General features: G+C 60.9%; 52 protein-coding genes (2 of these 52 cut by a window edge). 24 read left to right on the forward strand and 28 right to left on the reverse strand.

Translation table 11 applies throughout. The annotated features are described in order from the left end of the window. Both ACYZT8_RS26175 and ACYZT8_RS26180 read left to right on the forward strand, forming a co-directional pair. On the forward strand, positions 1-1397 hold the 3' portion of the coding sequence (locus ACYZT8_RS26175) for a C13 family peptidase (RefSeq protein WP_461977055.1). 322 nt of this gene lie to the left of the window's left edge; the window shows 1397 of its 1719 coding nt (coding positions 323-1719); its start codon lies off the left edge, out of view; it ends in the stop codon at positions 1395-1397. Between the two features lie 27 nt (positions 1398-1424). Continuing rightward, positions 1425-2066, forward strand: a complete 642-nt coding sequence (locus tag ACYZT8_RS26180; protein ID WP_461977057.1) for an oxidoreductase — start codon at positions 1425-1427, stop codon at positions 2064-2066. 119 nt (positions 2067-2185) lie between these two features. On the opposite strand, the gene ACYZT8_RS26185 is transcribed toward ACYZT8_RS26180, so the two are convergent. The 4 genes from ACYZT8_RS26185 to ACYZT8_RS26200 form a co-directional block, all read right to left on the reverse strand. Next, a complete protein-coding gene (locus ACYZT8_RS26185; RefSeq protein ID WP_461977059.1) occupies positions 2186-2470 on the reverse strand; it encodes a YceK/YidQ family lipoprotein in 285 nt (94 codons plus the stop codon). Next, positions 2463-3095, reverse strand: a complete 633-nt coding sequence (gene ubiX, locus ACYZT8_RS26190) for a flavin prenyltransferase UbiX (protein ID WP_010467349.1) — start codon at positions 3093-3095, stop codon at positions 2463-2465. The genes ACYZT8_RS26185 and ubiX overlap by 8 nt, the downstream gene beginning before the upstream one ends. Beyond that, the gene (gene mpl, locus ACYZT8_RS26195) at positions 3092-4441 is read right to left on the reverse strand and encodes a UDP-N-acetylmuramate:L-alanyl-gamma-D-glutamyl-meso-diaminopimelate ligase (protein WP_109635158.1); all 1350 of its coding nucleotides are present in this window, start codon (positions 4439-4441) and stop codon (positions 3092-3094) included. The genes ubiX and mpl overlap by 4 nt, the downstream gene beginning before the upstream one ends. A gap of 210 nt (positions 4442-4651) precedes the next feature. Then, entirely contained in the window at positions 4652-6565 is a 1914-nt protein-coding gene (locus tag ACYZT8_RS26200) for a sigma-54-dependent Fis family transcriptional regulator (protein ID WP_461977061.1), read from the reverse strand. A gap of 300 nt (positions 6566-6865) precedes the next feature. On the opposite strand from ACYZT8_RS26200, the gene exaC reads away from it, so the two are divergent. The 9 genes from exaC to ACYZT8_RS26245 all read left to right on the forward strand — a co-directional run bounded on the left by exaC (position 6866) and on the right by ACYZT8_RS26245 (position 16143). Continuing rightward, entirely contained in the window at positions 6866-8386 is a 1521-nt protein-coding gene (exaC, locus tag ACYZT8_RS26205; RefSeq protein WP_461955872.1) for an acetaldehyde dehydrogenase ExaC, read from the forward strand. Between the two features lie 115 nt (positions 8387-8501). Continuing rightward, positions 8502-9950, forward strand: a complete 1449-nt coding sequence (gene eat, locus ACYZT8_RS26210) for an ethanolamine permease (RefSeq protein ID WP_461977063.1) — start codon at positions 8502-8504, stop codon at positions 9948-9950. A 51-nt stretch (positions 9951-10001) separates the two neighbouring features. Continuing rightward, positions 10002-11396, forward strand: coding sequence for an ethanolamine ammonia-lyase subunit EutB (locus tag ACYZT8_RS26215; RefSeq protein WP_461977065.1), 1395 nt, complete (start codon positions 10002-10004; stop codon positions 11394-11396). A gap of 8 nt (positions 11397-11404) precedes the next feature. After that, positions 11405-12229, forward strand: a complete 825-nt coding sequence (gene eutC / locus ACYZT8_RS26220) for an ethanolamine ammonia-lyase subunit EutC (RefSeq protein WP_461977067.1) — start codon at positions 11405-11407, stop codon at positions 12227-12229. Between the two features lie 120 nt (positions 12230-12349). Then, positions 12350-12808, forward strand: a complete 459-nt coding sequence (locus ACYZT8_RS26225; RefSeq protein ID WP_461955876.1) for a GNAT family N-acetyltransferase — start codon at positions 12350-12352, stop codon at positions 12806-12808. Between the two features lie 240 nt (positions 12809-13048). After that, positions 13049-13705: a DedA family protein gene (locus ACYZT8_RS26230; RefSeq protein WP_461977069.1), complete on the forward strand. Its 657-nt coding sequence runs from the start codon at positions 13049-13051 to the stop codon at positions 13703-13705. Positions 13706-13711: 6 nt separating this feature from the next. Continuing rightward, positions 13712-14524, forward strand: a complete 813-nt coding sequence (locus ACYZT8_RS26235; protein ID WP_461977071.1) for a M90 family metallopeptidase — start codon at positions 13712-13714, stop codon at positions 14522-14524. 113 nt (positions 14525-14637) lie between these two features. Beyond that, positions 14638-15165 (forward strand): inorganic diphosphatase, encoded by a 528-nt coding sequence (gene ppa / locus ACYZT8_RS26240; protein WP_461977072.1) that lies wholly within the window; start codon positions 14638-14640, stop codon positions 15163-15165. A 231-nt stretch (positions 15166-15396) separates the two neighbouring features. Next, positions 15397-16143 carry a S24 family peptidase gene (locus tag ACYZT8_RS26245; protein ID WP_461977074.1) on the forward strand — a complete coding sequence of 249 codons (747 nt, stop codon included), beginning with the start codon at positions 15397-15399 and terminating at the stop codon, positions 16141-16143. A gap of 512 nt (positions 16144-16655) precedes the next feature. Here ACYZT8_RS26245 and ACYZT8_RS26250 read toward each other — a convergent pair. The 8 genes from ACYZT8_RS26250 to ACYZT8_RS26285 all read right to left on the reverse strand — a co-directional run bounded on the left by ACYZT8_RS26250 (position 16656) and on the right by ACYZT8_RS26285 (position 28676). Next, positions 16656-17996 (reverse strand): type II toxin-antitoxin system HipA family toxin, encoded by a 1341-nt coding sequence (locus ACYZT8_RS26250; protein ID WP_461977076.1) that lies wholly within the window; start codon positions 17994-17996, stop codon positions 16656-16658. Next, complete coding sequence (locus ACYZT8_RS26255; RefSeq protein WP_461977078.1) at positions 17993-18259, reverse strand: helix-turn-helix domain-containing protein; 267 nt, start codon at positions 18257-18259, stop codon at positions 17993-17995. The genes ACYZT8_RS26250 and ACYZT8_RS26255 overlap by 4 nt, the downstream gene beginning before the upstream one ends. A 240-nt stretch (positions 18260-18499) precedes the next feature. Next, on the reverse strand, positions 18500-19315 hold the full coding sequence (locus tag ACYZT8_RS26260) for a YfaP family protein (protein WP_461977080.1): 816 nt from the start codon (positions 19313-19315) through the stop codon (positions 18500-18502). 3 nt (positions 19316-19318) lie between these two features. Then, the gene (locus tag ACYZT8_RS26265; protein ID WP_461977082.1) at positions 19319-20938 is read right to left on the reverse strand and encodes a DUF2300 domain-containing protein; all 1620 of its coding nucleotides are present in this window, start codon (positions 20936-20938) and stop codon (positions 19319-19321) included. A 1-nt stretch (position 20939) separates the two neighbouring features. Further along, the gene (locus ACYZT8_RS26270) at positions 20940-25505 is read right to left on the reverse strand and encodes an alpha-2-macroglobulin family protein (RefSeq protein WP_461982624.1); all 4566 of its coding nucleotides are present in this window, start codon (positions 25503-25505) and stop codon (positions 20940-20942) included. Then, positions 25502-26152 carry a DUF1175 domain-containing protein gene (locus ACYZT8_RS26275; RefSeq protein WP_461977084.1) on the reverse strand — a complete coding sequence of 217 codons (651 nt, stop codon included), beginning with the start codon at positions 26150-26152 and terminating at the stop codon, positions 25502-25504. The genes ACYZT8_RS26270 and ACYZT8_RS26275 overlap by 4 nt, the downstream gene beginning before the upstream one ends. After that, positions 26137-27849, reverse strand: coding sequence for a DUF2138 domain-containing protein (locus ACYZT8_RS26280; RefSeq protein WP_461977086.1), 1713 nt, complete (start codon positions 27847-27849; stop codon positions 26137-26139). The genes ACYZT8_RS26275 and ACYZT8_RS26280 overlap by 16 nt, the downstream gene beginning before the upstream one ends. A 35-nt stretch (positions 27850-27884) precedes the next feature. Continuing rightward, positions 27885-28676 (reverse strand): YfaP family protein, encoded by a 792-nt coding sequence (locus ACYZT8_RS26285; protein WP_461977088.1) that lies wholly within the window; start codon positions 28674-28676, stop codon positions 27885-27887. 507 nt (positions 28677-29183) lie between these two features. Between ACYZT8_RS26285 and ACYZT8_RS26290 the strand changes: the two genes are divergently transcribed. The 4 genes from ACYZT8_RS26290 to ACYZT8_RS26305 all read left to right on the forward strand — a co-directional run bounded on the left by ACYZT8_RS26290 (position 29184) and on the right by ACYZT8_RS26305 (position 34341). Beyond that, positions 29184-29426: an exodeoxyribonuclease VII small subunit gene (locus ACYZT8_RS26290; protein WP_007894317.1), complete on the forward strand. Its 243-nt coding sequence runs from the start codon at positions 29184-29186 to the stop codon at positions 29424-29426. Next, complete coding sequence (ispA, locus tag ACYZT8_RS26295) at positions 29423-30310, forward strand: (2E,6E)-farnesyl diphosphate synthase (protein WP_461977090.1); 888 nt, start codon at positions 29423-29425, stop codon at positions 30308-30310. The genes ACYZT8_RS26290 and ispA overlap by 4 nt, the downstream gene beginning before the upstream one ends. Before the next feature lie 92 nt (positions 30311-30402). Further along, positions 30403-32301, forward strand: coding sequence for a 1-deoxy-D-xylulose-5-phosphate synthase (gene dxs / locus ACYZT8_RS26300; RefSeq protein ID WP_461977092.1), 1899 nt, complete (start codon positions 30403-30405; stop codon positions 32299-32301). Between the two features lie 156 nt (positions 32302-32457). Next, positions 32458-34341 (forward strand): TonB-dependent receptor domain-containing protein, encoded by a 1884-nt coding sequence (locus tag ACYZT8_RS26305; RefSeq protein WP_461977094.1) that lies wholly within the window; start codon positions 32458-32460, stop codon positions 34339-34341. A gap of 113 nt (positions 34342-34454) precedes the next feature. Here the strand turns inward: ACYZT8_RS26305 and ACYZT8_RS26310 are convergent, their stop codons facing one another. The 12 genes from ACYZT8_RS26310 to nrdR form a co-directional block, all read right to left on the reverse strand. Beyond that, positions 34455-35255 carry a cobalamin-binding protein gene (locus ACYZT8_RS26310; RefSeq protein ID WP_461977096.1) on the reverse strand — a complete coding sequence of 267 codons (801 nt, stop codon included), beginning with the start codon at positions 35253-35255 and terminating at the stop codon, positions 34455-34457. Further along, complete coding sequence (locus tag ACYZT8_RS26315) at positions 35255-35674, reverse strand: MFS transporter (protein ID WP_461977098.1); 420 nt, start codon at positions 35672-35674, stop codon at positions 35255-35257. The genes ACYZT8_RS26310 and ACYZT8_RS26315 overlap by 1 nt, the downstream gene beginning before the upstream one ends. Next, positions 35671-36288, reverse strand: coding sequence for a GTP cyclohydrolase II (gene ribA, locus ACYZT8_RS26320; RefSeq protein WP_461977100.1), 618 nt, complete (start codon positions 36286-36288; stop codon positions 35671-35673). The genes ACYZT8_RS26315 and ribA overlap by 4 nt, the downstream gene beginning before the upstream one ends. A gap of 288 nt (positions 36289-36576) precedes the next feature. Continuing rightward, the gene (locus tag ACYZT8_RS26325) at positions 36577-37314 is read right to left on the reverse strand and encodes a substrate-binding periplasmic protein (RefSeq protein WP_461977102.1); all 738 of its coding nucleotides are present in this window, start codon (positions 37312-37314) and stop codon (positions 36577-36579) included. Between the two features lie 22 nt (positions 37315-37336). Next, positions 37337-37840 carry a phosphatidylglycerophosphatase A family protein gene (locus ACYZT8_RS26330; RefSeq protein ID WP_403102722.1) on the reverse strand — a complete coding sequence of 168 codons (504 nt, stop codon included), beginning with the start codon at positions 37838-37840 and terminating at the stop codon, positions 37337-37339. Beyond that, positions 37837-38802 carry a thiamine-phosphate kinase gene (gene thiL / locus ACYZT8_RS26335; RefSeq protein WP_461977104.1) on the reverse strand — a complete coding sequence of 322 codons (966 nt, stop codon included), beginning with the start codon at positions 38800-38802 and terminating at the stop codon, positions 37837-37839. The genes ACYZT8_RS26330 and thiL overlap by 4 nt, the downstream gene beginning before the upstream one ends. Positions 38803-38820: 18 nt before the next feature. Next, the gene (gene nusB / locus ACYZT8_RS26340) at positions 38821-39321 is read right to left on the reverse strand and encodes a transcription antitermination factor NusB (protein ID WP_034153728.1); all 501 of its coding nucleotides are present in this window, start codon (positions 39319-39321) and stop codon (positions 38821-38823) included. Continuing rightward, complete coding sequence (gene ribH / locus ACYZT8_RS26345) at positions 39318-39794, reverse strand: 6,7-dimethyl-8-ribityllumazine synthase (RefSeq protein ID WP_003185938.1); 477 nt, start codon at positions 39792-39794, stop codon at positions 39318-39320. Before ribH ends, nusB begins: the two co-directional genes overlap by 4 nt. A gap of 91 nt (positions 39795-39885) precedes the next feature. After that, positions 39886-40977, reverse strand: coding sequence for a bifunctional 3,4-dihydroxy-2-butanone-4-phosphate synthase/GTP cyclohydrolase II (gene ribBA / locus ACYZT8_RS26350; RefSeq protein ID WP_461977106.1), 1092 nt, complete (start codon positions 40975-40977; stop codon positions 39886-39888). Between the two features lie 16 nt (positions 40978-40993). After that, positions 40994-41659, reverse strand: coding sequence for a riboflavin synthase (locus tag ACYZT8_RS26355; protein ID WP_008059524.1), 666 nt, complete (start codon positions 41657-41659; stop codon positions 40994-40996). 46 nt (positions 41660-41705) lie between these two features. Then, entirely contained in the window at positions 41706-42839 is a 1134-nt protein-coding gene (ribD, locus tag ACYZT8_RS26360; protein ID WP_461977108.1) for a bifunctional diaminohydroxyphosphoribosylaminopyrimidine deaminase/5-amino-6-(5-phosphoribosylamino)uracil reductase RibD, read from the reverse strand. Further along, positions 42836-43300 (reverse strand): transcriptional regulator NrdR, encoded by a 465-nt coding sequence (nrdR, locus tag ACYZT8_RS26365; RefSeq protein ID WP_003228656.1) that lies wholly within the window; start codon positions 43298-43300, stop codon positions 42836-42838. The genes ribD and nrdR overlap by 4 nt, the downstream gene beginning before the upstream one ends. Positions 43301-43427: 127 nt before the next feature. Between nrdR and ACYZT8_RS26370 the strand changes: the two genes are divergently transcribed. From ACYZT8_RS26370 to trxA, 3 genes are all read left to right on the forward strand, one after another. After that, positions 43428-43892, forward strand: coding sequence for a YbaY family lipoprotein (locus tag ACYZT8_RS26370; protein ID WP_461977110.1), 465 nt, complete (start codon positions 43428-43430; stop codon positions 43890-43892). Next, entirely contained in the window at positions 43889-44545 is a 657-nt protein-coding gene (locus ACYZT8_RS26375; RefSeq protein ID WP_461977112.1) for a class I SAM-dependent methyltransferase, read from the forward strand. The genes ACYZT8_RS26370 and ACYZT8_RS26375 overlap by 4 nt, the downstream gene beginning before the upstream one ends. A 181-nt stretch (positions 44546-44726) precedes the next feature. Further along, the gene (trxA, locus tag ACYZT8_RS26380; RefSeq protein WP_219097484.1) at positions 44727-45599 is read left to right on the forward strand and encodes a thioredoxin; all 873 of its coding nucleotides are present in this window, start codon (positions 44727-44729) and stop codon (positions 45597-45599) included. A 57-nt stretch (positions 45600-45656) separates the two neighbouring features. Here the strand turns inward: trxA and ACYZT8_RS26385 are convergent, their stop codons facing one another. Beyond that, positions 45657-46001, reverse strand: a complete 345-nt coding sequence (locus ACYZT8_RS26385; protein ID WP_461977115.1) for a hypothetical protein — start codon at positions 45999-46001, stop codon at positions 45657-45659. Between the two features lie 133 nt (positions 46002-46134). Here ACYZT8_RS26385 and ACYZT8_RS26390 point away from each other — a divergent pair, with 133 nt between their 5' ends. The 5 genes from ACYZT8_RS26390 (at position 46135) to ACYZT8_RS26410 (ending at position 50282) form a co-directional block, all read left to right on the forward strand. Further along, positions 46135-46719: a DUF2796 domain-containing protein gene (locus ACYZT8_RS26390; RefSeq protein ID WP_461977117.1), complete on the forward strand. Its 585-nt coding sequence runs from the start codon at positions 46135-46137 to the stop codon at positions 46717-46719. Positions 46720-46853: 134 nt separating this feature from the next. Then, the gene (locus ACYZT8_RS26395; protein WP_461977118.1) at positions 46854-47564 is read left to right on the forward strand and encodes an ABC transporter ATP-binding protein; all 711 of its coding nucleotides are present in this window, start codon (positions 46854-46856) and stop codon (positions 47562-47564) included. Between the two features lies 1 nt (position 47565). Then, entirely contained in the window at positions 47566-48831 is a 1266-nt protein-coding gene (locus ACYZT8_RS26400; RefSeq protein WP_461977120.1) for an ABC transporter permease, read from the forward strand. 11 nt (positions 48832-48842) lie between these two features. Continuing rightward, entirely contained in the window at positions 48843-49361 is a 519-nt protein-coding gene (locus ACYZT8_RS26405) for a DUF3299 domain-containing protein (protein WP_461977122.1), read from the forward strand. Between the two features lie 222 nt (positions 49362-49583). Beyond that, positions 49584-50282 carry an OmpW/AlkL family protein gene (locus tag ACYZT8_RS26410; RefSeq protein ID WP_461977124.1) on the forward strand — a complete coding sequence of 233 codons (699 nt, stop codon included), beginning with the start codon at positions 49584-49586 and terminating at the stop codon, positions 50280-50282. 122 nt (positions 50283-50404) lie between these two features. Here ACYZT8_RS26410 and ACYZT8_RS26415 read toward each other — a convergent pair whose 3' ends face one another. Then, a complete protein-coding gene (locus tag ACYZT8_RS26415; RefSeq protein WP_461977126.1) occupies positions 50405-51334 on the reverse strand; it encodes an NAD-dependent epimerase/dehydratase family protein in 930 nt (309 codons plus the stop codon). Then, a complete protein-coding gene (locus tag ACYZT8_RS26420; RefSeq protein ID WP_461977128.1) occupies positions 51327-52211 on the reverse strand; it encodes a sugar nucleotide-binding protein in 885 nt (294 codons plus the stop codon). The genes ACYZT8_RS26415 and ACYZT8_RS26420 overlap by 8 nt, the downstream gene beginning before the upstream one ends. Positions 52212-52535: 324 nt before the next feature. Here ACYZT8_RS26420 and ACYZT8_RS26425 point away from each other — a divergent pair, with 324 nt between their 5' ends. Beyond that, on the forward strand, positions 52536-56852 hold the full coding sequence (locus ACYZT8_RS26425) for an Lhr family helicase (protein ID WP_461977130.1): 4317 nt from the start codon (positions 52536-52538) through the stop codon (positions 56850-56852). A 150-nt stretch (positions 56853-57002) separates the two neighbouring features. Here the strand turns inward: ACYZT8_RS26425 and ACYZT8_RS26430 are convergent, their stop codons facing one another. After that, on the reverse strand, positions 57003-57671 hold the 3' end of the coding sequence (locus ACYZT8_RS26430) for a mechanosensitive ion channel family protein (RefSeq protein WP_461977132.1). 1449 nt of this gene lie beyond the right edge of the window; the window shows 669 of its 2118 coding nt (coding positions 1450-2118); the start codon falls outside the window, past its right edge; the stop codon is at positions 57003-57005.

Here is a 57671-nt window from a genome sequence, read left to right on the forward strand (position 1 = left end):
AGCTCGGCCGCCGCGACGGTGAAGGCACGCTCAAAGAAAACGCGATGACCTATCGCGGTGAATTCAAGGCCGATCAATATTCAGGGCTCGGTCGTCTCGAACTCGACGACGGCAGCTCCTACCAGGGCCAGTTCGCCCACGGCAAACCCAATGGCGAAGGCCAGCGCGGCGATGGCAGTGGCAATCAGTTCACCGGGCACTTCAAAGACGGTCAGCTGGAAGGCAACGGGACCTTCAACAGCGCCGACGGCGACATCTATGTCGGTGGCTTCAAGAACAATCAACTGCACGGCAAGGGCCGCTACGAAAACGCCGACGGTGATGTCTGGCTGGGTCAATTCAAGGAAGGCTCGCTGAACGGCAAGGGCGAGTTGATCGGCGCCGATGGCAGCCATTACATCGGCCAGTTCAGCGACTGGCGCTTTACCGGCCAGGGTCGATTGAACCTGCCCGACGGCAGCTTCTATATCGGCCAGTTCGACGGTGACAGCTACTCGGGGCGCGGCACCCTGGTGCTCACCGACGGCACGGTGCAAAGCGGTACGTGGATCAATGGTCAACGTGTTCGCGATGCCGATGGCAAGTTGCTGCCCGACACCCTGGAGCTCGGGTTGCTGGCTCAGGGCCGGTTACTCGATGACGCCCTGTCCAGCGTGCCGGCCTCGACCCCGGTGGTCGAGCTGTACACCTTGACCCTGGGCGGTGACGGCAAGCAGAGCGTGTTCCTGCGTGAGTCCGATTACGTCAGCAACATGCTCAGCAGCCGCTTCGGCGCCTTCGGCCAGATTCGCCTCGTGAACCATCGCGACCACCTGGTCGACCGGCCGATGGCCACCCGGGAAAACCTGCGTCGCGCCGCGATGACTTTGGCCGAACGCAGTGGCCCGGAAGACTTGGTCTTCATCTACCTGACCAGCCATGGCAGCAGCGAACATGAACTGGTGCTCGACCAGCCGCGCATGGAGTTGGCCGATCTGCCGGCCGACGAACTCGCCGCCGTGCTTGCGCCCCTGAAAAATCGCGACAAGATCGTTGTGATTTCATCCTGCTATTCCGGTGGTTTCATCCCTGCCCTCAAGGACGAACGCACGCTGATCATGACCGCCTCTCGCGCCGATCGCGTGTCCTTCGGTTGCTCGGAGGAAGCCAACTTCACCTACTTCGGGGACGCGCTGTTCGCCCAGGCACTGAACCAGACCGATGACCTGGAACAGGCCTTCAAGCTGGCCAAGGCCACCGTGGCGGAGCGTGAACTGGCCGACGGCTTCGAAGCCTCTGAACCGCAGATCTGGGCGCCGAAAACCGTTCTCTCGCACTGGCAGCTTTTACGCAAACAGCAGGCACGAAAAGCACTACAAAGTGTCTCTATCAGCAGCAAGGATGCAAAGAGCAACTAAGCTGAACAGTATCAAGGGAGAAACACTATGTACTTGACGCCTCAGCATGTATTGCTTGCCGGAGCTACCGGGTTGACCGGTGAACATCTGCTTGATCGCTTGCTCAATGAGCCAACGATTTCAAGGGTTTTAGCCCCCTCACGCCGTCCACTGGCCGAGCATCCCCACCTGGAAAACCCGGTCGGTGATCCGTCCGTGTTTCTGCCGCAACTGAACGGTCGTGTCGACATCGCCTACTGCTGTCTCGGCACCACGATCAAGCAGGCCGGCTCCGAACAAGCCTTTCGCGCAGTCGATCTGGACATGGTGGTGGCGTTCGCCAAACGTGCGCGGGAGATGGGTGCACGGCATTTGATCGTGATCAGTGCCTTGGGGGCTGATCGCAGATCCTCGGTTTTCTACAACCGGGTCAAAGGCGAAATGGAGTATGCATTGCGCGCGCAGGACTGGCCGCAACTGACCATTTGCCGACCTTCGCTGTTATTGGGCGATCGCGTCAAGCCGCGACTGGGCGAGAAAGTCGCCGGTCCGTTGTCGCGATTGATTCCGGGCAAGTACCACGGCATCGAAGCCTGCCAACTGGCCCGCGCCATGTGGCGCCTGGCGCTGGAAGAGCAGGATGGCGTGCGGGTGGTTGAGTCGGATGAGTTGCGCAAGTTAGGCAAATAATGCCCCACAAAGATCGTTCCCACGCGCAGCAAAGGAATGCCTCAATGGACGCTCCTCGTCCGCTTTGGGACGCAGAGCGTCCCGGGCTGCATTCCCACGCAGAGCGTGGGAACGATCAGTTAGAGACCGCCAGTCGCCTGAAAACCTACTCCGATCACCGTCAGCACCGATAACGGCAATAACAGCGTGTCGAGCAACGCGCTGGCCGGCAGGTCGAGGCCGGGATAGCTCGGCGCTTCGGCGCCGAACCGGTCCATGGCGCAGCATCCACCGTTCATGGCATACAAATCCAGACGTGTCCCCGAGTACACCACTGGCGCCCCCGGTTTGGCCGCGTCCAGCGTGCGCGCCGTGGCGCAGCCCGTCAGTTGCAGCACCAGCAGAACAATCAGCAGCTTATTCATCGCTGCTCAAATGATGTTCGCCCCAGCGCGGCAGCATGTCTTGCGGAATGTTCAACAGGTTGAGAATCCGCGCCACCACAAAGTCGATCAAGTCATCGATGGTCTGCGGCTGATGATAGAAGCCCGGCGAAGCCGGCAAAATCGTCACACCCATGTTCGACAACTTGAGCATGTGCTCTAGGTGAATGCTCGAATACGGCGCCTCGCGCGGCACCAGAATCAGCTGGCGACGCTCTTTCAATGTCACATCGGCAGCACGCTCGATCAGGTTGTTGCAGGCACCGGTCGCAATAGCCGACAAGGTCCCGGTGGAGCAAGGCACCACCACCATCGCCGCAGGCGCACCAGAGCCCGAGGCCACCGGCGACATCCAGTCCTCCTTGCCGTACACCTTGATTTGCCCGGCGGCCGCGCCGGTGTATTCCGTGAGGAAGGCCTGCATCGTCTGCGGTTTGGCCGGCAGCGTGACGTCCGTCTCGGTGGCCATCACCAGTTGCGCAGCCTTGGAGATCAGAAAGTGCACCTCGCGGTCTTCGCGTATCAAACAGTCGAGCAGGCGTAAACCGTACTGGGCGCCCGAAGCGCCGGTCATCGCGAGGGTGATGCGTTCCGGGCCGTTGTTCATTGCAGCGCCTCGGCGAGTTTGCCGTGTAGGCCGCCGAAGCCGCCGTTGCTCATGATCACCACGTGAGTGCCGGGCTGGGCCTGGCTTTTCACGCGTTCGATGATGCCTTCCAGCGAATCGCTGACAATCGACGGCACGGTGCACAACGCGGCGGTCGCGCCCAGGTCCCAGCCGAGGTTGGCGGGTGCGTACCAGATAACCTGATCGGCATCGACCACGCTTTCCGGCAAGCCGTCGCGGTGAGCGCCAAGCTTCATGGAGTTGGAGCGCGGCTCGATGATCGCAATCAACGGCGCATCACCGATGCGTTTGCGCAGACCGTCGAGGGTCGTCGCAATCGCCGTCGGGTGGTGAGCGAAGTCGTCGTAAATGGTGATGCCGCGCACTTCGGCGACTTTCTCCATCCGGCGTTTCACGCTTTTGAACGCGCTCAACGCGGCGATGCCCATGGCAGGCACCACGCCAACATGGCGAGCCGCCGCCAATGTCGCCAGGGCGTTAGCCACGTTGTGCTGGCCGGTCATGTCCCAATCGACGACGCCTTGGGCGACGCCTTCGAACATTACTTCGAACTTCGAGCCGTCTTCGCTGAGCAGTTTGACCTGCCACTGACCACCGGCACCGGTGGTTTGCACTGGCGTCCAGCAGCCCATTTCGATAACGCGCTGCAACGCCGGCTCGGTGGTCGGATGGATCACCAGGCCTTCGCTCGGGATGGTCCGCACCAAGTGGTGGAACTGCCGCTCGATGGCCGGCAGATCGGGGAAGATGTCGGCGTGATCGTATTCCAGGTTGTTCAGGATGGCCGTGCGTGGACGGTAGTGAACGAACTTGGAACGCTTGTCGAAGAACGCGCTGTCGTATTCATCGGCTTCGATGACGAAGAACGGCGTGCCGCCCAGGCGCGCCGACACCGAGAAGTTTTGTGGTACGCCGCCGATCAGGAAGCCCGGGCTCATGCCCGCGTGCTCCAGAACCCAGGCGAGCATGCTGCTGGTGGTGGTTTTGCCATGGGTGCCAGCGACGGCCAGGACCCAGCGACCTTGCAGCACGTGGTCGGCCAGCCATTGCGGACCGGAAACGTAAGGCAGGCCTTTGTTCAGCACGTATTCGACGGCGGGGTTGCCGCGGGACATGGCGTTGCCGACCACCACCAGATCCGGCGCCGGATCGAGCTGGGCGGGATCGTAGCCTTGGGTCAACTCAATGCCCTGCGCTTCAAGCTGAGTGCTCATCGGCGGATAGACGTTGGCATCGGAGCCCGTCACGTGATGGCCCAGCTCTTTGGCCAGAACCGCCATCGAACCCATGAAAGTGCCGCAGATACCAAGAATATGAATGTGCATAGTCGACCTCGTAAAACATGGCCGCAGGTTAGCGTAGGGAGGGGAAAATCGCACTCTTTAGGTGATGGAACCCGGTCTCTGTGGCGAGGGAGCTTGCTCCCGCTGGGTCGCGCAGCGACCCCAAAACCTGAAGCCACGGTGATTCTGAAACAAAGACAAGCGACTGCTGCGCAGCCGAGCGGGAGCAAGCTCCCTCGCCACAAGAGCGGTTTAGCGGGCGATACCGTGTTTGCGCAGTTTTCTATAAAGGGTGTTACGGCTGACGCCAAGCTGTTCGGCGGTATGAGTCATATGCCAACGCGTCTGCTCCAGCGCATTGAGCAACGCCAACCGCTCTGCATTGTCCAGCGGATATTCGGAAGGCTCTTCAACGGCTACAACCGGCACCGGCCGAGCCTGACGAATCATCGCCGGCAAATCCTCCAGCCCGATCCGCCCGCCGTCACACAACGCCGCCAAGGTGCGCAGCACATTGCGCAACTGCCGCACATTCCCCGGCCACGCAAACCCGAGCAGAGCCTGCCGTGCTGGCTCGTCGATCAGTACGGCTTCCCCGCCCGCCTCTTCGGCCAACAGAAAATCAAGCAACTGCGATTTATCACTGCGCTCACGCAATGCCGGCAACGCAATCTCCAGCCCATTGAGCCGGTAATACAAATCCTCACGGAAGCTGCCGTCCTGCACCCGATCCAGTAAATTCCGGTGAGTGGCGCTTATGATCCGCACATTGACCGACTCCGGCTCACCGCCAATCGGCACCACCTGACGATCTTCCAGCACCCTTAGTAGTCGGGTCTGCAAGGCCAGTGGCATGTCGCCGATTTCATCGAGGAACAGCGTGCCACCGTCAGCCTGCTGCAACTTGCCGCGCATCCCTTCCTTGCGCGCGCCGGTGAAGCTGCCGCCGCGATAACCAAACAGTTCGCTCTCGATCAGGCTTTCAGGGATCGCCGCGCAGTTCAGGGCGACGAAGGCTTTCTCGGCCCGCTGGCTAGCCTGATGCACGGCTTTGGCGAATGCCTCTTTGCCGGAGCCGGTTTCGCCATTGATCAGCAGCGGTACGTCTCGCTCGAAGACTCTCAAGGATTTGCGAAAATCTTCCTGCAACGCGGTATCGCCCAGGCAGATGCCCGACAGGCGCGGACGCTCGGCAAGCACCGGACTTGGCGCCACCGGCACCGGAATACTGCGCGGCTGCCCGCGCAACAAGGCGAACAGACTCCGTCCGTCACGGGTGCGCAACGGCCAACTGGCGCTGGCGTTGACACTCGCGCGGCCGAGCAAGTCATCCAGCGAGCAATCGAAGAACGCCTCGACCGGCTTACCCAACAATCCGCCGCGAATATGCCCCAACAGGTTCAGCGCACTCTGGTTGACCGCGCTGATCCGCCCTTCCCCGTCGAACGCCAGCAACCCTTCGCTGAACAGCCCGACGGATTCAGCCTGCAGATGAAAACGCAAAAGCCATTGATTGTCGAAGTAGCGCAGGAAATAGCAGCTCTCGATCATCTTCGCCGAAAGATTGACCAAGGCCATGGTGTGGAATTGGCTTTGACGCGAGACCTCGTGACGCGCCGAGGACACGTCGAGCACCGCCAGCAGCTCGCCGTGAGGGTCGAACACCGGGCTCGCCGAGCACGTCAGACCGGTGTGGCGGCCGCGAAAGTGTTCATCCTGATGAATCGTCAACGACTGGCGCTCCACCAGGCAGGTGCCGATACCGTTGGTGCCTTCGCAGGCTTCGCTCCAGTCGGCACCGAGCCACAGGCCTGCGCGCTCGAAGATTTTCCGTTCGGCGGGCGCGGTGACGCAGTTGAGGATCACCCCGCGAGCGTCGGTCAGCAGCACCGCGTGGCCGGCACCTGAAAGCTGTTGATGAAGACTGGTCATTTCGTTGCCGGCGATGTGCAGCACCTGCTGCAAGCGTTCGCGGCTTTCCAGGACGCGGCCATGTTCCAGCACCGTCGGCGCCATCGTCAGGGCCGGGTCGAGGTGATAGTCCTCAAGACAGCGCAGCCAGGAACGGGCAATGGACGGATCGCTGCCGGGCCCGTGCAGGTGGGACTTGCCCTGAGTGACGGTCAAGACTTGCTGGGCATGGCGACTCAAATGGTTGTCGTGCATTTCTTATTATTCTCCCCGAGGCTCGGCGACCCGTGGTTGAGGTGATGCCGAGCATCCTCCAGCCTAGCCCGCATTGCAATGCTGGCAAGACCGAGCAGTCACAGGCTGTGCCACAAGCGGTACAAACTGTCACAAGCACTGTACCGAAAGCGTCACAGCCACGACCCGCCGGTCCGACAAAAACCACGCAAGGTCTTGATTTGCCTGACCTGCAAGGCAGTGGCCCGACCTTTGCTCTACGCTTATAACAAGCGCACATGCGCTCTCCCTTATAAGCACAAAAGCCAAGGAGAAATCACCATGCGTTACGCTCACCCCGGTACTGAAGGCGCTATCGTTTCGTTCAAGAGCAAATACGGTAACTACATCGGCGGCGAGTTCGTCGCGCCTGTCAAAGGTCAGTACTTCACCAATACCTCGCCAGTAAATGGCCAACCGATTGCCGAATTCCCGCGCTCCACGGCCGAAGACATCGACAAAGCCCTGGACGCCGCCCACGCCGCTGCCGATGCCTGGGGCGCCACGTCCGCTCAGGCGCGCTCGCTGGTGCTGCTGAAAATCGCCGACCGCATCGAACAGAACCTGGAAGTCCTGGCAATCACCGAATCCTGGGACAACGGCAAAGCCGTGCGTGAAACCCTCAACGCCGACATCCCGCTGGCCGCGGACCATTTCCGCTACTTCGCCGGTTGCATCCGCGCTCAGGAAGGCAGCGCCGCCGAAATCGACGGCAACACCGTGGCGTATCACATCCATGAACCGCTGGGCGTGGTCGGGCAGATCATCCCGTGGAACTTCCCGATCCTGATGGCCGCCTGGAAACTCGCCCCGGCCCTGGCTGCCGGTAACTGCGTGGTGCTCAAACCCGCCGAGCAAACTCCGCTGGGCATCACCGTGCTCATGGAGCTGATCGGCGACCTGCTGCCGCCAGGCGTGCTGAACGTGGTGCAAGGCTACGGCAAAGAAGCCGGCGAAGCCCTGGCCACCAGCAAACGCATTGCCAAGATTGCCTTCACCGGCTCGACCCCGGTCGGCTCGCACATCATGAAATGCGCCGCCGAAAACATCATCCCGTCCACCGTGGAGCTGGGTGGCAAGTCGCCGAACATCTTCTTCGCCGACATCATGCAAGCCGAAGAAACCTTCATCGAAAAAGCCGCCGAAGGCCTGGTGCTGGCGTTCTTCAACCAGGGCGAAGTCTGCACCTGCCCGTCTCGCGCACTGGTGCAAGAGTCGATCTACGACGACTTCATGAAAGTGGTGATGAAGAAAGTGCTGTCGATCAAACGTGGCGACCCGCTGGACACCGACACCATGGTCGGCGCCCAGGCGTCCGAGCAGCAATTCGACAAAATCCTTTCGTACCTGGAAATCGCCAAGGGCGAAGGCGCCGAGCTGCTGACCGGCGGCAAGATTGAAAAACTCGAGGGCAACCTGGCGACCGGGTATTACATCCAGCCGACCCTGCTCAAGGGCACCAACAAAATGCGCGTGTTCCAGGAAGAAATCTTTGGCCCGGTGGTGAGCATCACCACGTTCAAGGACGAAGCCGAAGCCCTGGCCATCGCCAACGACACCGAGTTCGGCCTCGGCGCCGGCCTCTGGACCCGCGACATCAACCGCGCCTACCGCATGGGCCGCGCCATCAAGGCCGGTCGTGTGTGGACCAACTGCTACCACCTGTACCCGGCGCACGCCGCGTTCGGCGGTTACAAAAAGTCCGGCGTCGGTCGTGAAACCCACAAAATGATGCTCGATCACTATCAGCAGACCAAAAACCTGCTGGTGAGCTACGACATCAATCCGTTGGGCTTCTTCTAAACCGTCTGTCGCAGGCAAGCCACTCTCCTTGTGAGAGTGAGCTTGCTTGCGCATCGGGCCTTCGCGCCAACCCGGCAATCACGCCGGTCAAAAACAATAAGAACAGGTGAACCCTATGCCTAGCGATCAAGCCAGCGTGCAGCCGGCTACCTCCTCGGTCGACTTTGAAAAAGTCGGCTCCGACTACTTCCAGCAACGGGAACTGAAAAAAGGTGCGGCAGGCTGGGTCCTGCTGGTGGGTCTGGGCGTGGCCTACGTCATCTCCGGCGATTACGCTGGTTGGAACTTCGGCCTGGCCCAAGGTGGCTGGGGTGGCATGTTTCTCGCCACGTTGCTGATGGCGACCATGTATCTGTGCATGTGTTTCTCCCTGGCGGAACTGTCTTCCATGATTCCTACCGCGGGTGGCGGCTACGGTTTTGCCCGTAGCGCATTCGGGCCGTGGGGTGGGTTTCTGACCGGGACCGCGATCCTGATCGAATACGCCATTGCCCCGGCGGCGATCGCGGTGTTTATCGGCGCCTATTGCGAGTCACTGTTCGGTATCGGTGGCTGGATGATTTACCTGGCGTTCTACATCATCTTTATCGCCATTCACATTTTCGGGGTCGGCGAAGCCCTGAAATTGATGTTCGTCATCACCGCCGTCGCCGCCCTGGCACTGGGCGTGTTTCTGGTGGCGATGGTGCCGCACTTCAACGTCGCCAATCTGCTCGACATCCCGGTGACTGACGCCAAGGGCGCCAGCAGCTTCTTGCCCTTTGGCTACGTCGGCGTGTGGGCGGCAATTCCCTACGCGATCTGGTTCTTCCTCGCTGTCGAAGGTGTGCCGTTGGCAGCAGAAGAAACCAAAAACCCGAAACGCGACCTGCCCCGCGGATTGATCGGCGCCATGCTGGTACTGGTGAGCTTTGCCTTGCTGATTCTGGTCATCGGCCCGGGCGGTGCGGGCGCCAATGCACTGCTGACCTCGGGTAATCCGTTGGTCGAAGCATTGAGCAAGGCCTACGGCGGCTCAACGTGGATGGGCCACTTCGTCAATTTGGTAGGCTTGGCCGGGTTGATTGCCAGTTTCTTCTCGATCATCTACGCCTATTCGCGGCAGATCTTCGCGTTGTCCCGCGCCGGCTACCTGCCGCGCAAACTGTCAGAAACCAACAAGAGCAAGGCCCCCGTACTGGCCCTGATTATTCCCGGCATCATCGGATTCGGCTTGTCGCTGACCGGTCAGGGCGACTTGCTGATTCTGGTAGCGGTGTTCGGCGCGACCATTTCCTACGTCCTGATGATGGCGGCGCACATCACACTGCGCATTCGGCGCCCCAAAATGGATCGGCCCTATCGCACGCCGGGCGGTATCTTCACCTCGGGTGTAGCGTTGGTGCTGGCTTGCATCGCCGTGGTGGCGGGCTTTCTGGTAGACCCACGCGTGGTGATTGGCGCGGCGATCATCTATGGAGTGTTAATTGCTTACTTTGCTTTCTACAGTCGGCATCACTTGGTAGCAGGCACGCCCGAGGAAGAATTCGCGGCCATTCAGAACGCTGAAAAAGCCCTGCACTAACGGCCAGAAATCACGGCGCAGGCTCTGTCTGCGCCGTCACGGAGAATCTGTATGGCAAGTTTTGCTCACACGGTCGGCGCCCAGACCTACCGTTTCGACAGCCTCAAGGACGTCATGGCCAAGGCCAGTCCGGCGCGCTCCGGGGATTTTCTGGCCGGCGTCGCCGCCCTCAACGATGGCGAACGCGTGGCTGCGCAAATGGCCCTGGCTGACATTCCGCTGACCCACTTCCTACAAGAAGTACTCGTTCCTTACGAGACCGACGAAGTCACCCGACTGATCATCGACACTCACGACAAACACGCTTTCGCGGTGGTCAGCCACCTCACCGTCGGCGGATTTCGCGACTGGCTGCTCAGCGATGCTGCCGACGAACAAAGCCTGCGCGCCCTGGCACCCGGACTGACCCCGGAGATGGTTGCCGCCGTGTCGAAGATCATGCGCGTGCAGGACCTGGTGCTGGTGGCTCAAAAAATCCGCGTGGTCACGAAATTCCGCGGCACGATGGGTTTACGCGGGCGGTTATCCACACGCCTGCAACCCAACCACCCCACCGACGAACCGGCCGGCATCGCGGCGAGCATTCTCGACGGCCTGCTGTACGGCAACGGCGACGCAATGATCGGGATCAACCCGGCCACCGACAGCATCGCGTCGATCTGCGCCATGCTGGAAATGCTCGACGCGATCATCCAGCGCTACGAGATTCCTACACAGGCTTGCGTTTTAACCCACGTCACCACGTCCATCGAAGCGATCAATCGCGGTGTTCCGCTGGACCTGGTGTTTCAATCGATCGCCGGCACCGAAGCGGCCAACGCCAGTTTCGGCATCAACCTGAATGTCCTGCAGGAAGGTTATGACGCCGGCCTGAGCCTGAATCGCGGCACCCTGGGCCAGAATCTGATGTATTTCGAGACCGGCCAGGGCAGCGCCCTGTCAGCCAACGCCCACCACGGCATCGATCAACAGACCTGCGAAACCCGTGCCTACGCCGTGGCGCGCCATTTCAAACCGTTCCTGGTCAACACCGTCGTAGGATTTATCGGCCCGGAATACCTCTACAACGGTAAACAGATCATTCGCGCCGGCCTCGAAGACCACTTCTGCGGCAAGCTGCTGGGCGTACCGATGGGCTGCGACATCTGCTACACCAACCACGCCGAAGCCGATCAGGACGATATGGACACCCTGCTGACCCTGTTGGGCGTGGCCGGCATCAACTTCATCATGGGCATCCCGGGCTCCGATGACATCATGCTCAACTACCAGACCACCTCGTTCCACGACGCGCTCTACGCCCGACAAACCCTGGGCCTGAAACCGGCACCGGAGTTCGAACAATGGCTGGCGAAAATGGGCATTTTCACTCAGGCCGATGGCAAGATTCATTTCGGCGAGCGCCTGCCGCCAGCCTTCCGCCAGGCGATGGGGCAACTGGGATGAGTGTCGAGATGGATAAACCGCCTATTGATTCAGAAAATCCTTTGCTGGAACTGCGGCGCCTGACCCCGGCACGGATAGCCTTGGGCCGCACCGGTACCAGCATGCCGACCAGCGCACAGCTGGATTTCCAATACGCCCACGCACAGGCTCGGGACGCAGTGCACTTACCGTTCGATCATGCCGCGCTCAGCTCGCAACTGGCTGAATGCGGATACGAAAGTGTGCTCCTGCACAGCGCCGCTACAAACCGGGACAGTTATTTGCAGCGCCCTGACTTGGGGCGAAAATTGAGCGATGAGTCCGCGCAAACCCTGCGCATCCATGCTTCTGCCTATCCCGGCGGCGTCGATCTGGTGATTGTCGTGGCCGATGGTTTGTCGGCACTGGCTGTGCACCGTCACACCGTGCCCTTCCTTTCACGCATGCGAGAGCAAATCGAAGTCGATGGCTGGACGGTTTCACCGGTGATTCTGGTAGAACAAGGCCGGGTCGCGATAAGCGACGAAATCGGCGAGTTGCTGGGCGCAAAAATGGTGGTGATTCTGATCGGTGAACGCCCTGGCCTCAGCTCGCCGGACAGTCTGGGTTTATATTTCACCTACAATCCAAAGATTGGGCTGACCGATGCATACCGCAACTGCATCTCCAATGTCCGGCTCGAGGGCCTGAGCTACGGAATGGCGGCACACCGCTTGTTGTACCTGATGCGCGAGGCTTGCCGTCGGCAGTTGTCGGGGGTCAATTTGAAGGACGAAGCCCAGGTTCAGACGCTGGAGTCGGACGCAGGTGCAGACATGAAAGGTAATTTCCTACTGAGCCTGCCGAATGCCTGAACCGTTTCCGCATTGCGTTTCTGTTCCGATTTCAGGCAGGATCGATGCACGGCTGCCCGAGTGAAGAACCGTTCGCCGTCAGAGCACGTGAAGACAGCCACTTGAAGACGAGACCTATCAATGCGGATTATCCAAGCGACCCTCGAACACCTGGACCTGCTGACCCCGTTGTTCGTCAAATATCGCGAGTTTTATGGCTCACTGGCCTATCCGGACTCCTCCCGGGCGTTCCTCGAAAAACGCCTGCGACGCAAGGAATCGGTGATTTACCTGGCGCTGGCCGATGGCGACGACAAACTGATGGGTTTCTGTCAGTTGTACCCGAGCTTTTCGTCCCTTTCGCTCAAACGCGTGTGGATCCTCAACGACATCTACGTCGCCGAAGACGCGCGCCGTCAGTTAGTCGCAGACAACCTGATGCGCACCGCGAAAAAAATGGCCAAGGAAACCAATGCCGTGCGCATGCGTGTATCCACCAGCAGCGACAACAAAATCGCGCAGAAAACCTACGAATCCATCGGGTTCAAGGAAGACACCGAGTTCAAGAACTACGTGCTGCCGATCAGCGACGAGCTCTGATGCTTGCCGGCTTCTGTGATGAGGGATCGTGCGCCCTCATCACAGAAGGGTTATTTATTGTCACCAGACTTCCGATCGCGCCATGGACATCCCCCGCTACAATCTCGACGCGCGTTTCACAACTCAGCCCGTATAATGCCGGCCTTTTCGGCTTGTAAGAAAAACTACACTCATCTGTAGGCTTTCGCGAAGTCATCCGCACAGGCCCGCTGAGTCTGGCCGTCACCACAGGTGCTCTCCATGGATTTCAACCCGATCGACCTTATCCTGCATCTCGATGTTTACCTCGACTTGCTGGTGAACAACTACGGGCCATGGATCTACGCCATCCTGTTTATGGTGATCTTCTGCGAAACCGGTCTGGTGGTCATGCCGTTCCTGCCGGGCGACTCCCTGCTGTTCATCGCGGGCGCCGTAGCGGCCGGCGGCGGCATGGACCCGGTGTTGCTGGGCGGCCTGCTGATGCTGGCGGCGATCCTCGGCGACAGCACCAACTACGTCATCGGCCGAACGGCGGGCGAACGCTTGTTCAGCAACCCGAACTCGAAAATCTTCCGCCGCGACTACCTGCAACAGACCCACGACTTCTATGACAAGCACGGTGGCAAGACCGTGACCCTGGCGCGTTTCCTGCCAATCATCCGCACGTTTGCACCGTTCGTCGCCGGCGTTGCCAAGATGCCTTACCCGCGTTTCTTTGCCTTCAGCGTCCTCGGCACCATTTTGTGGGTCGGCGGCCTGGTGACTCTCGGTTACTTCTTCGGCAACGTACCGTTCATCAAGTCCAATCTTTCGCTGCTGGTAGTGGCCATCATCCTGCTGTCGCTGGTGCCGATGATCATCGGCGTGGTCCGCAGCCGTTTCGGCAACAGAGCTTCTAAAGCCCAATCGCGCTGACTCGCGATGTGGTCCCTGAGCGCCTGGCGTCGCCGGCGCATCCTGGCCAGACACCCGATTGCCGACGACCTGTGGCAACGGGTGCGCCAGCACTTGAGTTTTCTCGATGGCCTCAGCGCCGCCGAAGACCAATGGCTGCGCGAAGCCAGCGTGCTGTTCTTGGAAGATAAACACCTGACCGCCCTGCCCGGCGTCGAACTCCACCAGGAGCAGCGCTTGCTGCTCGCCGCTCAAGCGCAATTGCCACTGCTGCACTTGGGCGATCTGAACTGGTATCAGGGTTTCCACGAAATCGTCCTCTACCCCGACGACTTCCTCAGCCCCCAACGTCATCGCGATGCCAGCGGCGTCGAACACGAGTGGGACGGCGAACACAGCGGCGAAGCCTGGCAGCAAGGCCCGATCATCCTCGCCTGGCCCGGCGTGATGGCCAGTGGCGGCTGGGAAGGCTACAACCTGGTGATCCACGAACTCGCGCACAAACTCGACATGCTCAACGGTGACGCCAACGGCCTGCCGCCGCTGCACCCCGATATGCGGGTCAGTGACTGGGCCGAGGTCATGCAGCACGCCTACGACGACCTCAATAGGCACCTTGACCGCAATCCGGACGCCGAAACGGCCATCGACCCCTACGCGGCGGAAAACCCCGCCGAGTTCTTCGCGGTCACCAGTGAATACTTCTTCAGCGCCCCGGATTTGCTGCACGAGGCGTATCCTCAAGTCTATGAGCAGCTGAAGCTGTTTTACCGCCAGGACCCGCTGGCCCGTTTGCGGCAACTTCTGGCCGAAGACCCGGTCTATCAGGCACACGACTAAGGTCTACACGACCTCTGGCACATAGCAACGGTGGCGGAATATGCCTATAATCGCCGCCACTTTTTGGTCAATCCGGCCAAGTGTTTTTGGTCAACTAACGGGGGCACCGCCCAATGAGCTACAGCAAGATTCCGGCTGGCAAAGACCTGCCGAACGACATCTACGTCGCGATCGAGATTCCGGCCAACCACGCGCCGATCAAATACGAAATCGACAAAGACAGCGATTGCCTGTTCGTTGACCGTTTCATGGCCACCCCGATGTTCTACCCGGCCAACTACGGTTACATCCCGAACACCCTGGCTGACGACGGTGACCCCCTCGATGTGCTGGTCGTGACCCCTTACCCGGTTGCGCCAGGTTCGGTGATCCGCGCTCGTCCAGTCGGCATCCTGAACATGACCGACGACGGCGGCGGCGATGCCAAAGTCATCGCAGTCCCACACGACAAGCTGTCCCAGCTGTACGTCGACGTGAAGGAATACACCGATCTGCCACCGCTGCTGATCCAGCAGATCGAGCACTTCTTCGCGAACTACAAAGATCTCGAAAAAGGCAAGTGGGTGAAGATCGAAGGCTGGGCCGGCGCAGATGCCGCTCGCGATGCGATCACCAAGTCGGCTGCTGCCTACAAAGGCTGAGACGCCACTGGCCTCGCGCCTGTGACGACTTGAAGAAAACCCCGGTTGATCCGGGGTTTTTTGTGGGCGTCCATTAAGCGCACTTTAAACAGGCCGTTTATCTTCCGGGCGCCTCGGTTTTTTCTTGTTTAATTTGTTCCAAATACGTCTTACATCCGGTCGTAAATTTCCCTCGAAATTTGAACGGTTCGTTTATTCAAAGCCCCGCCCTGCGCCCGTAGACTCGTGTTTATGAAAAAGAACACTAGCGGCCCACGGTTTAAGACGCTCCTCGAAGAAGCGAAAATAACGACGACAGGATTTGCCGCTTTCTTCGACACGGAGCCACAAAATATCCATAACTGGTACACCCGCGGTGTGCCCGCCTACCGCATGGAAGAGGTCTCCAGACTACTGTCGGTAAACAGCGACTGGCTCAAGACCGGCGAAGGTCCACAAAGCTCAAAACACCTGCGCCTGCTCGACGAGTCAGGCAACACCTTCGACGCCCAGGCCATCCGCGGCATCTACACGGTGATCGAGCCCACCGATGTCGAGTTGCCAGTCTACAAAGAAATGCCCATCGCCCCGGGGTCCCATAAAACCCAAGTCATCGAAGACCCCGGCCAATTCATCCGCCTGCCCAAAAGCCACCTCGACTCCCTGGAAATCAACCATGCGGATGTGTTCTGCGTTCACATGCTCGGTAATGGCATGGGAGCCAGGATTGAGGACGGCTCCACGTTGGCTATTGACCGTGGACTGACCAAGGTGATTGACGGCGAAATCTACGCCATCGAGCACGACGGGATGCTGCGAATCAAATACCTGCACCGGATGCCGGGCAATGCGCTGCGGTTGCGCAGCTACAACAAAGCCGAGCACCCGGATGAGATTTTCAATGCCGAGCAGATTGAGAAGCAGAACATCAGGGTGTTGGGGTGGGTGTTCTGGTGGTCGACGCTGAACAAACGGCGGCCGGCGGTGCCGTTCTTGTAGCACCTGAGTGGAAAGCCCACTCCCATAGGCATCACACGATCCCTGTGGGAGCGGCCTTGCCCGCGAAAGCGTCGGCTCATTCACCCAAAAATCCGGATGGACTCCCTGATTGCGAGCCCCGATAGCTCTAAGACGCACACCACACTGGGAATCCCGCAAAAAAATCAGTATGCTGCGCCCCACATTTGCGCATCACCCCGCCCCGCGGCTCTGATCGCACCGACAAGGCAGATGATTTTCTCGCCGAGTCCCACAGCCGGACGCAAGATCCGGGTGTACGTTTTGAAGGCTGGCGCGGTTTACCAAAAATGAACCAAGCCAGTCCCCGAGAAGCCGGCCACAAGCCGGCTTTTTAATGCCTAAAAAAATGCGACTCAAGGGTTAGCGAGATAAATCAGCATCCCGCGTTGATCCAGTTCATTAGCCGACGGCAGATCCTTCGAAAAAAGCTGAAGGCAAAGAGCGAGCAGATATGGAGCTTGTCTTAACACTTCATTGTGCTGATACCCGGCTTACTTGCGCTTTTTAGGCGCCAACAACTCGGAACGGCCAATCTGTACTCGACTGCTTTCTGCCGCTCGCGGGCCCGAGAAACCCGCTTCTGTGATGGCGGTATCCAATCCTCGAAAATGCGGAGCCGCTTTTGAGCTGCGTAATGTTTCCATACCTTGATTCCAGGCATGCACCATGTGTTTGGCGATATCACGCCAGGCAGGCTCGTTCTTCGCCGCTTCGATCACTTCCTTCCCCACGGCGACGGCCGACTCACAAAGTTGTTCGACCATTGAGGCGTACTGACGTGGGGGAATACCCAAAACGCCGTTAAAGAAGATTTCCAGAGTGCGCCCCGGCGTCCAGGTCTGCCGACCACCGACGGATAAGCCAGGTGGGTTCGAGGCAAAACGGGGATAAGCCTGAGTGGTTACCAGGTCATAAACAGGCGTGAACGCGACGTCTGCTCGCGAGGTGTAATAGAGCGCAATGTTTTTGGCGTGACAATCGGCGTTACGCACCACGTAGTTCGCCAGTAGGTGCCAACCGAAGTGCTCCCGCTGCACACGCAGCAGGTCGCCCGGAATGTAAGGGCGCGTGGCGTTCCACACACGTTCGGTTGTCGTTGCATATTTCTCGTGGGGCGGTAGACCCAACAGCCCGCAGGCATCTTCCAGCCCGTAGCGCGGCAGGCCTTTTTCATCCACATCAAAACGATCTACGACCAAGACGCGACCATCCTCAGACATCCGGCACGTGGCTACCGGTACGACCTGTAGGCGCTCCAATACCCGCATGGTGTAAAACTCGTTGAAGCCCAGGAAGGGGGTCGTATCGTCCGAACCTTTTATGATGTGAAAACCGGTACGCAGCGTGGGTTTTCCCAGAGGTATAGCCTCATGTTCAACGTCGTTTGCAATGAACTTCGGAACGACACCGGAGACCGCGGCGCGTGCGTAACGACGCACCAGCGTCGCAAAATGTTCGCTGGTATTTTCAGCCTTCAGCAGTTGGCCTATTTCCAAAGGTTCCAGTTCGCCCCCGGGTGGAACACCTTCAGGTGTCACCGTCACCCGGCCAATCCCCGCGCCGCCGATCACCGCAAGTAGAGATAAGTCTGTGCCGTCCAGCATTGCACCAAACTCTTCACGAATGACCCCAAGCAAGTATCCCTCAGGCAGGTTCTGACGAAAAAACGGGAAAAGATCTCGGGGCCAGCGCCACGGCTCTTCACGGACAGGTAATGCCAAGCTGACGAAGTCTGTTACCGCCGTACCGGGGAGATATTTCAAAACATACTCATCGCGCTCTCGATAGAGCCGGGCGACCATTTTCCCGCTGACGTGGACATCTAAAATCATGAGTCTGAAGCTCCGGAGCGCTGTTCTGCGAGGATGTCCTCAACCGTGCGCTCGTGACCAGCCTTCACCAATTTCAAGTCATATCCGGCAGCGTCCAATAGGCGCACCAACGCCGATACGCTCATATCGCCTTTCGCCATGGTCTCCATGCGCGCCACTGTCGACCGTGAGACACCGGCGCGGGTGGCCAAGGCGTCCTGACTCAAGCGAGCGTTATGCCGGGCTTCTTTTAGCATGTCAGCCACATCAAACAGAGTGGTCATTTGTAGCCCTCAAGCATCAATAATCGTCAGACTGGCGATTAATGTAGCCCTGGAGACACAGACTCCGCAAGGTTGATAGCCGATTTAGCAAATCGGTCATTTTTGTAGCTTTCGAGCCACAAATCGAGCCAATCAACTAAAATTTGTAGCCCAGGAGCATCAATTTGATGCTTGGTAATGACGTTCCACCGCTTAAATTTGGGCAACTCCTAACGCCCGATTCACGGTGTGTGCCTCCTATCACGGATAACTAAACCCCTTAACCAACGTCAACTCCCCCACCGCCCGCATCGGCACCAGAAACGTCTCCATCTTCTCATTCGGCGTCCCTTCCTCCGTAATCACCGTCACCTGCGCCGTAGTCAGCGGCTGAACCGCATCTTCCTGCCCTTCCTCATCACTCCGATACCCGCCCCCGAAGTAATTCACATACACCAGATACTGCCCTTTGATCGGCGCAGGCATAGCGAAAATCTCCGGGCCATACCCCGTTGTCACATCGACATCGAGCGCCGCACCATTGGGCGCAACCCGATCGCCGTACCAGATATGCGCACCGTCGGGCGTGATGAGGTGCAGATCCAGATCCGTACCATCACTGTCCCAGGCCAGCAGCACCCGCAATTTGGCCGGCGTAGCGCCGCCACTGGCGTTGAGAAATTGCGTCCGATGCCGCTGCTGCCCATCCGGGCTACGAACTTCAACGCTGTTGCTGCCATTCGGAAACGAGAACGGCCGATCAAAGCGCCCGGCCGGATCAATCTTCAGCGGCATGCTGACGCCGTTGACGATCAACCGTCCCGGCTCACTCGACTTGGGCGCTGCTTTGATCTGACCCGTGATACGCGCCGTATTGGCCTGCCCCACCGGTGTATTCACCGATGACGCCGGGTAGTTAACGGTCTGGCGAAAGCTTTCACCTTCACCTTCGGACGCGCCAGTGCGCCAGCCGCCAACGGGCGTATCAATCTTCACGCCGCTCTCAGCCGCAAACACCGTCGGCAATACGCAAAAAGAACAAAGGAACAGGAAGACCTGTGGATAACGGAGTTTCATGGCCTATTCCAGCAAGAGGTGACGGGCGAGCCCTTCGATGTAGGTTTCATCCTGGCCGTTGGGGTGTGCTTCGAAGGCCAGGTGGAGGTATTCGTGGGTCAGGTCGAGGCGATCCTGCAACGACAGCACGCCGCGCACGTAGATGCGCTGGCGTTCGCGGTCGACATAGGGGCGGCCGAAGGCCAGGCGGCAGACGGCGAAAGTGCTGATTTCGTTGTAGCCGACTTCGCTTTCAAGTTGCTGGCGCCAGCCGCGGCGTTGCTTTTGTAGCCAGTCTTGCGCGGCGGGCAGTGCTTCGCAGGAGGCGACGGGGTTGTCCCAGCGGCTGAGGCTGGCGCGCGGGTAGGCGTGCAGCAGGATGGCGTCGTAGCGCTGGCCAGCATTGGCTTGTTCGACGGCGTGCTGCCAGGAGAGTTTGTCCGGGCCGGGTTGGTCGGAGTGGTAGGTGACGGTGCTGCCGGCGAGGACCAGGTCGCTGGTCCAGGCGGCGATGTGGCGTGATTCGGCGGCGGCCGGGCGTGGGGCGACGCGTTGGCGACTGCTGCTGTCGTCGATGCTCAGGCAATCGCCGTGGCGGGTGGCGTTTTGCAGCAGGTAGGTTCTTATCGCGATGGCCAGTGCTTTGGCGGCTTCAGCCGGTTCGGGTTTGGCTTCGCGCTGGAGAACGCGGGCGACGTATTCTTCGCGGTCCAGACGGGCGACCAGTTTTTCACCCACCAAAAACAGCTCACCATCGCTGTGGATATCCAGCTGATTGCCATTGGCGAATTCGACGCGGTAATCGCCTTGCAAAGGCCCGGAAGCCTCAACGTGATCCCCGGCCAGAACGCGCTCGATCGGATAGCGTGAAAACAGACCGACTTCGACGCAACGTCCCGCATCCAAAGGCCAATCCACCGGCAACACCGAAGCCAACGCAGCGCCATAATGACGAAGCACCATCTGGCTGGTCCCGCGCCCACCCGCCCAGATCGGCGTGCCGTCCGCCATCCAACCGGCGAACCCTCCCTGACGCGACGACGGATCCTGATCCCCCAGCCAGCTCCAGGTTTTCACCCGCAATCGGCCACCGAGTTCGCCGACGACATTGCCGTCAGCGGCGTTCAACACCACATCGAGCAACACCCGCCGCGCCTGATCCTGTGCCGGCATTACGGCCAGCACCTTCAGCAACTCCGCCACCGACACTCGCGTCGAAGGCTGCAACGAGGGCAAGTTAAGTAACCATTCTGGCGCCTGCCGAGCCTGCCAATATTCCCTCCAGCCAGCAGCAGAAATACCCAATCGCGCAGGCTCAAAGTACAAACCGCACGACTTCACCAGCGCCTGATCGCGCTCAATCTTGCCGCCCGCAGTGCAGCAATAAACTTCCTCTTTCGACTGCCCGCGACATTCATACGCAGGCTCACGAGCGCCGGTATCCACCAGCCAGCCGTAAACGAACAACTTCCACAAACTGCCCAATGGCGCCTGCAAATCAGCAGGCATCGGCTCGCGGGAAATCACCTGAGTCGGGCTCAACGAAATCAACTCACCCTTGAAGCCCAGACGCAGCGGCTCGTCCTGCGCTGTCGCCAACGCAGGAATCAAACACAGCAGCCACCAGACCAGCGGGCGAGTCATGTCAGTTGACCGTGACCTGGCCGAGGGCCGGCTTCTGTTCCTGGGCCTGATGTTGTGGCGCGTAGACCTGGGTGAAACGCACCGGCGGCAGATTGAACTGGCCCTTCTGTGAGAAACGCACCAGATGACGCAGACGCAATTCGCCGCTCAAGGCATCCACCGGAATCGCGTAAGCCATCTGCCCCGGTTCGAAACGCGCTTTCTCCAGCGCGGTCGGTTCGGTGCCGGCCTTGCCCATGAGCTTGATGCCCCAGGTCGTGCGCTCGACATCGGCACCCGGTGGCAGCGGCACTTCGATCATCCCGTAGCGCAGCGGTTTCGCGGCTTTGCTGGTGATGATCACTTCGTCCAGGTACAGGCTGTCACTGGACAACGGCTTGGTGCCAACCGCTTCGAGCTTGAAGGTGAACGCTTCGTCACCCGGCACCAATCGCGACAAACGACGGGTGATGGTCACAGCCATCGGATCAATCGACGGCTGCTTGGTCTGGAAGCTCAGCGCGGCGCGCAATGGGCGCTCTTGAGTCCCGGATAACGACAACACTGCAGGCACTGGCGCAGCACCCTGCCACGTCCAATACATTTCACCGGTATCACCGTGTTGTTTTTTCCAGCCTTCACCCGGCGCCAGTGCGATGGTCGGCGATGCCTGCTCGATGCTGCGCTGCAACCAAGTCAGCGCCAACGCGCGTTCCAGGGTCGATTGCTGTGGCAGCAATCGTTGCAACAACGCTTGAGCGTGAGCCTGATCGAAGGGTTGCAGCGACAGATTCAAGGCTTCGGCAAACGGTTGAGAACTGACGGCCAGACGCTGTTGCGCATCCGGCAGTTGACGATTGAATGCGTCGGGCAAAACCACCTTCGACTGACGGGCAAGGGAAGCGGTCAACACACGCGCCGCCGCCAATCCCAGCGCCGAATCCGGATCGCTCATGACAAGGCTGTCCTCGCCATCCTCCATCAGGTTCGCGGCATTGCCCTCGCCGGCTTTCGCCAGATCTTCCATCAACCCACTGAGCAACGTGTTCACCGGCAATTGCATCTGCTTGGCGAACGACAAAATCAGCGCCCGTTGCAACAACGGTGTGTTTTTCGCCTGCTTCGAATACACCTCCAGCACCCGCTGCCAATGCTCCGGCGGCAGGCTCAGTTCCAGCGCTTTGCTGGCGTGCCAATCGGCGTAATAGGCATAGGCCGTCAGGAACGCATCCGGTTCACCGTCCATGCCCCACCAAGTGAAACTCGCCGACGGCCCGGCCATTTGCACCAGGCGCAGACGGCTGTTTTGCATGATCAGGCGCAAGCGATCGCGGATCTGCGGATTCGACGACAAGGTCGGAGACGCGATGCTCAGCGGCAGCAAACGGCTAGCGGTTTGTTCAACGCCGCCATACGGATAGCTCAGCAAATCATCGAGCGCCGAACGGAACAGCGCTTGCGGACTGTCATCCAGACGAAGGCGAATATCGCTGGCGTCTGCCGGCAGGGTCAGCGGTGTGTCACCGCTGGCCACGTCCAGGCTTTGGCTTTGCGTGACCTGCCAGCCTTCGCCGGTCGCGGTCAGGTGCACGGCCAGTGCATCAGCGGTTTTGCCGTCCTGCACCAGCTCGGCGGTCCACTCGCCAGAGGCCAGTGCGAACGCCGGTAGCGCGATGTAATTGATGCCGTTGTTCAGCGTTACCGGCACGCGCTGCTCGGCGCCGCCGTAATGAATCACCAACTCAGCCTTGACCGGTTTTTCCGCCTGGCTGAACGCGAACACACCGAGGTCCGGTTTGTCGCCATTGCGGAATTTGGTTGGGCCGCTCCACTTCAGGTACAGCGGTTTTTCCGAGCGCAGAAACTGCTTCTTCTGCCCGACCTGACCGTCATCGGCAATCGCCCGCGCAGTGATGCGCCAGCGGGTCAGTGAGTCCGGCATTTTGAAGGTGAAGCGGGTTTTGCCGTTGGCGTCGGTGATCAATTCCGGCTGCCACGCGGCGGTGTCGACGTCTTCACGACGCGGCCGCTCCAACACTTTCACGCCCCGTTCGCTGCGGTTGGCTTTGCCCGGTGCGCCAGGGCTGCCCGGCAACGCAACGTCGTAGCTGATGAACGACAGACTGGCGCTGGTGCGCACGTTGTTGCGGCGCGGGTGATAGAAGAATTGGTCGATGGTCGGTGCGACTTCCGGTTGCAGCGCATAGACCATTTCATCCACCACGCTGACCGTCAGGTGCGCCGGAATCGGCTTGCCGGCGAACTGGGTGGTCAGGTCAACCGACACAGTATCGCCCGGCTGATACGCCTCTTTATCGGTGGAGATGGCCACATCGATTTGCGGCGCAATCACCTTGATGCCGGCGTTCTGGAAGCTGTACTGACCGCCCTTGGTGTACAGCACCGAGAATGTCAGGTTCGGCGCGAAGTCATCCTTTACCGGGATGCGCGCGCGGTATTGGGTGTCGCTGAGTTTTTCCATCTTCAGCCAGTCGCCGCCCTTGGACAGCAACGCCGTGGCCTCGACTTTGTCGCGCTCAAGCGACAGCAGAGCATCGCTCACTGGCTCAGGAAAAGTGATCAACGCCAGGGCTTCGTCGCCCGCCTTGTACTCGGGTTTGTCGAGGACGATTTCCACCGTGCCCGGCACCGCTTTGACGCCATCGCCAGTGACCGAATGGCCGGTGGCGCCGACGACTCGGCCATGGTCATCCTTCAACGTCAGGTTGTAGGTGCCCGGACGGTCGAAGGCCAAGGTGAAGCCTTTATCCGTTGCGGCGAGTTTGCCCTCGCCCGTGCTCTGGTCTTCCAGGCGCACCCAACTGTAGCTTACCGGCGTGACCGCTTTGCTCTCCTCGCTGCCGCCTTCGTTGGCGTAGCTGAACGCAACCTTGTCGCCCACTGCGCTGAAGCGCTGCGGCGCGCTCAAGCGGAAACTTGCGGCGCCACGGTCGATGAGGATTTCCTTGGTGGTCTTGACCCGATACGCCGCGCCATCGCTGGCGAAAACGGTGAGCATGTAACGGCTCGGTTTCTCGGCGGCGGGCAAGTCGAGAGTCGCGTTGCCTTTGGAATCGGTGGTCAGTTCGGTACTGGTCAGTTCCACCGGGAATTGCCCGAGATATTGCAGTTCGTTGTCGACCATCGACAGTTGCTGGGCGCGCAGGCTCAGGGTCAACTTGGCGTCAGCCACGGGTTTGCCGTCCGGGTACAGCAGCACCAGATTGCCCTTCACCGGTTCGCCGGTGCGGTAATCCTGCTTGGCCAGGTTCAGCGAGATTTCGAAATGCGGTTTGATGTATTCGGCAACCCGGAAGGCACTGCTGTAGGCCTGGTCCTTGTAGCTGAAACGCAGTTCATAACCGCCGGCCACGGCGTTGTCCGGCAACTGGAAACGGCCTTGAGTGCCCGCTTTTGAATCGAGTTTCAGCGCCAACGATTGCAGCGCAGTGCCGGTGGCATCGAGCACGGTCACGTTGACGTCTGCCGCAGTCGGCAACACCGAATCGCGCGCGTTCTTGAACTCGCGGCCGACGATTTTCAGCGACACCCAATCCCCCGGCCGATACAGCGGCCGGTCAGTGAAGGCATAGAGTTTGGTGTCGTAGATTTCGCTGTCGTAATAGAAGTTCTCGGAGACAAACACCCCGCCCTCTTCGTCCTCGCCGATCACGAACGAACGCTCCGGGCTGACGTGTTTCAGGCGCAGCAAACCATCGGTATCGGTGGCGCCACTGCTCATCACGCCGAGGCCATCGGTCCACAGCACATTCACTTTTGGCACCGAACTGCCTTCGTGTTTGCGCGCGGCCCAGACCACCAGTTCATCACCGGCAATCTTGCTCACGGCCACGGTATTGGAGACAAAAACCATGGTGGTTGCGCGGTACTTGCCGATCAACGCTTCCACCAGGTACAGGCCCGGTTTCAAGTTGCCCAACGGGATGTACACGTTGCCCGGCGCGACGCTGACGAACTCGCTGGAAGAACCGGCGAGGTTCACACCTTCAGGCGGCTGGATCGGCTTGGCTTGCCACAGCGGATAACGGAACTGATTGACAACGGGCAGGCCCGGAATCAGTGCGAATTGCGGTTGTGCGTCGTAAGGCGTTGGCGCGGCAATCGCGCTGCCCATCTTCAGTTCCGGCACTTCCTCGGTGACTTGTTTACGCGACTCGTAGGAAAACGCCCGCTGCATCACCCGACGGGATTTGCGGTACCAGTTGTCCCACAGGTACGCGAGGGTGTTCGACAGGCCTTCGCCCTTGAATTGACCGTCACTGACCACCCGGTGCAGGTTCTTCTGGCGTTTGAGGAAATCCAGCGGTTTGTCGATGCGATACACCCGAATGTCGGCGCCGCCGTATGGTTCCATGCGGAACCGGCGATAGTCGCGGCCCGGCGCTTCGAGGCGCACCATCGCCTGTTCGTCGCTGGCGAAACTGCTGTCGGCCAGCAGGAAAAAACTTTCACCGGCCACCGGCGTGTAGCCGCTCGGCTCGACGGTGTCTTCGGCGTTGACCGCCGAAAAAGGCAGCACCAGGACCAACAGCAAAGGCAGAAAACGCAACATGCGGGCACCGATCATTGGGAGAGAAAGTTCAGTCGATAGACGCCGATGAAGTTGGGGTTGGCTGCGTCGGGTATCCATCGGGTGTCCTTCCATGTCATGAGTTGCTGCAGGCTCGCGGATCGCATGCCGTTGTCAGTGGGGGTGGTGGTGCCGGTGTGATAGGCGATGTAGCGGCCCATCCAGATCATCAGGTGCTGGTCGTCGCCCTGATCGAAAAACATCAGGTCGCCGGGCCGGGCTTGCGCCAGATCCCGACTGACCAGATGGCTGTTGAACTGAATCAGTTTGATCGCGTTGACGTACGGCCCGACCTTGCCGCCGCCCTGTTGCCATTGCTGGGCGAGGCCGCGCTGGGCTTCACTTAACTGCAACTCCGGCGGCAGGTAGCGGTTGGACAGGCCATTGCTGCGCAGCCATTTATCGTCATGGACTTTCAGTGCTTCGTTGGCAGCGAAACGCACCAGCCCGGCGCAGTCCTGCTGATACCAGCGCGGGCTTGGGCCTTGGGTCAGTTGTTCCTGGGCGATGCGCACGAACCAGGCGCGAAACACCTGGGATTGCTGCGGATCCAGCGGCGCGGCTTCAGTGGCAAATACCCGACTGCCCAGCAACATCGCCAGCAGGCCGAGGCCTCGGATGAGTGCGGTCACAGGGCTTTCCATTCCAGCGGCAGCCACTGCCAATGGCCGTCGGGTTCACTGCCCTCGGGCAAGGTCAGGGCGTACTTGCCGTAGCCGCCGAGCTTGCGCAGTTTCGGGATCAGGTAGGTTTGCGCGGCGTTGTAAAACACCGGCTCCATGTCCTGCGGCAGGCTGTCGAGGGTTTCCTGCTGCATCAGTTGCGCCATCGCATCCGGGCCGAAATACACCGGCATCAGCAGGTCTTTCGGCACCACGTCGGCCATTGGCGGGAAGCGTTTGTCGAGGGTGCCGAGCGCCTTGTCCACGAGCTTGTCGTCGAGGGAGAACAGCAGCGTCGAACCGTGACGCGCCAGGCTCACTTTCATGAACGCCTTGCCGGTGATCGCATCAGGATTCTCGGCATCCTTGGCTTTATAAGGACCGAAGTTGGAGCTGACCTGGCGCTGCCACTGATGACTTTGGCCTTCCTGTTTCTCGACCACCGGGAACGCGTGTTCTTCAACGTTGCCTTCGTAGGCACCGACCATCGAACCGAACAGGCTGCCCAAGTCACCGTCAAGTTTGGCGCTGTCATCATCGTTCAGGCTGGCCACCAGCAACGGCGTATACAACCGAGAATCGGCGTACCAGCACAGGCCGGCGGCACCGGCCATGTGTTCGGTCAGCGCCTGGGCCACGGCTTCGTCGGCGCCGAGTTTCACCAGCAGCGGCTTCTGTTGTTCGGCGGCGAGCGGCAAGGCCACGCAGGCGCTGGCGCCCATCGGCATGGCCTGCCAGATCGGTTTGAAATCGAAGTCCGGCTGGTTGTCCAGCTCCTCCATGGCGAGGAAGCTGTGCCAGCCCTTGTCGTCCATGTCGAAGCGCAGGCCGGCGAAGTTCGGGATGAAACGCTGGTAACCCATGGCCAGTACGCTGGAATTGACCGAAAGGCGTTGTTTGACTTCCGGCGCGCGCGGTGGCAGGCCGAAGGCTTCAGGGAAGAGTTTCTGACCGCCGAGCAACGCTTCCAGCGATTGAGTCGAAACCATCCCAGGCTCATCGATGGGGCCATTACTGTTGTCGTACAGTTTCGACGGATTGGACAGCACCACCAGCTTGTCGCCATGAGAGGCAAACAGCAGCGCTTTGCTGTTGTTGTAGGTGAGCTGATACAGCGGCACCGTATCGCCGGCGACCTTGATGTCACCGAGTTGTGTCAGCTGCGTATCATCCAGCGTGACCTTGGCCAGCGGCTCCAGCACCTTGGCCAGCCCACCGCGATCCATCACCAACAGGAAATCCTTGAGCCGACCATCCGCCCCGCGCCACAGCGCCACGTCCGCCGGTTGATCGAAAAGCTGCTCGATCAGGCTGTCCTGCAACTTCAAGTCATGTTCGTAAATGATCCGCCGCAGACTGCCGATCAAGCCAAGGCGATCGGCATGCGCTTCGTAATAGAAGACGAAATCTTCGGTCAGGGTTTCCTTGAGGAACGGCACGGCCAGCAAGTCCTTGGGCAATTGGCTCAAGGAATGGGTTTCGAGCAAACCGTCCGGTCGGCTCATACCCAGTTTGTCACTGGCCAATTCTGCCGGTGGCGCCTTGGGTTTGTGCATGAACCAGCCAAGCCCGGCCGCCACGCCAGCCACCAGGATCAGCCCGCCCAACAGCAACGGCCAGCGCCGAGAAGGTTTTGCAGCAGGTGCTTCGGCGGCCGGAGTAACAGTGTTATCGCTCATTTAACAAAACCCAATTCATCCGTGGAGCGGGATGCTTAATAGTTGAAAGTCTTGACCAGCAGCAGGTCACCGATGGCCCGCAGGGGCACGATGAAGGTCTCGCGTTTTTCGTCGACGGTGTTTTCGTTGAGCACCAGGTTGATTTGCGAGGTGATCACCTCGTTCTGGTTGCTGGTCTCATCGAAGTTATAGCCGCCGCTGCCGAAGTTGCCCCAATAGTTCACGTAAACCAGATAGGTTCCATGCATCGGCGCGGTCATGGTGAACATTTCCGGGCCGGGGCCATCGACGCCGTCCGGGTCCAGGCCGCCACCGTTGCTCATCGCCGGGTGAGCCCAGAATGCATGCTGACCGTCGGGAGTAACGATGTGCAGATCAAGTTCGGCTTTCGGATCGTCCCAACCCAGCACCACGCGAATCCGTGCCGGCGTGCGCAGGTTGTTGGCTTCATAGAATTGGACGCGTTTGAGGGATTTGCCTTCGGCACTGCGCACTTCGACGCTGTTGGAACCCGCACCGAACGCATACGGCCGGGCGAAACGCCCTTGGTCGTCGGTGTACAGATTGAGGGGATTGCCGTTGACCGCCAGCGTATGCGGCCCGCGTTGCGTGCCGATGGCCTTGAGCTGGCCTTGAATCATCGTGCGATTACGCTGCACGCCCCGGTCGATGGGCGGAGTCGGATAGGCCACTTGAGGGTATTCGCTGCGGTCCAGCAAACCGTTGTAGCGCCAGCCGCCGGCCGGTTCCGACAGCTCAGCCGTCGGCTCGGCCCAGGCAGCGGTCGTGCAGACCCACGCCATCAGCACTAGAAGAAATGAACGCATGTGACGCCTCCTGCCATGCATAACGAAACCTTGCGCCCGATCCTCGGCGCGTTACAGATCCAAAAACTGCGTTTCGTCAGAAAGACCCGTGACTATTGGGTCGTAGAAGGCGCGAAGGTTAGCCATTCGGCACTTTTTTAACAATCGGATACATCTACATTTGCGGTAGGAATCACGCACATTTGAGTCCGTGAGCCGAATAGCGAGTTTATTCGGCTCACGGAATGAGCCGAATAATCCCCATCACTCACGGAAGCGACATCCCTTTGTGGCGAGGGAGCTTGCTCCCGCTCGGCTGCGCAGCAGTCGCGAATTGCTGAATACAGTATTCCTGAAATAACTTTGGTGAATGGTTTGGGGCCGCTGCGCGACCCAGCGGGAGCAAGCTCCCTCGCCACAGGGGTTATTTCAACTTGGGACCAAGGCTCAAACACCCGCCCTCATTTGCCCATAACCCCCATGTCTGCTAGTGTCGCGCCGGTTTAACGTCAACCGGAAATAGCCGCCATGGCCCGCAAAAAAGCTGCACTGGATTTCGAACAATCCCTCGCTGACCTGCAAACGCTGGTGGAGCGACTGGAGAACGGCGAATTGTCGCTGGAAGACTCGCTGACGGCTTTCGAGCAGGGCATCGGTCTGACCCGCGATTGCCAGGCGGCGCTGGCCCAGGCCGAGCAAAAGGTTCAAGTGCTGCTCGAGCGTGATGGCGAGTTGGCCGAGGAACCCTTCGACGCGGATCAGCCAGAATGATTGCAGCGTATTCGGCGACCAGCCAGGCCCGCGTCAACGCGGCGCTGGAAACCCTGTTCAACGCGCCGAGCCCTGAGCTCGCGCGCTTGTACGAAGCCATGCGCTACAGCGTGATGAATGGCGGCAAACGGGTGCGTCCGCTGCTGGCCTACGCGGCGTGCGAAGCGCTCGGCGGCAAGGCTGAGCAAGCCAACGGCGCGGCGTGCGCGGTGGAGCTGATTCACGCTTATTCCCTGGTCCACGACGATTTGCCGGCCATGGACGACGACGATCTGCGTCGTGGCCAGCCGACGACGCACAAGAAATTCGATGAGGCCTGCGCGATCCTGGCCGGTGACGGCTTGCAGAGCCTGGCGTTCAGCGCCCTGCTCGACCCGCGCCTGAGCAATTCTGACGCTGAAATCCGCTTGCAAATGGTCAGAGCTCTCGCATTGGCCGCAGGCCCGGCCGGCATGGTCGGCGGTCAGGCCATCGACCTCGGTTCGGTCGGTTTGAAGCTCGATCAGAAAGCCCTCGAATACATGCACCGGCACAAGACCGGCGCGCTGATCGAGGCCAGCGTCAAACTCGGCGCGCTCGCCAGCGGCCGAGCCGAGAAAGACGAACTGAAGTCCTTGCAGACGTATGCGCAGGCCATCGGCCTGGCCTTCCAGGTGCAGGACGACATTCTCGACGTCGAAAGCGATACCGAAACCCTCGGCAAACGCCAGGGCGCCGACATCGCTCGTGACAAGCCGACCTACCCGGCCCTGCTCGGCCTCGACGCGGCCAAGGCCTACGCCCTGGAACTGCGCGATCAGGCCCTGCACGCGCTGCGACCGTTTGACGCGGCAGCCGAGCCATTGCGCGATCTGGCCCGCTACATCGTCGAACGGCGCAGCTGACGGCGTATCCGCCAAGTTAAAACCAACGCGTGGGCAGGGGGCGATGCATCAGGTAAACTGCCGCATCTTTTATACCTATAACGATTCGCCTGATGCCCACGACGTTTCATGAGATTCCCCGCAAGCGCCCGACCACGCCCCTGCTCGACCGTGCCAACACGCCGGACGGCCTGCGCCGGTTAGGCGAAGCCGAGCTGGAAACCCTGGCCGATGAGTTGCGCCTGGAATTGCTCTACACGGTCGGTCAGACCGGCGGGCATTTCGGTGCAGGCCTGGGCGTCATCGAGCTGACCATCGCGTTGCATTACGTCTTCGACACCCCGGACGACCGGCTGGTGTGGGACGTGGGTCATCAGGCCTATCCGCACAAAATCCTCACCGGACGTCGCGAGCGCATGGGCACCCTGCGCCAAAAGGACGGCGTCGCAGCCTTCCCGCGTCGTTCCGAGAGCGAGTACGACACCTTTGGCGTCGGCCACTCCAGCACCTCGATCAGCGCAGCGCTGGGCATGGCGATTGCCGCCCGCCTGCAAAACAGTGATCGCAAGGCCATTGCCGTGATCGGCGACGGCGCACTGACCGCGGGCATGGCGTTCGAGGCGTTGAATCATGCGCCGGAAGTGAACGCCAACATGCTGGTGATCCTCAACGACAACGACATGTCGATCTCGCGCAACGTCGGCGGGCTGTCGAATTATCTGGCGAAGATCCTTTCCAGCCGCACTTACGCGAGCATGCGTGAAGGCAGCAAAAAGGTCCTGTCGCGCCTGCCCGGCGCCTGGGAAATCGCCCGTCGTACCGAAGAATACGCAAAAGGCATGCTGGTTCCCGGCACGCTGTTCGAAGAGCTGGGCTGGAACTACATCGGCCCGATCGATGGCCACGACCTGCCGACCCTGATCGCCACCCTGCGCAACATGCGCGATCTGAAAGGCCCGCAGTTCCTGCATGTCGTCACCAAAAAAGGCAAAGGCTTCGCCCCGGCGGAAGTCGACCCGATCGGTTACCACGCCATCACCAAGCTTGAACCTGTTGATGCTCCGGCCGCTGCGCCGAAGAAATCCGGTGGGCCGAAGTATTCCGGCGTATTTGGCGAATGGCTGTGCGACATGGCCGCGTCTGATCCGCGTCTGGTGGGCATCACCCCGGCGATGAAAGAAGGCTCCGATCTGGTGGCGTTCAGCGAGCGCTTCCCGCTGCGTTACTTCGACGTGGCGATTGCCGAGCAACACGCCGTAACTTTCGCCGCCGGCATGGCCTGCGAAGGCGCAAAACCAGTGGTGGCGATCTATTCGACCTTCCTGCAACGCGGTTACGACCAACTGATTCATGACGTCGCGGTGCAAAACCTCGACGTGCTGTTCGCCATCGACCGCGCAGGCCTGGTGGGCGAAGACGGCCCGACACATGCGGGTAGCTTCGACCTGTCGTTCCTGCGTTGCATCCCCGGCATGCTGGTGATGACCCCGAGCGACGAAAACGAACTGCGCAAAATGCTCACCACTGGGCACTTGTTCAACGGCCCGGCGGCGGTGCGTTATCCGCGTGGCTCCGGCCCGAACGCGACGATCGAAAAAGACCTGCAACCGATCGAAATCGGCAAAGGTGTGGTCCGTCGCCAGGGCAGCAAAGTCGCCCTGCTGGTATTCGGCGTGCAACTGGCCGAGGCGCTGAAAGTCGCCGAGAAGCTGGATGCGACCGTGGTCGACATGCGTTTCGTCAAACCGCTGGATGAGGAATTGGTTCGTGAAATCGCTGGCAGCCACGAGTTGCTGGTGACCATCGAAGAAAACGCGATCATGGGCGGCGCCGGTGGCGCAGTCAGCGAGTTCCTCGCGCGGGAAAACATCCTCAAATCGATTCTGCACCTGGGCTTGCCGGACAGTTACGTCGAGCACGCGAAGCCTGCGCAAATGCTGGCCGAGTGTGGGCTGGATGAGGCCGGGATCGAAGCTTCGGTGCGTGAACGCCTGACACTGCTAAATATTTAAACGCATCACCCTGTGGGAGCGAGCCTGCTCGCGATAGCGGCCTGACAGTCGACATATTCGTTGACTGACACACCGTCATCGCGAGCAAGCTCGCTCCCACAGTGGTTTCTGTGCCTTTCAAAATTTGTGTTCGCTTTAAGCACCAACGGACTGCCGATGAAACTCTCCCCCCTCGCCCTGACGCTGACCCTGCTGCCGGCCGGCCAACTCCTGGCTGACACCTTCGAGCGCGATCAAGCCCTGAAACTCCCCGAAGTGTTGATCAGCGCCAACCGCCAGGTCGAAGCACGCAACGACAGCAGCGCCGCCAACACCGTGTTCACCCGCGAAGACATCGACCGCCTGCAACCGAACAGCGTCACGGACTTGCTGAGTCGCGTACCGGGCGTGCAAGTCGGACAAACCGGCGGGCGTGGCAGCCTGCCGGGGATTTACATTCGCGGGACCAAGTCGGCGCAGAGCCTGGTGCTGGTGGACGGTCAGCGCATCGGCAACTCGACCTCCGGCGACAGCAACCTGCAACACATCAACATTGAACAGGTCGAGCGCGTGGAAGTGCTGCGCGGCTCCCGGTCGGTGATTTACGGCAGTGATGCGATTGGCGGGGTGATTCAGATTTTCACTCGCCGTGGCGGCGAACAAGGCTTGCAGCCACGTATGCACGTGGGGTTTGGCAGCAACCAGACTTGGGAGCGCAGCCTCGGATTATCCGGCGGCGATGAGAAAACCCGCTTCAACCTCGGCGCCAGCCTCGATGAAACCGCCGGCATCAATCGCACCCACGCGTCCTATCCCAGCGATGGCGATCACGATGAGTACCGTAACAAGTCAGTGAGTTTGAGCCTGAGCCACGCCCTCACCGATGACATCGAAATCGGCGCCAACGTGCTGGATAACCGTGGCAAAAGCGAGTTCGATAATCCGTTCGGGCGCTTCGACACGACAACCTTTGAATCGCTGCAGCAACAGCCTTACAGTGACTTTGCCGTGAGCAGCATCAGCAGTTACGTCGATGCCCAGGTCAACGACCTCTGGAAAACCCGCGTCGAATTCGGTCACAGCGAGAACCGCGAGAAGACCCTGGACAAGCTCAGCCATGAACGCAGTGTGTTCAATACTTACCGTGATTCGGTGAACTGGCAAAACGACCTGACGCTGAATGAGCGCAACAGCCTGATCCTCGGCGGCGACTGGTACGAAGACCGGATCAACAGCAGCACCCCGTTCGACGAAGACAGCCGCTGGAACCGCGCGGCATTTATCCAGCATCGCTATCAGGCGGACAGTTTCTCCACGGAACTGGGCCTGCGCCGCGACCAGAACCAGCAGTTCGGCAGCCAGAACAGCTGGAGCGGTACTTTCACCCTGCCGTTGAACCCGGACAACGATGTGCTGCTGACCTACAGCGAAGGCTTTCGCGCACCGACGTTCAATGACTTGTATTACCCGGATTTCAGCAACCCGGACCTGAAGCCGGAAACCTCGAAAAGCTACGAACTGCAATGGCGCAGTCAATTGACCGAGACCAGCCGCATCGAAGCTTCGCTGTATCGCACCGACCTTGAAGACGCGATTATTTTCGGCAGCAACTCACGGCCGCAGAACGTTGCCTCGGCACGCATCAACGGGTTCGAAGCGGCTCTGAAGCAGGAACTGTTCGGCTGGCAGAGCAACCTCGGCGTGGCAATCATCGACCCAAGGGATCGCGACAGCGGCCACACCCTGGCGCGTCGAGCACGGCGGACCTTGAGCCTGGACCTCGATCGACAGTTCGACCGGCTCGGCCTCGGCGCCAGCTGGCAAGCGGTGAGCAGCAGCTATGACGATGAGAACAATCAGCAGCCGTTGGGCGGGTATGCGTTGCTGGGGTTGCGTAGTAGCTGGGAGTTGAATCGCGAGATCAAGCTTGAGCTGAAGGTCGATAACTTGCTGGACAAGGGGTACAGCCGGGCGTTGTACAGCCATGACGGCAGTCAGTATGGGTATCGCGAGGAAGGTCGGGCGTGGATGTTTGGGGTGACCTGGACGCCGGAGTTCTGAGCCACGATCGTTCCCACGCTCCGCGTGGGAATGCATCCCGTGACGCTCTGCGTCACATCCAAAGCGGACGCGGAGCGTCCATGGCGGCATTCCCACGCGGAGCGTGGGAACGATCAGCGTGAAGGCGCAATAATTTGGCAAAGTTTGGCCGTCGCTTCGATCATCTGCCCACTCGGCCGTTCCAGCCCCTTATCCGTCACCAACAGCAACCGCCCTTGCGACACCGCCGCCACCTGCGGCCAGGCTTTCCACGCCTCCAGCTGCGCTTGATCACTGGCCAGAATCACCTCGGGATCACGCTGTAAAACCGCCTCGACGCTGACCTGCGGCGCCGGCAATGTCAGGTCGGCGAACACATTCCGCGCCCCGCACACCTGCAGCGCATCACTGATGATCTGCCCGCCGCCAACGGTGTACAGCGGTCGATCCCATACTTGATAAAACACCCGCAACGGTTCATCCCGGCGATAACGCTGGCGCAGCACATCCAGTCGTTGGCGTAATTGCGCGGCCAATGCAACGCCACGCTGAGGCCGACCGAGCTGCGTAGCAATCGCTTCGAGCTGCGCAGTCAGTTGTTCGAGGTTGTGGGGTTCGGCGACATAGGTGGGGATGTTCAGTCGCTTGAGCTGCTCACGCTGGGCCGGGCCAACGCTGCCAGGCCAGAGCAGCAGCAAATCGGGTTTGAGGCTGAGCAACCGTTCCATGTCCAACTGGCCGTAGCGGCCAACCGATGGAAGACCTTTGAGTTCGACAGGACGCTCACCGGCATCCAGCACGCCGACCAAAAGGTCCGCGGAGCCCAGTTCGACAACGATTTCAGAGAGAGACGGCGCGAGGCTGACAACGCGCTCGACCGCAGCCGCCGAGCTGCTGATGACCAGCAGCAACACCGCCAGCCATATACGAAACATCAGCCGAGTTGACGCGGAATACGGTAGAGGTAGAACAACACCGTGGTCGACAGCGCCAGCAACACCAACGGCACCGCTTCGAGGCCGACGAACACCGCCAACGCACCGATCCACGCCGGTAGGCCGGCGACCAGCAACGCCGTGCGGCGTTTGGCCGCCAGGGTGATCCAGGCGGCGGGTTCCTCAGGGGTGTCGAGGGCTTTCTGGGTGGCGATCAGCGCGTGCTTGTAGCCACCAAAAAACTTCAGGCTGACAAACATCGAGGCGACACCGGCGATGAACAATGGCATCGCCAGCACTGGCAAAATCGCCTCGCCCTGGCCGAACACGCCATTGATCACGAACAGTGGCAGCAAGGCCAAAGCCAGGTATTGCCACCAACTGAAAGACAATCGCCGCCGTACTTGACCACGCGTCACGCCCGGTCTGCCTCGCCCTGATGCTCGTTGCCCATCATGTGATCGAGCTTGCTGGCCTTGGTGGCCAGGTAGAGTTTGTTGTGCGGGTTGTGGCCGGTGTGCAGCGGCACGCGCTCGGCGACCACGATGCCCATGTCGGTCAAGGCTTTGACCTTGCGCGGATTGTTGGTCATCAGACGCAGGGATTTCACGCCCAAGTGTTCCAGCATCGGCAGGCACATGGCGTAGTCACGCTGGTCGGCGGCAAAGCCCAGACGTTCGTTGGCTTCAACGGTGTCGGCGCCACCATCCTGCAACTCATAGGCGCGGATTTTGTTCAGCAGGCCAATGCCACGGCCTTCCTGGCGCAGGTAAAGCAAAACGCCACGGCCTTCACGGGCGACGGCCTGCAAGGCGGCCTCGAGTTGCGAGCCGCAGTCGCAACGCTGGCTGAACAAGGCATCGCCCGTCAGGCATTCGGAGTGCAACCGGCCGAGTACCGGGGCACCGTCGGCGAACTCACCCAGGCTCAGCACCACGTGCTCGCGCCCGTTTTCTTCATCGAGAAAGCCGTGCATGGTGAATTGCGCAAAAGGCGTTGGCAGCTTGGAAGCGGCGACAAAAACGACAGGCACCGGTGTGCTCCTGATCAATAAGTACTGGAGATTCGCAGAGGCGGCATTGTAACAGCAGGTTCCTGCAGACGCTTAGGCTGAATTATGGGGCATAACGATCAAAAAGTTAGATCTCAAGCGCTTGAAGCCCGGTCTGCGCACGCCCTGTAGCAGCTGGCGAAGCCTGCGTTCGGCGGCGAAGCCGTCGTCAAACCTGACGACTCGGTCAGCCGGATACACCTTGGTGCCCGAATTTACGACGGCTTCGCCGCCGAACGCAGGCGTCGCCAGCTGCTACAGGACTTGTTGTCAGTTCGGGGCAAACGGATAAGGCTGTTTCCAGCGTTCGAAGATGGGCTTCAACCGGCCGCTTTTCACCAGCAGCTCCATGCGCTCATCGAACAACGCCATCAAGGTTCGGGCCTTGGAAGTATCGGCAAAGCACAGGTACAGCGGCAATTCCGCGATATGGGTGCGACGAAACTGCGAAGGATCCTTGGCCCACTTGAGGACATAGTCCACTTCGGTCAGCGCGTCGATGTAGTAGTCGGCGCGGTTGCGGGTCAGCATCGATAGAATTCCGGTGCGCCGAATGACTTCGTTATATCGCCGTACGTTGGGCAGGTAATCCTGATAGTCGTAGCCGTGGACCCAGGCCAGTCGATAGTTACCCAGCGTCTCCGGGGTCGGCGCAGGATTGCTCGCCAGACCCAGGGCATAGATGTGATCGGTATCGAAGTTCCAGCGCGGATAAAGCAGATCGCTGGTCTCGTCGCGGTAGGAGCCGACACAGGCATCCACTTCGCGGCGCTGAGCCAGACCTACGGAGCGCGTGTAAGGCTCGGTTCGAATGTCCAGTTTGACGCCGGCAGGCTCGAACACTTCCCGCAGCACGTCCCACCCCAGGCCATGACCGTCAGCGGAGGTGTAGTCTTCCCAGTCTTCGCTGGCCAGGTAAATCACGGACGGCGTCGGCGTGGGATCGCCCGCTTGGGCGAACGGGCAAAGCATGGCGAACACCATCACAGCCAACCAGCGTCGAGCCATCCCTAGTCCCCTGTTTCGCCCGTCAGGCGAAAATCCATACCAGCCCTTGCATCGCCAACCACGCAAACACGCCTGCCAGTACGTCATCGAGCATGATCCCGACGCCACCGTGCACATGCCGGTCGATCCAGTGGATCGGCCAAGGCTTGAGAATGTCGAAGAAGCGGAACACCAGGAACCCCGCCAGCAACCAGTACCACCCTTCCGGCACCAGCCACAGGGTGATCCACATCCCGACCATTTCGTCCCAGACGATGCCTTCGTGGTCGTGTACCCGCAAATCGTCGGCAACCTTGCCGCACAGCCAGAAGCCGAACAGCATGGTGACGCCGAGCATCAGCCAGTAACCCCAGTCGGGCAACATCTGCCACAACGGGATAAAGGGTAGCGCAACTAACGAACCCCAGGTGCCCGGTGCTTTTGGCAAGGTGCCCGAGCCGAAGCCGAACGCCAGGAAATGCCAGGGATTGCGCCAGACCGAAGGCGGTACGAATTCCGCCGGGACCTGTTTGGGATGATCTGTCACGGTGTCTCCCGAAAATGTTGATAACCCCGGGTTTGCGGGGTGATGTCTTGCCCGACGGCATCCAGCAGCGTCACGCCCTGCCCGGCTTCTACTCTGCCGACCACGTGGATCGGCCAACCGTCGGCCAGCAATGCAGGCAACTCGACGGACGGTAGGGTGAAGGCCAGCACGTAATCGTCCCCGCCGCTCAGCGCTGCCTCTTCGGCGGCCGATTGACCGAGGAAGGCCACTAGAGCGTTCGACAGCGGCAATCGGTCCCGTTCAACTTGAATGCCGACCTTCGACGCCAGGGCGATATGCCCACAGTCAGCGAGCAAGCCATCGGAGATATCCAGCGCCGAGGTGGCTTTGCCACGCAGCGCCTGACCCAACGCCAGTTGCGGCTGCGGCGACCAGTAGTGGGCCAGCAATGGATCGGCGATGGCGGCTTCAGCCGTGCGCTGACCCAGCACCAGCGACAAGGCACCCGCCGCATTGCCCAACTCACCGCCCACGCAGAGCAAGTCGCCGGGTTGCGCACCGCTGCGGGTCAACGCCTTGCCGGCCGGCACCCGACCGAACACAGTCATGGTCAGGCTCAGCGGTCCACGGGTGGTATCACCGCCCACCAACGCCACACCACAGCACTGCGCCATGAGGTTCAACCCACGGGCGTAGGCGTCCAGCCAATCGGCGGTCACCGTCGGCAAGGTCAGGGCAAGGGTAAATGCAACGGGGGTGGCGCCCATGGCAGCCAGATCGCTGACGGCCACAGCCAGCGAACGCTGACCGAGCAGAAACGGATCGCAAGGATCTGCGAAATGCACGCCGGCAACCAGCGTGTCGGTGGAAATCGCCAACTGCTCCCCGGGGGGAACCGCCAGCAAGGCGCAGTCATCGCCGATCCCGAGGGCAACGCCTTCGCCGCCTTGCGCACAAGGCGCGGCGGCGAAGAAATTGCGGATCAGCTCAAACTCGCCCATGGCAGCTGCAAGCGCTTGTTAGCGCTTGAACGCCTTCACTTCAGCTTCACGCAGACGCGGGGCCAGCTTGTCGAGTACACCGTTGACGAATTTGTGGCCGTCGGTGGAACCGTAGACTTTCGCCAGTTCGATCCCTTCGTTGATCACAACGCGGTACGGCACGTCGACGCGCTTGAGCAGTTCCCAGGTGGACAGGCGCAGTACGCACAGTTCAACCGGATCCAGCTCTTCGATGGTCAGGTCCAGGCACGGCGCCAACGCAGTGTCGATCTCGGTCAGACTGGCCGGGACACCGTGCAGGATGTCGTGGAAGTAGCTGGCATCGGCGAAGGTGAAATCGTTGTCGACGCGAAACTGCGCTTCGATTTCGTTCAGCGAAGTACTGGCCATGTGGCGCTGATACAACGCTTGAGTCGCCAACTGACGGGCAGCGCGGCGCTTTTCACTTTTCGAAGGCTTGCCGGCGTCCGTTGGACGCGGTTCGCGCGGGTTGAAACGATCGCTTTCGTCGCTAATCACTTGGCCTCCAACTGCGCCAGCAGGCTGACCATTTCCAGAGCGGACAGGGCAGCTTCGGCACCTTTGTTACCGGCCTTGGTGCCGGAACGTTCGATGGCTTGCTCGATGGAATCAACGGTCAGCACGCCAAATGCGACTGGAACGCCGAACTCCATGGACACCTGGGCCAAGCCCTTGGTGCATTCGCCCGCCACGTATTCGAAATGCGGAGTGCCGCCACGAATGACCGCGCCCAGGGCGATGATTGCCGCGTATTCGCCCTTCTGAGCGACTTTCTGCGCAACCAGCGGGATTTCGAAGGCGCCAGGCGCGCGGATGATGGTGATGTCGCTTTCGCTTACGCCGTGGCGAACCAGGGCATCAACTGCACCGCTGACCAGACTTTCAACGACGAAGCTGTTGAAACGGCCCACTACCAAAGCGTAGCGGCCTTTAGGGGCGATGAAGGTACCTTCGATGGTCTTCAGGGTCATTCGTTAGATCTCTTAAAGAGCCGGGACGCGTTTTCTACGCGTCCCTCGGTGATGTGTTAGCCGCGAATAAAGGACTGGAAACAACCGGTCATTATTCGGAGGGCACGTATTCTACAACTTCCAGATCGAAACCGGATATCGCATTAAATTTCATTGGCGCAGACATCAAGCGCATTTTGCGTACGCCCAGGTCCCGAAGGATCTGCGAACCGGCACCGACGATGCTGTAGGTGGTCGGTTTTTTCACGACAGTCTGGTCCGCGGTTTCACGGATGTGCGCCAGCAACACGTCGCCATCGAGCGGGTGACCGAGCAACAGCACCACACCGCTGCCGGCCTCGGCCACCGCGGCCATGGCGGCGCGCAGGCTCCAGCGCCCTGGTTGCTTGACCATCAACAGGTCGCGCAGCGGGTCCATGTTGTGCACGCGAACCAGGGTCGGTTCTTCGGCGCACACGGTGCCCAGGGTCAGGGCCATGTGCACGTCGCCTTCCACGGAATCACGATAGGTCACCAGGTTGAACTGGCCCAGTTCGCTGTCCAAAGGCTGCTCGGCAATCCGCTGAACGGTACGTTCGTGGATCATCCGGTAGTGAATCAGGTCGGCGATGGTGCCGATCTTGATGTTGTGTTCGGCCGCGAAGGCTTCCAGTTCGGTGCGACGGGACATGGTGCCGTCGTCGTTCATCACTTCGCAGATCACGCCGCTTGGCTCGAAACCGGCCATGCGCGCCAGGTCGCACGCCGCTTCGGTGTGACCAGCGCGTGCCAGGGTGCCGCCGGCCTGAGCCATCAGCGGGAAAATGTGGCCGGGGCTGACGATGTCTTCAGCCTTGGCGTCTTTCGCGGCAGCCGCTTGCACAGTGCGCGCGCGGTCAGCAGCGGAGATGCCGGTGGTCACGCCTTCGGCTGCTTCGATGGACACGGTGAACTTGGTGCCGAAGCCGGAACCGTTGCGCGGCGCCATCAGCGGCAGCTTGAGCAGCTCGCAGCGCTCGCGGCTCATCGGCATGCAGATCAGGCCACGGGCGTGCTTGGCCATGAAGTTGATGTGTTCGGCCTTGCAGCACTCGGCGGCCATGATCAGGTCGCCTTCGTTCTCGCGGTCTTCGTCATCCATGAGGATGACCATCTTGCCTTGGCGGATGTCTTCAACCAGTTCTTCGATGCTATTGAGCGCCACAAGGCACCCCCTTGAGTCAGGATTTGAGGTAGCCGTTGGCGGCCAGAAAGCTTTCAGTAATGGTGCTGCCGGCAGTCGGCTCTGCCGCCTTGTCGCCCAGCAACAGGCGTTCCAGATAACGTGCCAGCAAGTCAACTTCGAGGTTTACCCGGCGACCTGGCTGGTACGACGCCATGATGGTTTCGCTCAGGGTGTGCGGAATGATTGTCAGCAGGAACTCGGCGCCATCGACCGCGTTCACGGTCAGGCTGGTGCCGTCGACGGTGATCGAGCCTTTATGGGCGATGTACTTAGCGAGTTCTTTAGGTGCACGGATGCGAAATTCCACAGCGCGAGCATTCTCGGTACGGGCAACCACTTCGCCCACGCCATCGACGTGACCGCTGACCAGATGCCCGCCGAGGCGAGTGGTCGGGGTCAGGGCTTTTTCCAGGTTCACCGGGCTGCCGCTTTTCAGGTCATTCATCGCGGTGCAGTCGAGGGTTTCGCGACTGACGTCCGCCGCGAAGCCATTGCCTGGCAGCTCAACGGCAGTCAGGCATACGCCGTTGACCGCGATGCTGTCGCCCAGTTTGACGTCGCTCAGGTCGAGCTTGCCGGTTTCTACGTGTACCCGCACATCTCCGCCTTTTGGGGTCAATGCACGAATACTGCCGATGGATTCGATGATGCCGGTAAACATGGAGTCCTCCTCGAGAACAAAGCCGTCGCGTAGCGCAGGCCGGGAATTATACGCTCGCCGCCGGCGCAGGAATGGCGATGACTCGCCAGTCATCGCCAACCGCGCGAATTTCGGTGATTTTGAGCTCGGGCGCGTCTTTCATCTGCGCCAGCGGCCAGTCCAGCAATGGTCGGGCCGAAGAACCGAGAAACTTGCCCGCGATGAAAATCTGGAATTCATCCACCAGACCTTGCTGGGCAAACGCCCCCGCAAGACGCGGCCCCGCTTCGACCAATACTTCGTTCACCCCGCGATTGGCGAGCTCGACCAGCAGTTTGCGCAGGTCGACCAAGCCATCGTCACCGGCCACGATCAGGCATTCCGGACCGTTGGCGTATTGCTCTTCGACCGCCATGCACGTAGCGACCAACGCGGGACCAGCCTTGAAGAACGGCGCATCCAGCGGCACGCGCAAACGGCCGTCGATCAGCACGCGCAGCGGCGGGCGGCTCATGGCCAGGGCCGTTTGCTCGGCGTCCAGGCCCAGCTCATCGGCACGCACGGTCAATCGGGCGTTGTCCGCCAGGACCGTGTCGGCGCCGGTCAGCACCACGCTGGCCTGGGCGCGCAGGCGTTGTACCGCCGAACGTGCGGCCGGGCCGGTAATCCATTGGCTTTCGCCGCTTTCCATCGCCGTGCGACCGTCGAGGCTCATGGCCAATTTCACCCGCACGAACGGCAAGCCGTGTTCCATGCGTTTGAGGAAGCCTTCATTGAGCTTGCGCGCCTCGCCTTCCAGCACGCCGCTTTCGATAGCGATGCCAGCCTGGGCCAGGCGCTGCATGCCGCGACCGGCCACCGACGGGTTCGGGTCCTGCATCGCCGCAACGACGCGTGCGAGACCGGCATTCACCAGCGCATCGGCGCAGGGCGGCGTGTGGCCGTGGTGGCTGCACGGTTCGAGGGTCACGTAAGCCGTGGCACCACGGGCCTTGTCGCCCGCGGCACGCAGGGCGTGGACTTCGGCGTGGGGTTCGCCGGTACGCACATGCCAGCCTTCGCCGACAATCTGCCCGTCTTTCACGATTACGCAGCCAACACGAGGGTTGGGGTGCGTTGTGTAATGACCTTTGCGCGCCAGTTCCAGAGCACGAGCCATGTAATGGGCGTCGAGGATGGCTTGTTCTGGGGAGGTGGTCATTCTTTCACCGGCTCACGGGCCAGGCGATCGATCTCTTCGCGGAACTCGTTGAGGTCCTGGAAGCGCCGATACACGGAGGCGAAACGAATGTAGGCGACTTCGTCGAGCTTTTGCAGCTCGGCCATCACCAGTTCACCGACCACGAGGGATTTGACCTCGCGTTCACCGGTGGCGCGCAGCTTGTGTTTGATGTGCACCAGCGACGATTCGAGGCGCTCGACACTCACCGGGCGCTTCTCCAGCGCACGCTGCATGCCGGCGCGGAGTTTTTCTTCGTCGAACGGCTGGCGGCTGCCGTCGGTTTTGATCAGGCGCGGCAACACCAGTTCAGCGGTTTCGAACGTCGTGAAACGCTCGCCGCAGGCCAGGCATTCGCGCCGGCGGCGCACCTGTTCGCCCTCGGCGACCAGACGCGAGTCGATGACCTTGGTGTCGTTGGCACCGCAGAAGGGACAGTGCATGGTGGCAGGCAACAAAAAAAGGGAGGGCCATGGTAGCGCATCCCCGTGGCAAGACAAGCCATAGGGTTTACGGTATACAGACGGGCTATATGCCTGATTCATGGATTTCACCTTGCTGGAGCCGCAAATGTCCCTAAGACCGCTCGTCTTGCTCAGTCTTTTCAGCCTGCTGGTGGCCTGCAGCAGCGATGCGCCCAAGCCCCAGCCGCCGACGCCGGGCCCTGCCCCACAGGCGGCGCAGAAAAAGGCCAAGGAATCGGCCAACCTCGGCCCGCTGCCCGCGTATCAGCGTGAATTGAGCGGCACCCTGCAAGGCGTGCCGGCCGGTGCCGAAGTCGAACTGGCGCTGCTGGTGATCGATGCCCAGGACCGCCCGCAACAATTGCTCGCCAGTTCCAGCCTGATCGGCACCAATCAAGTGTTGCCGTTTCACCTGCGCTTCAACCCGGAATCGTTCCCGGCCGGTGTTCGCGTTGAACTGCGTGGTCGCGCCAGCCAATCCGGTCAGTTGATTTTGCATTTGCCATCGCAGGTCATTAGCCAGCCAACGACTCAGGCCCTGGGTCAGCTGCAGTTCGTCAAAGCGCCATGATTGCACCGCTCGACCTGCAACAGGCGTTGGGTGAACTGCTCGGTGATGCGCAGCTTGTGCCTGTCGCATTACCCGAAACCGGACTGAAACTCTGGCTGATCGACGGCGACAACATGGACCGCGCATTCAGCCCGGAAGAAACCCGACGGATTCTGCATGAGCCTCCGTACTGGAGCTTCTGCTGGGCCAGCGGCCTGGCGGTCGCCCGCTACCTCGCCGAATTCCCTGAGTGGGTCAAAGGCAAACGCGTGCTGGATTTCGGCGCCGGTTCCGGGGTGGCGGGGATCGCGGCAGTCAAGGCCGGCGCGCTGGAAGTGGTGGCCTGTGACCTGGACCCGCTGGCGATTGCGGCGTGTCGGGCGAATGCTGAACTCAATGACGTACACCTTAATTACTCGACGGACTTTTTCGCCGAGGCGGATCGGTTTGATCTGATTCTGGTGGCCGACGTTCTGTATGACCGGGCGAATCTGCCGTTGCTTGATGAGTTTTTGAGTCGTGGCCAAGAGGCGCTGGTGGCGGATTCGCGGGTGAGGGATTTCAGGCATCCGCTCTATCAACGCATTGAGATGCTGGAAGCGATGACGTTGCCGGATCTGGCCGAGCCTGAAGAGTTTCGGCATGTGAGCCTGTACCACGCCACACGACCATGATCGTTCCCACGCTCTGCGTGGGAATGCAGCCCGGGACGCTCCGCGTCCCTTTCCACCGCGTGACGCAGAGCGTCACAAGAGGCATTCCCACGCAGAGCGTGGGAACGATCAGTGTTCCCGCTTCCGGGCGCCCCCCGTCAAGCCGTATAGTTGCCCCATTCACGCTTCCAAGAGATCCCCCATGAGTCAGGAAACGCCATACATCTTCGACGCCACGACCGCCGATTTCGACCAGTCGGTGATCGAGAACTCTTTCCACAAACCGGTGCTGGTGGATTTCTGGGCCGAATGGTGTGCTCCCTGCAAAGTGCTGATGCCGATGCTGCAAACCATTGCCGAGAGCTATCAGGGCGAATTGCTGCTGGCCAAGGTCAACTGCGATCTCGAACAAGACATTGTCGCTCGTTTCGGCATTCGCAGCCTGCCGACGGTGGTGTTGTTCAAGGACGGTCAGCCGGTGGACGGTTTTGCCGGTGCGCAACCGGAATCCGCTGTGCGAGCGATGCTCGAGCCTCACGTACAAATGCCACCACCAGCGGCCGCTGATCCATTCGAACAGGCTCAGGCCTTGTTCGACGACAGTCGTTTCGCCGATGCCGAAGCCGCGCTCAAAGTGCTGCTGGGCGAAGACAACACCAACGCCGGCGCCTTGATCCTTTATGCCCGTTGCCTGACTGAACGGGGTGAACTGGGCGAAGCGCAAACCGTGCTCGACGCAGTGAAAAGCGACGAGCATAAAGCGGCGCTGGCCGGCGCCAAGGCGCAGATTCAGTTCCTGGGCCAGGCCAAGGATTTGCCGGATGCGGCAGACCTGAAAGCGCGCCTGGCGAAAAACCCGCAGGACGATGAAGCGGTGTATCAACTGGCAATCCAGCAGTTGGCCCGCCAACAGTACGACGCCGCGCTGGATGCGTTGCTCAAACTGTTCATCCGCAATCGCAGCTACAGCGAAGGCTTGCCGCACAAGACCTTGCTGCAGGTGTTCGAACTGCTGGGCAATGATCACCCGCTGGTGACCACCTACCGCCGCAAGTTGTTTGCTGCGTTGTATTGATCTGTAGGAGCCGGCTTGCTGCGGGCGGCTCCTACAGGATCGGGGCCATCCTCGGGCCTACGATTCGATCCAGCTGTAGAGCGGCGTATCCCCGCCGCTCACCACCTTCACATCAGCGCAATGGCGCAAGCGCACCAGCAGGCGTTTGCCCGATGCCGCGCTGCCGGTCAATCCTTCCAGCTGCTCCAGCAAATCCGGCCCGCTCAATTGCCCGGCCTTGCGCAGCAGGTCTTTGGCGACCTGCCACAGCGCATCATCCTGATTCACCTGTTTGGCCGGGGCGACACTGGCCTCAGGCTTGACCGCCTGCAACTGCGCGCCGAGCCGCGCCCAATCGCCGTCGTCCATCTCCAACGTCAAATCCACCGGCCAGTCGCCGATGTTTCCGCGAATTCGCAACATAAGTCTGCTCCCGCACATTTCTGACTTGCATGCTCCCATGCGACTTGCACAACGCCAAGCAGACGGTCAAACTCCCCGCACTTTCGTTATAAGATTACATAACAAATTCTTCATTTTACTTCGGAGACCCGCCATGCGCCGTCTGCTTCTCGCTCTGCCGTTTGCCCTGTTGCCGCTGGCCGTCGCCCACGCTGCTGATGAGCATGATCACGACCATGAACACGGCAGCCTCGGCGCCCACGAACATGGCGTCGGTCGCCTGAACGCGGCGCTGGACGGTCAGACTCTGGAGCTGGAACTGGAAAGCCCGGCGATGAACCTGGTGGGCTTCGAACACGCCGCCACCTCCGATGCCGACAAGGCCAAGGTCGCCGCTGCCCGTGCGCAGCTCGAAAAGCCGCTGACGCTGTTCAACTTACCGAAAGCCGCCGGTTGTGTGGTTGCAACCCAGGAACTGGAAAGCCCGTTGTTCGGTGACAAGCCAGACGCTGACGATGGTCACGATGAAGATGCCAAAGACGAGCATCACCACGACCACAGCGAAATCCACGCCCACTATCAATTCACCTGCGCTGCCCCGGGTGCACTGAAAACCCTGGACCTGGCGAACATCTTCAACACCTTCCCGGCCACCCAGAAGATTCAGGTACAACTGATCAGCCCGAGCGGGCAGCAAGGGGTTGAAGTGACGGCCAAGGCTGCCGCTCTGAAGTTCTGAATGCACTAAAGATCCTGTGGGAGCGGGCTTGCCCGCGAAGGGGCCGTCACATTCAGCACACCTGTTGACTGTCAGACCGCTTTCGCGGGCAAGCCCGCTCCCACAGGTTCATCAACACTCATGAAATCGGTTAAATGACCCAAGCACTCATCGAACTGTCCGACCTGGGCTTCAGCTGGCCCAGTCACCCGCCGCTGCTGGATATCCCGGCGTTTCGCCTGATGCCCGGTGAAACCCTGTTCCTCAAAGGCCCGAGCGGCAGTGGCAAGACCACCCTGCTCGGCCTGCTGGGCGGTGTGCAGAAGCCCGATCGCGGCAGCATTCGCCTGCTGGGCCAGGAACTGACCGAACTCGGCGCCGGCGCGCGTGACCGCTTTCGCGTCGATCACACCGGCTACATCTTCCAGCAGTTCAACTTGCTGCCGTTTCTCTCGGTGCGCGAGAACGTCGAACTGCCCTGCCACTTCTCCAGACTGCGGGCCGCTCGGGCAAAACAGCGCCACGGCAGTGTCGACCAGGCCGCAGCCACCCTCCTCGCCCACTTGGGCCTGAAGGATGAAAGCATCCTCAGCCGCCGTGCCGACTCGCTGTCCATCGGCCAACAGCAACGGGTCGCCGCCGCGCGCGCGTTGATCGGTCAGCCGGAGCTGGTGATCGCCGACGAACCCACCTCGGCGCTGGACTACGACGCTCGCGAAAACTTCATCCGTCTGCTGTTCGCCGAATGCCGTGAAGCCGGATCGAGCCTGTTGTTTGTCAGCCACGACCAAAGCCTCGCGCCGCTGTTCGATCGCCACCTGTCGCTGGCCGAACTCAATCGCGCCGCCACTCCGTTCGAGGTCTGAGATGTATTTGTTTCGTCTAGCCATGGCCAGCCTGGCTAACCGCCGCTTCACCGCGATCCTCACCGCGTTCGCCATTGCCCTGTCGGTCTGCCTGCTGCTGGCCGTGGAGCGGGTGCGCACCGAAGCCAAGGCCAGTTTCGCCAGCACCATCAGCGGCACCGACCTGATCGTCGGCGCCCGCTCGGGTTCGGTGAACCTGCTGCTGTACTCGGTATTCCGCATCGGCAACGCCACCAACAACATCCGTTGGGACAGTTTCGAACACTTCGCCAACAACCCGAAAGTGAAGTGGGCGATCCCGATGTCCCTTGGCGATTCCCATCGCGGTTATCGCGTGATGGGCACCACCGAGGCGTACTTCGAGCACTACCAATACGGTCATCAACAACACCTGGAACTGGCCGAAGGTCGCGCCTTCGCCAGCGATCCGTTCGAAGTGGTGCTCGGTGCCGAAGTGGCGGATGCGCTGCACTACAAACTCGGCGACAAACTGGTGCTGGCCCACGGCGTGGCGGTGATCAGCCTGGTCAAACATGACGACAAACCGTTCACCGTGGTTGGCATTCTCAAGCGCACCGGCACCCCGGTGGACCGCACGTTGCACATCAGCCTCGGCGGCATGGAAGCGATCCACATCGACTGGCACAACGGCGTGCCGGCGCGCGGCAACGGTCGGATCAGTGCTGATCAGGCACGCAACATGGACCTGACGCCGCAAGCGATCACCGCGTTTATGCTGGGCCTCAACAGCAAGATTTCGACCTTCGCCGTGCAGCGTGAAATCAATGAATTCCGTGGCGAGCCGATGCTGGCGATCCTGCCCGGCGTGGCGCTGCAAGAGCTGTGGAGTCTGATGAGCACGGCGGAAAAAGCCTTGTTCGTGGTTTCACTGTTTGTGGTACTGACCGGTTTGATCGGCATGCTCACCGCGATCCTTACCAGCCTCAACGAACGACGTCGCGAGATGGCGATTCTGCGCTCGGTCGGCGCCCGGCCGTGGCACATCGCGACGTTGCTGGTGCTGGAGGCGTTCGCCTTGGCGCTGTCCGGCGTGATTGCCGGGCTGGGTCTTTTGTATGTGGGCATCGCCTTGGCCCAGGGGTACGTGCAAGCCAATTACGGCTTGTTTCTGCCACTCGCCTGGCCCAGTGAATATGAATGGACGCTGCTCGGTGGCATCCTGATCGCCGCGTTGCTGATGGGCAGCGTGCCGGCCTGGCGCGCGTATCGCCAATCTTTGGCCGATGGCCTGTCAATCCGACTATGAGGACGTTAATGATGCCCCGCGCTCTGCTTGCGCTATTGATGCTGGTTGCCCTGCCGCTGTGGGCGGCCGAGCCGAAAGACCTGACCTGGTCGGAAATGATCCCGCCGGACGCCGCACCGGAAGTGCCGAACATGACACCGCTGCACGACCTGTCGCAGATGAGCGACGCGTTGGCCGCAGAATCTGCGCCGGCCGCCAAGCAAGACATGCCCAATGCGCCGGTGGTGAAAAGCCTCGACGGGCAGAACATTCGCTTGCCCGGCTACATCGTGCCGCTGGAAGTGAGCGAGGAAGGTCGCACCACGGAGTTTTTGCTGGTTCCGTATTTCGGCGCCTGCATCCATGTACCGCCACCGCCGTCGAACCAGATCGTGCATGTGAAAAGCGAAGTGGGCGTGAAGCTCGATGAGCTGTATCAGCCGTACTGGATCGAGGGGGCGTTGCAGGTGAAAGCGTCGAGCAGCGAGTTGGCGGATGCGGGGTATCAGATGGAGGCGGACAAAATTTATGTGTATGAACTGCCGGAGTGAATCCGGCAGTTCTGTGTTGTTTGATCGATAGCAATCGCGAGCAGGCTCGCTCCCACATTTGGAATGCATACCTCTGTGGGAGCTAGCCTGCTAGCGATGAGGCCCTCAAAAACACCCACAAACCCGGGGCCATCACTGTTTCATTGAGCTGCATCAAAAGACCGTATCAGACGCCTCAGTACCATTGGACATCGAACATTTTTAACGTCCTTTGGAGCCCCCATGCACAAGTCCGCGCTCTGCGCTTCGCTGCTCGCCCTCGCGTTTGCAGCCCCGCTCGCCTATGCCCACGATGCCGGCGACATCATCGTTCGTGCCGGTGCAATCACCGTCAACCCGAAAGCCGACAGCTCCAGCGTCAAAGTCGACCAAGGCCCGTTGGCCGGCGCCGATCTGGGTGGCAAGGCCACCATGAGCAGCGACACGCAGTTGGGCCTGAACTTCGCCTACATGATCGACAGCCACTGGGGGATCGAGCTGCTGGCCGCCTCGCCGTTCGAGCATGACGTGAAGCTCAAAGGCACCGCCCTCGGCGCAGCCAACGGTAAACTCGGCACCCTGAAACACCTGCCGCCGACCTTGAGCGTTGTGTACTACCCACTGGACGGGAAGTCCGCGTTCCAGCCGTATGTCGGCGCGGGCATCAACTACACCTGGATCTACGACGAGCACGTCGGCAGCGAAGCGCAGGCCAACGGCTTCAGCAATTTCAAGGCGGATAACTCTTGGGGCATGGCGTTTCAGGTCGGCGCTGACTACATGCTGACCGACAACGTGATGATCAACGCCCAAGTGCGCTACATCGACATCGACACCACGGCGACCGTGGAAAACAACGCCGTGGCTCCGGGCACTCGGGCCAAGGTCGATGTGGATGTTGATCCGTTCATCTACATGGTTGGATTGGGCTACAAATTCTGACAACCTGACTGAAGCTGATCGTTCCCACGCTCTGCGTGGGAATGCAGCCAGAGACGCTCTGCGTCTCAAGAGCGGACGCGGAGCGTCTTGAGGCATTCCCACGCAGAGCGTGGGAACGATCATCAGCGTCCTAACAACCGCGCCAGCCCGACACTCATCGGTGTCTGCTCCGGATAGGTAAAGCGCTCCAGCAACCGCCGGTTGTTCGCCCGCGAGTGGCGGATGTCACCAGATCGCGCCGGGCCATAGCTCACCGGTGGCAATTGACCGACCACCGCTTGCAACGCTTCAAGCATTTGCTTGAGGGATGTCGCCTGGTTCCAGCCGACATTGACCGCGCCGACTTCGACCTGCGGTTGCTCGATGGCTTGCACCAGCAAGTCCACCAGATCCTCGACGTACACAAAATCGCGGGTCTGCTCGCCATCGCCAAACACGGTGATCGGCAAGCCTTTCTGCGCACGCTCGCTGAAAATACTGATCACGCCGGAGTACGGCGAGGACGGATCCTGACGCGGGCCGAAAATGTTGAAGAAGCGGAAAATCACCGGTTCCAACTCATGCTGGCGACGGTAGAAATCGAAGTAATACTCGCTGGCCAACTTGTCCGACGCATACGGCGTCAACGGGGCCTTCGGTGTATCTTCGTCGATCGACTCACCTTCGCCATTGTTGCCGTAGACCGCCGCGCTGGACGCGTAAAGCACTCGCTTGACGCCGGCCTGACGCATGGCTTCGCAGACGTTCAGCGAACCGATGAAATTGCTCCGGTGAGTCTTCACCGGATCGTCCACCGAGGCCTGCACCGACGCCACCGCCGCCAGATGCGCCACGGCGCTGCAGCCGACCATCGCCTGCGCCACCAGCACAGCATCGGCGACGTCGCCTACAATCAGTTCGACCTTGGGATTGTCCAGCGGCAGGTTGCTGCGTTTGCCGGTGGACAGGTCATCGAGAATGCGTACCGAATGACCCTTGGCGAGCAAGGCATCGGTCAAGTGCGAGCCGATAAAACCGGCGCCGCCGGTGATTAAAACAGGGCCGTCAGCCATGGCGATAAAACCTATCCAGTAAGCCCGGGAGTGCCGCGCGCCAGGCGCGGGGCTTGATCCCGAAAGTGTGCAGAATTTTCTTGCAGGCCAGCACCGCGTGTTGCGGCTCTTCGGCGGCGTCCGGGCGCGCGGCGTGAGCCTGGGCGGTCGGCGCTTCGATGGCCAGCGGATGCAGGCTGCGTGCTTCGGTCAGAATCGCCTGACCCAGCGCCAGCGGCGTCGTCGCCTCATGCCCGGCGTAATGATAGGTGCCCCACAGCGGCGCCGCACAATCGAGTTGTTTGAGCACCGAAATGATCACCCGCGCCGCGTCGTCGACCGGTGTCGGGTTGCCCCGGCGGTCGTCGGCCAGCAGCAGCTCTTCAGGTTGCTCGGCGCGACCGAGGAAACGCCCGAGGGTGCCGTCGGGGCTGTCATCGAGCAGCCAGCCGAATCGCAGCAGCACATGTTGCGGGCAGGTGGCGCGCACGCTTTGTTCGATCCGCCACAAGGCCTGACCACGCAGGCCCAGCGGCACCGGTTCGTCTTTTTCGCTGTAAGCGGTCGCCCGGGAGCCGTCGAACACGCGATAGCTCGACGGTTGCAGCAGAACGATGTTGTGATGCTGGCACAGTTCGGCCAGACGCTCGACTGCCCGCTCCTGCCCGGCCAGACGCTGCTCGCTGACCGTTTCCGCCTGAAACCAGTCGAAGTAATAGGCGAGGTTGATCAACGCATCCGGACGCGTGTCGTCGAGCAGTTGCGTCAGGCTCGCGGCATCCCAGCCGTCTTGCGGTGGGCGGGGGGCGAGGAAACCGATGTCTTCCTCAGCACCGAGGCGAATCAGCGCCTGCCCAAGGGCATTTCCGCCGCCCAGTAACATAAGGCGCATTCGCATAGAGTCAGCAGGCCCAGTCTGATTGGAACGATGGCTTTATCGACAGCGCCCACGGGCGATATCGTTGTTAGTTGCCGGAATCGTTGCATTTTGCGGGTTTAGTGCGCAACCGTCATCCGTAAAGTGTAGATCTGCGGGATTTGTGGCGCTGCTACTGGCCTCATCGCGGGCAAGCCCGCTCCCACAGAGGGCTTCTGTGAATGCAATACTTGAGAACAACAGAGAACGTGTGGGAGCGGGCTTGCCCGCGATGAGGCCCTGAAGACTGGCGAAGGTCTCAAGCGGTACTTGCAACTTCCCATCCCCACCCGCATAAATTACCCCATGAATCTGCCCATCCCCACGGACGCGGCCCTGGCAGGCTTCCACCCCGCCGTCAGCGCCTGGTTCAGCAACACGTTCCCGACGGTCACCGCCGCCCAGGCCCGGGCGTGGCCGTTGATCCGCCAGCACCGCTCGACCCTGATCGCCGCGCCCACCGGGTCCGGCAAGACCCTTACGGCCTTCCTTGCCGTCATCGACGATTTGGTCCACCGAGGTCTGGACTACGGCGGCCATCTACCCGACGAAACCCTGGTGGTCTACGTCTCACCGCTCAAAGCCCTGTCCAACGACATCCAGATCAACCTGCAAACCCCGCTGGCCGGCATCACCGAGCAATTGCGCGCCATGGGCCTGCCCGAATTGCAGATCAACACCGCCGTGCGCACCGGCGATACACCGCAGAAAGACCGCTCGGCCATGCGCCGAAATGCGCCGCACATTCTGGTGACCACCCCGGAATCCCTTTACGTGCTGCTCGGCTCCGACTCCGGCCGGCAGATGCTCGGCACCACGCGCACGGTGATCGTCGACGAAATCCACGCCATCGCCGCCAGCAAACGCGGCAGCCACTTGGCCCTGAGCCTCGAACGTTTGCAGGCGCTGTGCGCCGTCCCGCTGATGCGCATCGGCCTGTCCGCCACGCAAAAACCCATCGAAGCGGTCTCGCGCTTCCTCGTTGGTCGTGATCGCCAGTGCGAAATCATCGACATCGGCCACGCCCGCCCGCGGGATCTGGACATTGAAGTGCCGCCAGTGCCGCTGTCGGCGGTGATGGCCAGCGACGTCTGGGAACTGGTCTACGACAGGCTCGCCGCCCTTGCCCGCGAACACCGTACCACGCTGATTTTCGTCAACACCCGGCGCCTGGCCGAACGCCTGAGCCGGCATTTGAGCGAACGCCTCGGCAAAGAAGCCGTCGCCGCGCACCACGGCAGCCTGGCCAAGGAGTTTCGCCTCGACGCCGAACAGCGGCTCAAGCGCGGCGACCTGCAAGTGTTGATCGCCACCGCCTCGCTGGAGCTGGGGATTGATATCGGCGACGTCGACCTGGTGTGCCAGATCGCCTCGCCGCGCTCGATTGCCGGTTTTCTGCAACGGGTCGGCCGCTCCGGGCACCAGGTCGGCGGCACGCCCAAGGGCCGTTTGTTCGCCACCACCCGCGATGACCTGATCGAATGCACCGCCCTGCTCGACTGCGTGCGTCGTGGCGAACTCGACACCTTGCAGATTCCCAAGGCGCCGCTGGATGTTTTGGCGCAGCAGATCATCGCCGAGGTCAGCTGCCAGGAATGGCAGGAGCGGGCGTTGCTGGAGATGTTCCGCAAAGCCTCGCCCTACGCCGAACTCGACGAAAAACATTACCAGGCGCTGCTGCACATGCTCGCCGAGGGCTACAACGGTCGGCAGGGCATCCGTAGCGCTTACCTGCACCGGGACGCAGTGACCCGCACATTGCGCGGTCGTCGGGGCAGCAAACTGACGGCCGTGACCAGCGGCGGAACGATTCCGGACAACGCCGATTACAGTGTTTTACTGCAACCTCAAGGCCTGAACATCGGCAGCGTCAACGAAGACTTCGCAGTCGAAAGCATCACCGGGGATATCTTCCAGTTGGGCAATACGTCGTACCGAATCCTGCGCGTCGAAACCGGCAAGGTCCGGGTCGAAGACGCTCAGGGCCAGCCGCCGACCATTCCGTTCTGGCTCGGTGAAGCACCCGGTCGCAGCGCTGAATTGTCGTTCGCCGTGGCGCGCCTGCAAGCGCAGCTCGACGACCTGCTCGGCGCCACACCGGGCAACTTGCAGCCGGCCATCGACTGGCTGACCGACACCCTCGGCCTGAACCTGGCGAGCGCCGAGCAGCTGGTGGATTACCTGGCCCGGGCACGTCTGACCCTCGGCGCCCTGCCGTCGCAAGACACGCTGCTGATGGAGCGGTTTTTCGACGAGTCCGGCGGCACGCAACTGATCATCCACACGCCGTTCGGCAGTCGCATCAACCGCGCCTGGGGCCTGGCCTTACGCAAGCGTTTCTGTCGCACCTTCAACTTCGAATTGCAGGCCGCCGCCAGCGAAGACGCGATCGTGCTGTCACTGTCCACCAGCCACAGCTTCGAACTCGACGACGTTTGGCGCTACGTGCACAGCAACACGGCCGAGCACTTGCTGATCCAGGCAATCCTCGATGCGCCGCTATTCGGCGTGCGCTGGCGCTGGAACGCCGGGGTCGCGCTGGCGTTGCCGCGTTACACCGGCGGGCGCAAAGTCGCGCCGCAGATCCAGCGCATGAAAAGCGAAGACCTGATCGCCAGCGTGTTTCCTGATCAGATCGCCTGCGTGGAAAACCTCGCCGGCGAACGTGAAATACCCGAGCACCCGCTGGTGGAACAAACCCTCGACGATTGCCTGCACGAGGCCATGGACAGCGAAGGCTGGCTGGCATTGTTGCGGCGCATGGAACGTGGTGAAGTCCGGCTGATCAGCCGCGATTTGCCGGCGCCTTCGCCACTGGCAGCTGAAATCCTCAGCGCCCGCCCCTACACCTTTCTCGACGATGCGCCGCTGGAGGAACGCCGTACGCAAGCGGTGCTCAACCGGCGCTGGACCGACCCGCAGTCCACCGACGACCTCGGAGCGCTGGATGCCGAGGCGATTCAAGCGGTACGCGACGAAGCCTGGCCAGCCCCCACGAGTGTCGATGAAATGCACGAGGCCTTGATGAGCCTGACGTGCATCACCGATGCCGAGGCGCAGGCCAATGCGCATTGGCTGGACTGGCTGAACGCCCTCGCTGATAGCGGCCGCGCCAGCTGTTTGCAGATCAATGCCGAGCAATCACTGTGGCTGGCGCTGGAGCGCTTGACCTGCCTGCGCGCGGCTTATCCACAGGCGACTTTGCATCCACCGATGGAAGCGCTGCCTGGGTTCGATGAAGTCTGGGAGCCCGATGAAGCGCTGCTGGAAGTGATTCGTGCGCGGCTCAGCGCGTTTGGGCCACTGCCGTTGCAAGCGATTGCCGAACCGTTGGGGTTGCCGGCCATTGAAGTCACCCAAGCCTTGGCACAACTGGAGCGCGAAGGTTATGTGCTGCGCGGACAATTCACTCCGGGCGCCAGCGAGGATGAATGGTGCGAACGGCATCTGCTGGCGCGGATTCATCGCTACACGGTCAAGCGTCTGCGGCGGGAAATCGAGCCGGTGGCGTTGCAGGATTTCATGCGATTTCTGTTCGACTGGCAACATCTGTCCGCCGCGACTCAAGGACAGGGCAGCGCGGTGTTGCCAGCCATCGTCGCTCAATTCGAAGGCTACCCCGCCGCCGCTTCCGCCTGGGACAGCGACATTCTGCCGATGCGCATCAAAGGCTATTCGGCGAGTTGGCTGGATGATTTATGCCGCAGCGGCAAACTGGTCTGGACTCGTCTGACGGCGCGCAACAAAAGCGCCGGCACAGCGTTGCGCAGCACGCCGATTCTGTTGCTGCCGCGCAGTCAGGTCGGGTTGTGGAGCAGCCTGACCGAGCAGACCCCGGTCTGCGAACTGTCGCCCAAGACGCAAAAGGTTTACGAAGCACTCAGCCAACACGGCGCGCTGTTTTTCGATGAGCTGATTCACGAGGCGCATCTGCTGCGCGCCGAGTTGGAAATTGCCTTGCAGGAACTGGTCGGCGCTGGCCTGGTAAACGCTGACAGTTTCGCCGGCCTGCGAGCGCTGATTACGCCGGCCAGCAAACGGCAGAATCGCAGCAGCCGACGTGGCCGTGGGGCGTTTGTCGGCGGGATGGACGATGCCGGGCGCTGGGCTTTGTTGCGACGCGGTCCCGCCGCGCCGGTTGTGGATAACAAACGACCGGCGCCGACGCCGAGTGACACCCTGGAACACATCGCCATGACCTTGCTGAGGCGCTATGGCGTGGTGTTCTGGCGCTTGCTGGAACGGGAAGCGGATTGGTTGCCGAGCTGGCGGGAATTGCTGCGCACGTTCCATCGGCTGGAGGCCCGGGGAGAGATTCGCGGCGGGCGGTTTGTCAGTGGTTTGGCCGGGGAGCAGTTTGCGTTGCCGGAGGCAATTCCGCTGCTGCGTGAAGTGCGACGCCGGCCGCATGACGGGAGTCTGATTGCGGTGTGCGGGGTTGATCCGTTGAACCTAGCCGGGACGCTATTGCCCGGCGCGAAAGTGCCGGCGTTGGCGAGTAATCGGCTGGTGTATCGGGATGGGTTGCCAGCGGCTGCCGAAATCGCGGGCAAGCAGGTTTTCTGGGTGGAGCTGGATCAGCAATCGACTGCCGAACTGCACAACAAACTGATCCGGCATTGATGGTGTCTGGGCGGGCCTCATCGCGGGCAAGTCGAATCGTCGCACCGCCGCTCCCACAGGGATTTGCGTCGGTTATCAAATTTTGTTCAGACACCGATTAACTGTGGGAGCGGGCTTGCCCGCGATGAGGCCAGCCCAGACACCACAAAATCATTGAGGTCGAGGCTGATCCGGCAACAACACCGGCGAATTCTCCGGCGCCGGGCCTTCCTCTTCCTGCCCGGCCATCGCCTGCCTCGGCATCAAAACCTGCTGTGGATAAGTCTGCGCGAAATGCACCCACGGGCTGTTATCCACAAGCTTTTTCAAGCGCTGGTTAAACGCCCGGCTCACCGCATATTGCCCACCCGACACCGTGCGGAACTGCGCCGTCAGCACCACGCCGTTGAGGTCCATTTTGTCGACGCCAAACACGTCCAGCGGCCCTTGCAGGTTGTACTTGAGAAACGCGTCATCACGAATCGAATCCCCCGCTTCACGGATCAACTCGATCGCCTTGTCGACATCGGTGTCGTAAGTGAACTGCACCGAGAAAAACGCATACGCGAACTGCCGCGATTGGTTGGTCACAGCCTTGATCTGACCGAACGGCACCGAGTGCACAAAACCCTTGCCGTCACGCAGGCGCAAGGTGCGGATGGTCAGGCCCTCGACCGTGCCGGCGTGGCCGGAGTCGAGCACCACCCAGTCGCCGATCGACAGGGTGTCTTCGATGATGATGAACAACCCGGTGATCACATCCTGCACCAGTTGCTGCGAACCGAAACCGATGGCCAGACCGACCACCCCGGCACCGGCCAGCAACGGCGCGACGTTGAT

The sequence above is a fragment of the Pseudomonas sp. LB3P93 genome, from assembly GCF_054898025.1.

Bases quoted from the DNA above. Each gene is read 5' to 3' on its own strand.
- ACYZT8_RS26180 (WP_461977057.1), top strand. From the start codon at position 1,425: ATGTACTTGACGCCTCAGCATGTATTGCTTGCCGGAGCTACCGGGTTG.
- ACYZT8_RS26185 (WP_461977059.1), bottom strand. From the start codon at position 2,470: ATGAATAAGCTGCTGATTGTTCTGCTGGTGCTGCAACTGACGGGCTGC.
- ubiX (WP_010467349.1), bottom strand. From the start codon at position 3,095: ATGAACAACGGCCCGGAACGCATCACCCTCGCGATGACCGGCGCTTCG.
- mpl (WP_109635158.1), bottom strand. From the start codon at position 4,441: ATGCACATTCATATTCTTGGTATCTGCGGCACTTTCATGGGTTCGATG.
- ACYZT8_RS26200 (WP_461977061.1), bottom strand. From the start codon at position 6,565: ATGCACGACAACCATTTGAGTCGCCATGCCCAGCAAGTCTTGACCGTC.
- exaC (WP_461955872.1), top strand. From the start codon at position 6,866: ATGCGTTACGCTCACCCCGGTACTGAAGGCGCTATCGTTTCGTTCAAG.
- eat (WP_461977063.1), top strand. From the start codon at position 8,502: ATGCCTAGCGATCAAGCCAGCGTGCAGCCGGCTACCTCCTCGGTCGAC.
- ACYZT8_RS26215 (WP_461977065.1), top strand. From the start codon at position 10,002: ATGGCAAGTTTTGCTCACACGGTCGGCGCCCAGACCTACCGTTTCGAC.
- eutC (WP_461977067.1), top strand. From the start codon at position 11,405: ATGGATAAACCGCCTATTGATTCAGAAAATCCTTTGCTGGAACTGCGG.
- ACYZT8_RS26225 (WP_461955876.1), top strand. From the start codon at position 12,350: ATGCGGATTATCCAAGCGACCCTCGAACACCTGGACCTGCTGACCCCG.
- ACYZT8_RS26230 (WP_461977069.1), top strand. From the start codon at position 13,049: ATGGATTTCAACCCGATCGACCTTATCCTGCATCTCGATGTTTACCTC.
- ACYZT8_RS26235 (WP_461977071.1), top strand. From the start codon at position 13,712: ATGTGGTCCCTGAGCGCCTGGCGTCGCCGGCGCATCCTGGCCAGACAC.
- ppa (WP_461977072.1), top strand. From the start codon at position 14,638: ATGAGCTACAGCAAGATTCCGGCTGGCAAAGACCTGCCGAACGACATC.
- ACYZT8_RS26245 (WP_461977074.1), top strand. From the start codon at position 15,397: ATGAAAAAGAACACTAGCGGCCCACGGTTTAAGACGCTCCTCGAAGAA.
- ACYZT8_RS26250 (WP_461977076.1), bottom strand. From the start codon at position 17,996: ATGATTTTAGATGTCCACGTCAGCGGGAAAATGGTCGCCCGGCTCTAT.
- ACYZT8_RS26255 (WP_461977078.1), bottom strand. From the start codon at position 18,259: ATGACCACTCTGTTTGATGTGGCTGACATGCTAAAAGAAGCCCGGCAT.
- ACYZT8_RS26260 (WP_461977080.1), bottom strand. From the start codon at position 19,315: ATGAAACTCCGTTATCCACAGGTCTTCCTGTTCCTTTGTTCTTTTTGC.
- ACYZT8_RS26265 (WP_461977082.1), bottom strand. From the start codon at position 20,938: ATGACTCGCCCGCTGGTCTGGTGGCTGCTGTGTTTGATTCCTGCGTTG.
- ACYZT8_RS26270 (WP_461982624.1), bottom strand. From the start codon at position 25,505: ATGATCGGTGCCCGCATGTTGCGTTTTCTGCCTTTGCTGTTGGTCCTG.
- ACYZT8_RS26275 (WP_461977084.1), bottom strand. From the start codon at position 26,152: ATGGAAAGCCCTGTGACCGCACTCATCCGAGGCCTCGGCCTGCTGGCG.
- ACYZT8_RS26280 (WP_461977086.1), bottom strand. From the start codon at position 27,849: ATGAGCGATAACACTGTTACTCCGGCCGCCGAAGCACCTGCTGCAAAA.
- ACYZT8_RS26285 (WP_461977088.1), bottom strand. From the start codon at position 28,676: ATGCGTTCATTTCTTCTAGTGCTGATGGCGTGGGTCTGCACGACCGCT.
- ACYZT8_RS26290 (WP_007894317.1), top strand. From the start codon at position 29,184: ATGGCCCGCAAAAAAGCTGCACTGGATTTCGAACAATCCCTCGCTGAC.
- ispA (WP_461977090.1), top strand. From the start codon at position 29,423: ATGATTGCAGCGTATTCGGCGACCAGCCAGGCCCGCGTCAACGCGGCG.
- dxs (WP_461977092.1), top strand. From the start codon at position 30,403: ATGCCCACGACGTTTCATGAGATTCCCCGCAAGCGCCCGACCACGCCC.
- ACYZT8_RS26305 (WP_461977094.1), top strand. From the start codon at position 32,458: ATGAAACTCTCCCCCCTCGCCCTGACGCTGACCCTGCTGCCGGCCGGC.
- ACYZT8_RS26310 (WP_461977096.1), bottom strand. From the start codon at position 35,255: ATGTTTCGTATATGGCTGGCGGTGTTGCTGCTGGTCATCAGCAGCTCG.
- ACYZT8_RS26325 (WP_461977102.1), bottom strand. From the start codon at position 37,314: ATGGCTCGACGCTGGTTGGCTGTGATGGTGTTCGCCATGCTTTGCCCG.
- thiL (WP_461977104.1), bottom strand. From the start codon at position 38,802: ATGGGCGAGTTTGAGCTGATCCGCAATTTCTTCGCCGCCGCGCCTTGT.
- ribH (WP_003185938.1), bottom strand. From the start codon at position 39,794: ATGACCCTGAAGACCATCGAAGGTACCTTCATCGCCCCTAAAGGCCGC.
- ACYZT8_RS26355 (WP_008059524.1), bottom strand. From the start codon at position 41,659: ATGTTTACCGGCATCATCGAATCCATCGGCAGTATTCGTGCATTGACC.
- ribD (WP_461977108.1), bottom strand. From the start codon at position 42,839: ATGACCACCTCCCCAGAACAAGCCATCCTCGACGCCCATTACATGGCT.
- nrdR (WP_003228656.1), bottom strand. From the start codon at position 43,300: ATGCACTGTCCCTTCTGCGGTGCCAACGACACCAAGGTCATCGACTCG.
- ACYZT8_RS26370 (WP_461977110.1), top strand. From the start codon at position 43,428: ATGTCCCTAAGACCGCTCGTCTTGCTCAGTCTTTTCAGCCTGCTGGTG.
- ACYZT8_RS26375 (WP_461977112.1), top strand. From the start codon at position 43,889: ATGATTGCACCGCTCGACCTGCAACAGGCGTTGGGTGAACTGCTCGGT.
- trxA (WP_219097484.1), top strand. From the start codon at position 44,727: ATGAGTCAGGAAACGCCATACATCTTCGACGCCACGACCGCCGATTTC.
- ACYZT8_RS26385 (WP_461977115.1), bottom strand. From the start codon at position 46,001: ATGTTGCGAATTCGCGGAAACATCGGCGACTGGCCGGTGGATTTGACG.
- ACYZT8_RS26390 (WP_461977117.1), top strand. From the start codon at position 46,135: ATGCGCCGTCTGCTTCTCGCTCTGCCGTTTGCCCTGTTGCCGCTGGCC.
- ACYZT8_RS26395 (WP_461977118.1), top strand. From the start codon at position 46,854: ATGACCCAAGCACTCATCGAACTGTCCGACCTGGGCTTCAGCTGGCCC.
- ACYZT8_RS26400 (WP_461977120.1), top strand. From the start codon at position 47,566: ATGTATTTGTTTCGTCTAGCCATGGCCAGCCTGGCTAACCGCCGCTTC.
- ACYZT8_RS26405 (WP_461977122.1), top strand. From the start codon at position 48,843: ATGCCCCGCGCTCTGCTTGCGCTATTGATGCTGGTTGCCCTGCCGCTG.
- ACYZT8_RS26410 (WP_461977124.1), top strand. From the start codon at position 49,584: ATGCACAAGTCCGCGCTCTGCGCTTCGCTGCTCGCCCTCGCGTTTGCA.
- ACYZT8_RS26415 (WP_461977126.1), bottom strand. From the start codon at position 51,334: ATGGCTGACGGCCCTGTTTTAATCACCGGCGGCGCCGGTTTTATCGGC.
- ACYZT8_RS26420 (WP_461977128.1), bottom strand. From the start codon at position 52,211: ATGCGAATGCGCCTTATGTTACTGGGCGGCGGAAATGCCCTTGGGCAG.
- ACYZT8_RS26425 (WP_461977130.1), top strand. From the start codon at position 52,536: ATGAATCTGCCCATCCCCACGGACGCGGCCCTGGCAGGCTTCCACCCC.